This is a genomic window from Gemmobacter sp. LW-1, assembly GCF_001303875.1.
Lineage (GTDB): Bacteria > Pseudomonadota > Alphaproteobacteria > Rhodobacterales > Rhodobacteraceae > Gemmobacter > Gemmobacter caeni.
Genome location: NZ_LJSC01000037.1, coordinates 1 through 54,335, shown reverse-complemented (window position 1 = coordinate 54,335; position 54,335 = coordinate 1). Strand labels below are relative to the sequence as shown.

58 protein-coding genes and 1 pseudogene (1 of these 59 running past the window's edge) are annotated in these 54,335 nt (G+C 65.1%); 37 read left to right on the top strand and 22 right to left on the bottom strand.

The annotated features are described in order from the left end of the window. Positions 1-247 carry the beginning of a class I SAM-dependent methyltransferase gene (locus AO684_RS09095; RefSeq protein WP_054302434.1) on the bottom strand. It extends 737 nt beyond the left edge of the window, so the window shows 247 of its 984 coding nt (coding positions 1-247); its start codon is at positions 245-247; its stop codon lies off the left edge, out of view. A 28-nt stretch (positions 248-275) separates the two neighbouring features. Further along, positions 276-596: an ATP-dependent Clp protease adapter ClpS gene (gene clpS / locus AO684_RS09090; protein ID WP_054302611.1), complete on the bottom strand. Its 321-nt coding sequence runs from the start codon at positions 594-596 to the stop codon at positions 276-278. Positions 597-726: 130 nt separating this feature from the next. On the opposite strand from clpS, the gene AO684_RS09085 reads away from it, so the two are divergent. The 3 genes from AO684_RS09085 to AO684_RS09075 all read left to right on the top strand — a co-directional run bounded on the left by AO684_RS09085 (position 727) and on the right by AO684_RS09075 (position 4,014). Beyond that, entirely contained in the window at positions 727-1,431 is a 705-nt protein-coding gene (locus AO684_RS09085; RefSeq protein WP_054302433.1) for an HAD family hydrolase, read from the top strand. Between the two features lie 182 nt (positions 1,432-1,613). After that, on the top strand, positions 1,614-3,266 hold the full coding sequence (locus tag AO684_RS09080; protein ID WP_082400851.1) for a D-alanyl-D-alanine carboxypeptidase family protein: 1,653 nt from the start codon (positions 1,614-1,616) through the stop codon (positions 3,264-3,266). Between the two features lie 70 nt (positions 3,267-3,336). Next, complete coding sequence (locus AO684_RS09075; RefSeq protein ID WP_054302432.1) at positions 3,337-4,014, top strand: fumarylacetoacetate hydrolase family protein; 678 nt, start codon at positions 3,337-3,339, stop codon at positions 4,012-4,014. 76 nt (positions 4,015-4,090) lie between these two features. On the opposite strand, the gene AO684_RS09070 is transcribed toward AO684_RS09075, so the two are convergent. The 3 genes from AO684_RS09070 to AO684_RS09060 form a co-directional block, all read right to left on the bottom strand. Beyond that, positions 4,091-5,665 (bottom strand): 5-guanidino-2-oxopentanoate decarboxylase, encoded by a 1,575-nt coding sequence (locus AO684_RS09070; RefSeq protein ID WP_054302431.1) that lies wholly within the window; start codon positions 5,663-5,665, stop codon positions 4,091-4,093. An 83-nt stretch (positions 5,666-5,748) separates the two neighbouring features. Beyond that, positions 5,749-6,936, bottom strand: a complete 1,188-nt coding sequence (locus AO684_RS09065) for a pyridoxal phosphate-dependent aminotransferase (protein WP_054302430.1) — start codon at positions 6,934-6,936, stop codon at positions 5,749-5,751. Next, positions 6,933-7,586, bottom strand: a complete 654-nt coding sequence (locus AO684_RS09060) for a TetR/AcrR family transcriptional regulator (protein WP_054302429.1) — start codon at positions 7,584-7,586, stop codon at positions 6,933-6,935. The genes AO684_RS09065 and AO684_RS09060 overlap by 4 nt, the downstream gene beginning before the upstream one ends. A gap of 73 nt (positions 7,587-7,659) precedes the next feature. On the opposite strand from AO684_RS09060, the gene AO684_RS09055 reads away from it, so the two are divergent. The 6 genes from AO684_RS09055 to AO684_RS09030 all read left to right on the top strand — a co-directional run bounded on the left by AO684_RS09055 (position 7,660) and on the right by AO684_RS09030 (position 12,671). Continuing rightward, positions 7,660-8,439 carry an ABC transporter ATP-binding protein gene (locus AO684_RS09055; protein WP_054302428.1) on the top strand — a complete coding sequence of 260 codons (780 nt, stop codon included), beginning with the start codon at positions 7,660-7,662 and terminating at the stop codon, positions 8,437-8,439. A gap of 36 nt (positions 8,440-8,475) precedes the next feature. Continuing rightward, positions 8,476-9,246, top strand: a complete 771-nt coding sequence (locus AO684_RS09050) for a transporter substrate-binding domain-containing protein (RefSeq protein WP_082400850.1) — start codon at positions 8,476-8,478, stop codon at positions 9,244-9,246. 41 nt (positions 9,247-9,287) lie between these two features. Beyond that, a complete protein-coding gene (locus AO684_RS09045; protein ID WP_199750662.1) occupies positions 9,288-9,995 on the top strand; it encodes an ABC transporter permease in 708 nt (235 codons plus the stop codon). Further along, positions 9,992-10,762 carry an ABC transporter permease gene (locus AO684_RS09040; RefSeq protein WP_054302426.1) on the top strand — a complete coding sequence of 257 codons (771 nt, stop codon included), beginning with the start codon at positions 9,992-9,994 and terminating at the stop codon, positions 10,760-10,762. Before AO684_RS09045 ends, AO684_RS09040 begins: the two co-directional genes overlap by 4 nt. A gap of 83 nt (positions 10,763-10,845) precedes the next feature. Then, positions 10,846-11,541 carry a tRNA (guanosine(46)-N(7))-methyltransferase TrmB gene (locus AO684_RS09035; RefSeq protein WP_054302425.1) on the top strand — a complete coding sequence of 232 codons (696 nt, stop codon included), beginning with the start codon at positions 10,846-10,848 and terminating at the stop codon, positions 11,539-11,541. 80 nt (positions 11,542-11,621) lie between these two features. Further along, a complete protein-coding gene (locus AO684_RS09030) occupies positions 11,622-12,671 on the top strand; it encodes an amidohydrolase family protein (protein WP_054302424.1) in 1,050 nt (349 codons plus the stop codon). Positions 12,672-12,674: 3 nt separating this feature from the next. On the opposite strand, the gene AO684_RS09025 is transcribed toward AO684_RS09030, so the two are convergent. After that, on the bottom strand, positions 12,675-13,337 hold the full coding sequence (locus tag AO684_RS09025; RefSeq protein ID WP_054302423.1) for a FadR/GntR family transcriptional regulator: 663 nt from the start codon (positions 13,335-13,337) through the stop codon (positions 12,675-12,677). Positions 13,338-13,419: 82 nt separating this feature from the next. On the opposite strand from AO684_RS09025, the gene AO684_RS09020 reads away from it, so the two are divergent. Both AO684_RS09020 and aroA read left to right on the top strand, forming a co-directional pair. Beyond that, positions 13,420-14,166, top strand: a complete 747-nt coding sequence (locus AO684_RS09020; RefSeq protein ID WP_054302422.1) for a sulfite exporter TauE/SafE family protein — start codon at positions 13,420-13,422, stop codon at positions 14,164-14,166. A gap of 68 nt (positions 14,167-14,234) precedes the next feature. Next, a complete protein-coding gene (gene aroA, locus AO684_RS09015; RefSeq protein WP_054302421.1) occupies positions 14,235-15,578 on the top strand; it encodes a 3-phosphoshikimate 1-carboxyvinyltransferase in 1,344 nt (447 codons plus the stop codon). Here aroA and bchE read toward each other — a convergent pair whose 3' ends face one another. After that, complete coding sequence (bchE, locus tag AO684_RS09010; RefSeq protein ID WP_054302420.1) at positions 15,579-17,075, bottom strand: magnesium-protoporphyrin IX monomethyl ester anaerobic oxidative cyclase; 1,497 nt, start codon at positions 17,073-17,075, stop codon at positions 15,579-15,581. Positions 17,076-17,188: 113 nt separating this feature from the next. Between bchE and AO684_RS09005 the strand changes: the two genes are divergently transcribed. From AO684_RS09005 to AO684_RS08955, 11 genes are all read left to right on the top strand, one after another. Then, positions 17,189-17,776, top strand: a complete 588-nt coding sequence (locus AO684_RS09005; protein WP_054302419.1) for a d(CMP) kinase — start codon at positions 17,189-17,191, stop codon at positions 17,774-17,776. Between the two features lie 64 nt (positions 17,777-17,840). Beyond that, complete coding sequence (locus AO684_RS09000; protein ID WP_054302418.1) at positions 17,841-18,341, top strand: BLUF domain-containing protein; 501 nt, start codon at positions 17,841-17,843, stop codon at positions 18,339-18,341. Positions 18,342-18,508: 167 nt separating this feature from the next. Further along, positions 18,509-20,194, top strand: coding sequence for a 30S ribosomal protein S1 (gene rpsA / locus AO684_RS08995; protein ID WP_054302417.1), 1,686 nt, complete (start codon positions 18,509-18,511; stop codon positions 20,192-20,194). A 197-nt stretch (positions 20,195-20,391) separates the two neighbouring features. Next, a complete protein-coding gene (gene ihfB / locus AO684_RS08990; RefSeq protein ID WP_054302416.1) occupies positions 20,392-20,676 on the top strand; it encodes an integration host factor subunit beta in 285 nt (94 codons plus the stop codon). A 33-nt stretch (positions 20,677-20,709) separates the two neighbouring features. Then, positions 20,710-21,063, top strand: coding sequence for a LapA family protein (locus AO684_RS08985; RefSeq protein ID WP_229825401.1), 354 nt, complete (start codon positions 20,710-20,712; stop codon positions 21,061-21,063). Between the two features lies 1 nt (position 21,064). Further along, positions 21,065-21,703 carry a phosphoribosylanthranilate isomerase gene (locus tag AO684_RS08980; RefSeq protein WP_054302415.1) on the top strand — a complete coding sequence of 213 codons (639 nt, stop codon included), beginning with the start codon at positions 21,065-21,067 and terminating at the stop codon, positions 21,701-21,703. Beyond that, positions 21,700-22,146 (top strand): GNAT family N-acetyltransferase, encoded by a 447-nt coding sequence (locus AO684_RS08975; protein WP_054302414.1) that lies wholly within the window; start codon positions 21,700-21,702, stop codon positions 22,144-22,146. The genes AO684_RS08980 and AO684_RS08975 overlap by 4 nt, the downstream gene beginning before the upstream one ends. 127 nt (positions 22,147-22,273) lie before the next feature. After that, a complete protein-coding gene (trpB, locus tag AO684_RS08970) occupies positions 22,274-23,506 on the top strand; it encodes a tryptophan synthase subunit beta (RefSeq protein WP_054302413.1) in 1,233 nt (410 codons plus the stop codon). Positions 23,507-23,674: 168 nt separating this feature from the next. After that, positions 23,675-24,241, top strand: a complete 567-nt coding sequence (locus AO684_RS08965) for a hypothetical protein (protein ID WP_054302412.1) — start codon at positions 23,675-23,677, stop codon at positions 24,239-24,241. 114 nt (positions 24,242-24,355) lie between these two features. Beyond that, positions 24,356-24,775, top strand: a complete 420-nt coding sequence (locus tag AO684_RS08960; protein WP_152968388.1) for a hypothetical protein — start codon at positions 24,356-24,358, stop codon at positions 24,773-24,775. After that, complete coding sequence (locus tag AO684_RS08955; protein WP_054302410.1) at positions 24,772-25,377, top strand: helix-turn-helix transcriptional regulator; 606 nt, start codon at positions 24,772-24,774, stop codon at positions 25,375-25,377. The genes AO684_RS08960 and AO684_RS08955 overlap by 4 nt, the downstream gene beginning before the upstream one ends. Here the strand turns inward: AO684_RS08955 and AO684_RS08950 are convergent. From AO684_RS08950 to pth, 3 genes are read right to left on the bottom strand one after another with little or no spacing between them, the layout of a single operon-like run. Then, positions 25,362-25,736, bottom strand: coding sequence for a DUF2237 family protein (locus AO684_RS08950; protein WP_054302409.1), 375 nt, complete (start codon positions 25,734-25,736; stop codon positions 25,362-25,364). The genes AO684_RS08955 and AO684_RS08950 overlap by 16 nt on opposite strands. Continuing rightward, complete coding sequence (locus AO684_RS08945) at positions 25,729-26,892, bottom strand: serine hydrolase (protein ID WP_054302408.1); 1,164 nt, start codon at positions 26,890-26,892, stop codon at positions 25,729-25,731. Before AO684_RS08945 ends, AO684_RS08950 begins: the two co-directional genes overlap by 8 nt. A 29-nt stretch (positions 26,893-26,921) precedes the next feature. After that, the gene (gene pth / locus AO684_RS08940) at positions 26,922-27,602 is read right to left on the bottom strand and encodes an aminoacyl-tRNA hydrolase (protein ID WP_054302407.1); all 681 of its coding nucleotides are present in this window, start codon (positions 27,600-27,602) and stop codon (positions 26,922-26,924) included. A 126-nt stretch (positions 27,603-27,728) separates the two neighbouring features. Here pth and AO684_RS08935 point away from each other — a divergent pair, with 126 nt between their 5' ends. Together AO684_RS08935 and AO684_RS08930 are read left to right on the top strand one after the other, a co-directional pair. Then, positions 27,729-28,049: an antibiotic biosynthesis monooxygenase gene (locus AO684_RS08935; protein WP_054302406.1), complete on the top strand. Its 321-nt coding sequence runs from the start codon at positions 27,729-27,731 to the stop codon at positions 28,047-28,049. A 47-nt stretch (positions 28,050-28,096) separates the two neighbouring features. Continuing rightward, entirely contained in the window at positions 28,097-29,080 is a 984-nt protein-coding gene (locus AO684_RS08930) for a glycosyltransferase family 2 protein (RefSeq protein ID WP_152968387.1), read from the top strand. 16 nt (positions 29,081-29,096) lie between these two features. On the opposite strand, the gene AO684_RS08925 is transcribed toward AO684_RS08930, so the two are convergent. Both AO684_RS08925 and AO684_RS08920 read right to left on the bottom strand, forming a co-directional pair. Next, positions 29,097-31,445 carry a calcium-binding protein gene (locus tag AO684_RS08925; protein WP_054302404.1) on the bottom strand — a complete coding sequence of 783 codons (2,349 nt, stop codon included), beginning with the start codon at positions 31,443-31,445 and terminating at the stop codon, positions 29,097-29,099. A gap of 155 nt (positions 31,446-31,600) precedes the next feature. Further along, on the bottom strand, positions 31,601-32,203 hold the full coding sequence (locus AO684_RS08920; protein ID WP_054302403.1) for a 50S ribosomal protein L25/general stress protein Ctc: 603 nt from the start codon (positions 32,201-32,203) through the stop codon (positions 31,601-31,603). A gap of 213 nt (positions 32,204-32,416) precedes the next feature. On the opposite strand from AO684_RS08920, the gene AO684_RS08915 reads away from it, so the two are divergent. Further along, a complete protein-coding gene (locus AO684_RS08915) occupies positions 32,417-33,559 on the top strand; it encodes an MFS transporter (protein WP_054302402.1) in 1,143 nt (380 codons plus the stop codon). Between the two features lie 3 nt (positions 33,560-33,562). Here the strand turns inward: AO684_RS08915 and AO684_RS08910 are convergent, their stop codons facing one another. The 3 genes from AO684_RS08910 to AO684_RS08900 all read right to left on the bottom strand — a co-directional run bounded on the left by AO684_RS08910 (position 33,563) and on the right by AO684_RS08900 (position 35,434). Next, positions 33,563-34,726, bottom strand: a complete 1,164-nt coding sequence (locus AO684_RS08910; RefSeq protein ID WP_054302401.1) for an alpha-hydroxy acid oxidase — start codon at positions 34,724-34,726, stop codon at positions 33,563-33,565. A 64-nt stretch (positions 34,727-34,790) separates the two neighbouring features. Beyond that, entirely contained in the window at positions 34,791-35,060 is a 270-nt protein-coding gene (locus AO684_RS08905; RefSeq protein ID WP_369814584.1) for an antibiotic biosynthesis monooxygenase, read from the bottom strand. A gap of 50 nt (positions 35,061-35,110) precedes the next feature. After that, on the bottom strand, positions 35,111-35,434 hold the full coding sequence (locus tag AO684_RS08900) for an NIPSNAP family protein (RefSeq protein ID WP_054302399.1): 324 nt from the start codon (positions 35,432-35,434) through the stop codon (positions 35,111-35,113). A gap of 82 nt (positions 35,435-35,516) precedes the next feature. Between AO684_RS08900 and AO684_RS08895 the strand changes: the two genes are divergently transcribed. Continuing rightward, positions 35,517-36,242, top strand: a complete 726-nt coding sequence (locus AO684_RS08895) for a helix-turn-helix transcriptional regulator (protein ID WP_054302398.1) — start codon at positions 35,517-35,519, stop codon at positions 36,240-36,242. On the opposite strand, the gene trpA is transcribed toward AO684_RS08895, so the two are convergent. Next, complete coding sequence (gene trpA, locus AO684_RS08890) at positions 36,230-37,021, bottom strand: tryptophan synthase subunit alpha (protein ID WP_054302397.1); 792 nt, start codon at positions 37,019-37,021, stop codon at positions 36,230-36,232. The two genes, AO684_RS08895 and trpA, sit on opposite strands and share 13 nt — an antisense overlap. 129 nt (positions 37,022-37,150) lie before the next feature. Between trpA and ychF the strand changes: the two genes are divergently transcribed. Further along, entirely contained in the window at positions 37,151-38,248 is a 1,098-nt protein-coding gene (gene ychF / locus AO684_RS08885) for a redox-regulated ATPase YchF (RefSeq protein WP_054302396.1), read from the top strand. A gap of 80 nt (positions 38,249-38,328) precedes the next feature. Here ychF and AO684_RS08880 read toward each other — a convergent pair whose 3' ends face one another. Then, a complete protein-coding gene (locus AO684_RS08880) occupies positions 38,329-39,036 on the bottom strand; it encodes a GNAT family N-acetyltransferase (RefSeq protein ID WP_235451251.1) in 708 nt (235 codons plus the stop codon). 459 nt (positions 39,037-39,495) lie between these two features. On the opposite strand from AO684_RS08880, the gene AO684_RS08875 reads away from it, so the two are divergent. Both AO684_RS08875 and AO684_RS08870 read left to right on the top strand, forming a co-directional pair. Further along, positions 39,496-39,675, top strand: a complete 180-nt coding sequence (locus tag AO684_RS08875) for a hypothetical protein (RefSeq protein WP_054302395.1) — start codon at positions 39,496-39,498, stop codon at positions 39,673-39,675. 79 nt (positions 39,676-39,754) lie between these two features. Further along, positions 39,755-40,240: a cytochrome b gene (locus AO684_RS08870; protein ID WP_054302394.1), complete on the top strand. Its 486-nt coding sequence runs from the start codon at positions 39,755-39,757 to the stop codon at positions 40,238-40,240. Positions 40,241-40,246: 6 nt separating this feature from the next. Here the strand turns inward: AO684_RS08870 and AO684_RS08865 are convergent, their stop codons facing one another. Continuing rightward, the gene (locus tag AO684_RS08865; protein ID WP_054302393.1) at positions 40,247-41,020 is read right to left on the bottom strand and encodes an alpha/beta fold hydrolase; all 774 of its coding nucleotides are present in this window, start codon (positions 41,018-41,020) and stop codon (positions 40,247-40,249) included. Between the two features lie 122 nt (positions 41,021-41,142). Between AO684_RS08865 and AO684_RS08860 the strand changes: the two genes are divergently transcribed. Beyond that, complete coding sequence (locus tag AO684_RS08860; protein WP_054302392.1) at positions 41,143-41,514, top strand: hypothetical protein; 372 nt, start codon at positions 41,143-41,145, stop codon at positions 41,512-41,514. Here AO684_RS08860 and AO684_RS08855 read toward each other — a convergent pair. Then, positions 41,459-42,355: a DUF817 domain-containing protein gene (locus AO684_RS08855; protein ID WP_054302391.1), complete on the bottom strand. Its 897-nt coding sequence runs from the start codon at positions 42,353-42,355 to the stop codon at positions 41,459-41,461. The two genes, AO684_RS08860 and AO684_RS08855, sit on opposite strands and share 56 nt — an antisense overlap. A 95-nt stretch (positions 42,356-42,450) precedes the next feature. Then, on the bottom strand, positions 42,451-43,743 hold the full coding sequence (gene glyA / locus AO684_RS08850; RefSeq protein WP_054302390.1) for a serine hydroxymethyltransferase: 1,293 nt from the start codon (positions 43,741-43,743) through the stop codon (positions 42,451-42,453). A 205-nt stretch (positions 43,744-43,948) separates the two neighbouring features. Between glyA and AO684_RS08845 the strand changes: the two genes are divergently transcribed. Then, positions 43,949-44,704 (top strand): NAD kinase, encoded by a 756-nt coding sequence (locus AO684_RS08845; RefSeq protein WP_054302389.1) that lies wholly within the window; start codon positions 43,949-43,951, stop codon positions 44,702-44,704. Positions 44,705-44,795: 91 nt separating this feature from the next. Here the strand turns inward: AO684_RS08845 and prpE are convergent, their stop codons facing one another. Both prpE and AO684_RS08835 read right to left on the bottom strand, forming a co-directional pair. After that, entirely contained in the window at positions 44,796-46,688 is a 1,893-nt protein-coding gene (gene prpE / locus AO684_RS08840; protein ID WP_054302388.1) for a propionate-CoA ligase PrpE, read from the bottom strand. A gap of 257 nt (positions 46,689-46,945) precedes the next feature. Continuing rightward, the gene (locus tag AO684_RS08835) at positions 46,946-49,225 is read right to left on the bottom strand and encodes an NADP-dependent malic enzyme (protein WP_054302387.1); all 2,280 of its coding nucleotides are present in this window, start codon (positions 49,223-49,225) and stop codon (positions 46,946-46,948) included. A 246-nt stretch (positions 49,226-49,471) separates the two neighbouring features. Here AO684_RS08835 and AO684_RS08830 point away from each other — a divergent pair, with 246 nt between their 5' ends. The 6 genes and pseudogenes from AO684_RS08830 to AO684_RS22210 all read left to right on the top strand — a co-directional run. Further along, positions 49,472-49,879 (top strand): cytidine deaminase, encoded by a 408-nt coding sequence (locus AO684_RS08830; RefSeq protein WP_054302606.1) that lies wholly within the window; start codon positions 49,472-49,474, stop codon positions 49,877-49,879. Continuing rightward, complete coding sequence (locus AO684_RS08825; RefSeq protein WP_054302386.1) at positions 49,876-51,189, top strand: thymidine phosphorylase; 1,314 nt, start codon at positions 49,876-49,878, stop codon at positions 51,187-51,189. Before AO684_RS08830 ends, AO684_RS08825 begins: the two co-directional genes overlap by 4 nt. Continuing rightward, positions 51,186-52,382, top strand: a complete 1,197-nt coding sequence (locus AO684_RS08820; protein WP_054302385.1) for a phosphopentomutase — start codon at positions 51,186-51,188, stop codon at positions 52,380-52,382. The genes AO684_RS08825 and AO684_RS08820 overlap by 4 nt, the downstream gene beginning before the upstream one ends. Further along, a complete protein-coding gene (locus tag AO684_RS08815) occupies positions 52,379-53,368 on the top strand; it encodes an adenosine deaminase (protein ID WP_054302384.1) in 990 nt (329 codons plus the stop codon). The genes AO684_RS08820 and AO684_RS08815 overlap by 4 nt, the downstream gene beginning before the upstream one ends. After that, a complete protein-coding gene (gene upp, locus AO684_RS08810) occupies positions 53,365-53,997 on the top strand; it encodes a uracil phosphoribosyltransferase (RefSeq protein WP_054302383.1) in 633 nt (210 codons plus the stop codon). The genes AO684_RS08815 and upp overlap by 4 nt, the downstream gene beginning before the upstream one ends. 65 nt (positions 53,998-54,062) lie before the next feature. Further along, positions 54,063-54,335: pseudogene (locus AO684_RS22210) on the top strand (SPOR domain-containing protein); the annotation flags it as partial.

Sequence of the window (54,335 nt, the reverse complement as noted above, 5' to 3'; positions counted from 1 at the left end):
CGGCCCGTGCGCGGGGCACACAGATCAGCGCGGCTGTATACTCGCCCTCCGGCGCGGTGGCACAGGCATGGCCCAGCCCGGTGAAATGATCATGGTCCGGGCGGAAGCCGGTGATGACCTGCACGCGGGCCTTCGGCAGCGCCGACAGGTCGTCGCCCGCGCGCGGGCGGAAGACAGCGATGCGCCCCTCGGGCGGCAGGGCAATGGCGCCGGTATCCAGCGCAAGCTCAAGACGGGTGGAACGCATGGGCGGCCCCTTGGGGCCTTATCCTCTCTTATTCCTTCTCCATCGTGCATTGCAGCGGATGCTGATGCCGACGCGAGAAATCCATCACCTGCGCGACCTTGGTTTCGGCCACTTCGAAGGAGAACACGCCAACCACGGCGAGGCCCTTCTTGTGAACCGTCAGCATGATCTCGAACGCCTGCGCGTGATTGAGGCCGAAGAAGCGTTCAAGGATATGCACCACGAATTCCATCGGCGTGTAATCGTCATTCAGCAGCAGCACCTTGTACATGGGTGGCCGCTGGGTGCGGGTCTTTGCCTTCGTCAGGATCGAGGCTTCCGATCCGGGCCCGTCGTCTTTGTCGGACATGAAAAAGGGGCGCAGGGTCAAGGGTCGCTCCGGCAGGTTCGGCGGATTCGTGATATCGGTGGATTATAGCGCAAAGCGGCGGCGCGAAAAGGGGCTGGCGAATCCGTGACCCGGCGCTACTTTCGCGGCCATGGAAAAACTGACGCTTATCGGCTTCGATGCCGACGACACGCTCTGGCAGAACGAGACCTTCTTCCGGCTGACGCAGGACAGGTTCGAGTCCTTGCTGGCGGATCACGCCGCCGCCGATCATCTGCACGAACGGCTGCTGGCGGCAGAGCGGCGCAATGTCGGCCAGTATGGTTTCGGGGTGAAAGGCTTCACGCTTTCGATGATCGAAACCGCCATCGAGGTGACCGAGGGCCGGGTGCCCGCCTCCGTCATTGCCGAGCTGATCGCGGCGGGGCGCGAGATGCTGTCCCATCCGATCGAGCTTCTGCCCCATGCGCGCGAGGCGGTGACGGCAGCGGCCGGGGCAGGGTTCCGCGTCATGCTGATCACCAAGGGGGATCTGATGGATCAGGAGCGCAAGCTGGCGCAGTCAGGGCTGGGGGATCTGTTCGACGCGGTGGAGATCGTGTCGGACAAGACGGCATCGGTCTATACGCGGCTGTTTGCCCGCCATGGCGTGCGCCCCGAGGCGGCGATGATGGTTGGAAACTCGCTGAAATCCGACGTTCTGCCGGTGATCGAAACCGGCGGCTGGGGGGTGCATGTGCCCCACGGCCTGACCTGGGCGCTGGAGCGCGCCGATCCGCCGACCGGCCACGCGCGTTTTCGCGAATTGTCCGATCTTTCGGCACTGCCGGGGCTCCTGGATCAGCTTTCGTCATAATGTGGTGGTGGCGTTCCATGGCCCCCACCACATATCGCTATGGCTTCTGAACAACGCCGCAAAAGTGGTTGAATTTCCGGGGTTTCCGGCGCCGATACCCTGTGTTAGCCTTCGTCAAAAGCCCCGGACTACACGGGGCAGACGATACCGAGGCAGATAACAATAAGGCGAGGGGCAGGGACGTGGCTTCACGACTTGGGCAGTTCGTTCGCAACTTCACCCTGATGGCGGTTTTCATTGTGGTCGCGGCCTGTTCCGCAACCCGACCGACGCCGTCTGGCGCGGCGCCCTACGCCGCCTATGTGATGGATGCGCGCACCGGCGAAACTCTTTACCAGACCAACGCGGATACGCGGCTGCATCCGGCTTCGCTGACCAAGATGATGACGCTGTACATCGCCTTCGAGGCGGTAGAGCGCGGCGAAATCAGCCTCGACAGCATGGTCACCATCTCGAAACATGCGGCGAACGAGCCGCCCTCGCGCCTTGGCCTGAAGCCGGGGCAGAAGATCGCGCTGCGCCATCTGATTCGCGCCGCCGCCATCAAATCGGCCAATGACGCGGCTACGGCCATTGGCGAGGCGGTCGGCGGATCGGAGGCGAATTTCGCCAAGCGGATGAACCGCACCGCCAAGGCGATCGGCATGACCAACACCACTTTCCAGAACGCCAACGGCCTGACGCGGTCGGGTCACTTGTCGACCGCACATGACATGTCGGTGCTGGGGCGGCGGCTGTTCTACGATTTCCCGCAATATTACAACATTTTCTCGCGGCGCGAGACGGATGCTGGTGTGCGGGACGTGCTGTCGACCAACCGCAGGTTCCTTGACAGCTACAAGGGGGCCGATGGCATCAAGACCGGCTTCACCAATGCGGCAGGGTTCAACCTGACCGCTTCGGCGGAGCGCAATGGCGTGCGGATCATCGCAACCGTGTTCGGCGGCACTTCGACTGCGCAGCGTAATGCCAAGATGTCGGAACTGCTGGACCTTGGCTTTGCCAAGGCGCGTCCGGGGGCCAAGGTGCAACCGCCGGCGCCGCCGGTCTACCAGCAGCCCGAAGCGCCGGCGGCCCCGGCAGAGGATATGCTGGTGGCCGATGCCTCGGGCGGAAGGGTTGTCGGGGCGAAGACCGTGCGTGTCAGCACGACGCTGGCGAAATCGCCGGTGCCGCGGGCCCGTCCGGGGGCTGCGCCGGTCGCGATGGTGGCACAGGTTGAAACGCTGCCGGAGGCCCGGCCCGATCCGGCGGTCGAGGCTGCAGTGGATGCGGTGGCGGAACGGATCGCTGCCGAAGTGGCCGTGGCCGCCATGCAGGACAGCATTGCCGATGCGCTGGCTGCGGCCGGGGCGGAAACCACGGAGGTCGCCATTGCCGAGGCTGATACCGGCCTGCCGGAAATCACCGATGGCAGCGTGATGACTCTGGCGGCGGCGGTTGCCGTGCCGCAGGCGGCCGCGCCAAAGGCGAAGCCCGCGCATGTGCCGACCGTGATTCACACCGCCACGCCCATGGCGGGCGAAGCGGCAGAGCAGGTGGCCAGCGCACGTGTGACGCCGACACCGACCGAGGTGGTGACCCGCATCTCGACTTCGGGCGGGCGGCACTGGGGTGTGAACATCGGTCGCTTTGCCAGCCGGGGCGCGGCAGAACGCGCCCTGATGCAGACCATGCTGTCGGAGGGCGCCACGCTGAACGAGGGGCTGCGCAAGATCGTGCAGAAACCCACAGGCTTTGACGCCAATTTCATGGGCCTGAGCCAGAAACAGGCGGAGCTTGCCTGTCTTCGGCTTCAGGCGCGCGGCACGCAGTGCTTCACCCTCGGGCCGTAAGGCCGCGGCTGATCTTGCGGATCGGATCGCCTCCGGGCAGGTTTGACACCTGACCCGGAGGTTTTGTTTCATGGACTACGTCTTCCCGCCCGCGCCTGTGCCCAGCCTGCCCGTTCAGGGTATGGCTGCGCGTTTCCCCGTGCGCCGCATCTTCTGCGTCGGGCGCAACTATGCCGAACACGCGCGCGAAATGGGGCATGACCCGGACCGCGAACCGCCGTTCTTCTTTACCAAGCCTGCCGACGCGCTGGTGCAGGACGGGATGCAGATCGCTTATCCGCCCGCGACGGCGGATCTGCACCACGAGGCGGAACTGGTGGTTGCCATTCGCAAGGGTGGTGCGGGGATTGCCATGGCGCAGGCGCTCGATCATGTGTTCGGCTATGCGGCAGGCAATGACCTGACGCGCCGCGACATGCAGGCCGCGGCCAAGGCGGCGCGGCGACCCTGGGATATGTCGAAGGGCTTTGATGCCTCGGCGGTGGTCGGCACCATTGTGCCGGGGCAGGCGGTGCCGGAGGGCGCGATTCGCTGCCTTGTTGCGGGGGGCGTGCGGCAGGAGGCAGCGCTGGCGGACATGATCTGGCCGGTCGCGGATGTCATTGCGCACCTGTCGGGGCTGGTTCGGCTGGAGCCGGGCGATCTCATCATGACCGGCACACCTGCCGGGGTTGGCGCGATTGCGCGGGGCGAAACCTGTGTGGTGCAGATAGATGGCCTGCCTCAGGCTGTGGTGACGGTGATCTGAAACCGGGGGCCTTTGCCGGGGGCATCGAACCCCCGGCAAAGGCATTGCCATGGAAGACGGCGTCCGGTCGCCGGGATCAGGCGACGCGAATTTCGATCAGGCGCGGTCCGGTGCAAGGCTGTTGCAAGGCTTTGGCGAGTTCGGCCGGGGTGTTGGCGACGCTCTGGAACGGCAGGTCGCAGGCGGCTGCGAAAGGCTCCATCCGCAGGGGGGAGGGGGTGCAGCCGATGACCTCTGCCCCGGCGCCGGTCATCGCCTCGGCGATTTCGCGGAAACCTGCATTGTTCCAGACGAGGAAGGTGACGGGCAGCTTTTCGTCCACGGCGGCGCGCAGTTCACCGGGCGAGAATTGCAACCCGCCATCACCGATCAGGCAGATCACTGGCGTACCGGGGGCGGCAAGTGCGGCGCCGATGGCGGCGCCGGGGCCAAAGCCCAGGGCGCCATAGCCGGTAGCGGCATTGAACCAGCCACCCGCGCGGTCATGGTCGTAATAAAGGTTCCCGGCATAGACCGGCTGCGTGCTGTCGCCGACCACGATGGAACCGGGCACGGCATCCCGCAGGGCTTCCAGCATGGCAAGCTGATGCGGCATGTCGGGATGCAGTCTTGCCAGTTCGGCTCTTGCCGCATCACGGGTGGCACCGGCCCGCCCGGCGCCATCGCCCCTGCGCGGCGGGATGGCGGCGGCGAGTTCGGCCAGCGTTGTGGTGGCGTCGGCGGCGAGGGTCAGGCTGGCAGGGTGCCCGGCGAGCTGGTCGGGGCAGAGGTCAATGCGGATCATGGCGGAAAGGTCCGGCAGGCCGCCACGCACATACATGTCATAATCGGTGGGACCAAGCTCGGTGCCGACGGCCAGCACCAGATCCGCCCCGGCGACCAGCGCTCGGGTGGCGTCGAGCGAGGGGGAGGCGGGTACGGTCAGGGCATGGCCATGCATCAATCCGCGGGCATTGGTGGTCTGCACCACCGGAGCGTCCAGCGCCTCGGCCAGCGCGCGCAACGGCGTTTCGGCCCGCCGGGCGCCGCCACCGGCAAGGATGACCGGGGTTGTGGCGACGGAAAGGCGGGTGATGGCGAGGGCCAGCGCCTCGGGCTCCGGTGACAGCGGGCGCGCGGCAGGAACCGGGCGCGGCGCTGTGGCGGGCAGCGGCATCACATCGGTTGGCACTTCGATATGCACCGGGCCGGGCCGGCCCGAGGTCAGAGCGGCGAAGGCACGGTCGAGCACGGGCTCCACCATCTCGGGCGCAGTGATCTGGAAGCTGGGGCAGAGTGTGCGCACCATCCCGGCCTGATCCGGCAGTTCGTGCAGCAGGCCATAGCCGCCGCCAAGGCTCGCGCGCCGGTTCACGCCGGAGATCACAAGGATCGGCACCGAATCGGCCCGTGCCTGTGCCATGGCGGTCAGCGCATTGGTCAGGCCGGGGCCGGTGATGACGAAGGCTACGCCGGGCTTGCCCGAAACGCGGGCATAGCCATCCGCCATGAAGGCGGCGCCCTGTTCGTGGCGGGGCGTGACATGGCGGATGCCGGAACCGGCAAGGCCACGGTAAAGCTCGATCGTATGGACGCCGGGGATGCCGAAGACCAAATCGACGCCGCGCTGTTTCAGGCCCTGAACAAGCGCCTGTCCGGTGGAAAGAGGCATGATCTGCTCCGTTTGCTGCGGGGAGGGGCGCTGCCCCTCGCGCCTTCGGCGCTCACCCCCGGGATATTTGGACCAAGGTGAAATCAGGCGGCGTCGGCGCGGAAGCGCGCCGCATGGCGGGCGATGCGGGTGCAGCCTTCGGCAATAGCGGCGTCGGGTTGGGTGAGCGCGAGGCGCAGCCAGCCGGAAAGCGCGGCGCCGAAGCTTTCGCCCGGCATGACTGCGACATGTTCGGCATCGAGCAGGCTTTGCGCGAAGGCCTCGCCTGAAAGGCCGGTGGCGCGCACGTCGACCAGGGCGAACATGCCCGCATCGGGGCGATGGACGCGCAGGCCCGCAGTGCCATGCAGCTTGTCGTGGATCATGGTGGCTCGGGCCGCGAAACGCCCAGACATGCCGGGGGCAACCGGCGAGGGATGGCTGACTGCCTGAGTTGTCATGTCGGCAATGAAGGGCTGATTGCCGAAGAGCAAGGTTTCCGACAGCGGCAGCAGGCGGGCGCAGAACTCGGCGGGGCCGACGCACCAGCCCGAACGGAAGCCGGGCGCCGCGTGGGATTTGGAAATCGAGGCGCAGGCGATGCTGCGGTCTGCCAGTTCGGCCAGATCGAGCGGCGAGGTGAAGTGAACGCCTTCGAACACCAGATCCTCATAGACCTCGTCCGAGACGATCCACAGGTCATGGGCGCGGGCAATCTCGCCGATGGCAGCGATGTCCTCGCGCGTCAGCACCGCGCCGGTGGGGTTGTGCGGGGTGTTGAGGAAAATCGCGCGCGTGTCCGGGGTAACGGCGGCCGCGACATCGGCCGGATCGAGCCGGAAGCCGCGTTCGGGGCGCAGCGTCACCGGAACCGGCGTGGCGCCTGTGGCGCGGATTAGCCCTTCGTAGGTCGCATACATCGGGTCGCCAACGATGACTTCAGCCCCTGCCTCGGCGATGGCCATGAAGACGGCGTAGAGCGTGGTCTGGGTGCCCGGGAAGCACATCACCTGTTCCGGGCCGATGTGCCGCCCGCGCCGGATGGAATAGCGCGCGGCCAGCGCCCGCAGCAGCCCTGGCTCGCCCTGGCCATTGGAATAGCCGGTGCGCCCCGACAGCATGGCGCGCGCGGCGGTTTCCATCAGCTCGGGCGGACAGGGCACATCCGGTTCGCCAATGGTGAATTCCAGCACGGCGGTGCCTTCGGCTTTCATCCGGCGGGCGCGGGCGTGGATTTCCCATTTCGCGCCGCCCAGATCGGCGAGGCGTTCGGTGACGGAGGCGTATTTCATGGCGTTTCCTCTGGCAGGGCGGGGGGCAGGCTGGCGGCAAGGTCGAGACCAAGAATGGCGCCGACAGCTTCCAGCCCGATATGTTCGAGTTCGCCGGGCGCAAAAGCCTCCGGCAGGGCGCAGCCTTCCAGCCACAGCCCGTCGATCACGCCGTTGCAGGCGATGGCGAGTGTGCGCAGCCGGGCAGGATCGTTGTGCCCCGGCAGGGCGGCGATGAGTTCCTGCAGCAGGTCGCGATAGCCCAGATAAGTTTCGGCGTGAATCGCGGCCATCGCGGGATCGGAGCGCACCTGATGCAGAAACCCGGCCCAAAGGCCCATGCTGCGCGGATCGACCACCGGCGGGCGCAGCGCGGCGGCGACGAAGGCGGCCAGCCGGGCCAGGGGATCGGCTGGCGCGGCCTCCAGCACGGCGGCATTTTCGGTGCTCATCCGGTGCATCAGCGCGCGATAGGCTTCGCGGGTCAGTTCCTCTTTCGTCTGGAAATAGTGACGAATCAGGCCGGGCGTAACGCCTGCCCGTTCGGCAATGGCGCGGACAGTCGCGGCCGAAGGGCCGCCCTCGGATATCAGGTCCAGGGCTGCGGAAACCAGCGCATCGCGCCGCCGCTCCTCACCCTCCCGTCTGAACTTGCGCCGTTCGCCTTGCATGGGCACCTCAATTATACACTTGCATAATTACAGGGATCGGGGCTTACTGCAATCACCCAGTGACGGAGTTCCGATGACGCGACCAGATGGCGATGTCCCCCGGCCCGAGGCAATCCGCATCGAAGGATTGCACAAATCCTTCGGCCAGCTTGAGGTGCTGAAAGGGGTCTCGCTGGCGGCACGCGAAGGCGATGTGGTGGCGGTGATCGGCGGTTCCGGTTCCGGGAAGTCGACCATGCTGCGCTGCATCAACTTTCTGGAAACGCCAAGCGCGGGCAAGATCATCATCGGCAATGAAGCTGTGACGATGCGTCCAGATGGCAGCCCCGCTGACCGCAAGCAGATCGAACGGCTGCGCCAGAGCCTTGGCATGGTGTTCCAGCAATTCAACCTTTGGTCTCACCGGACGATTCTTGAAAACCTGATCGAGGTTCCGGTGCATGTGCTGGGTGTGCCGAAGGCCGAGGCGATTGCCCGCGCCGAACGCCTGCTGGCGCGCGTCGGGCTTTCGGCGAAGGCCGACGTCTATCCGGCTTTCCTGTCGGGCGGACAGCAGCAGCGCGCCGCAATAGCCCGCGCCCTGTGCATGGAGCCGCGTGCCATGCTGTTTGACGAACCAACTTCGGCGCTGGACCCGGAACTGGTGGGTGAGGTTCTGGCAGTGATCCGCGATCTGGCCGCCGAAGGGCGCACCATGATCCTCGTCACGCATGAGATGAAATTCGCGCGGGAGGTCGCCAGCCATGTCGTCTTCCTGCACAACGGTCTGATCGAGGAGGAAGGCCCGCCTGAACAGCTGTTCGGCGCGCCGCGTTCCGAAAGATTGCAGCAATTCCTGAAAAGCGTGGCCTGAAGAGCCGCCAAATGATCCAACAGAAGGGGTAACAAGATGAAAAAACTCGCGCTGACGCTGACGGCGGTGCTGATGATGGGCGGGGCTGCCATGGCCGCGCCGGTGAAGGTAGGAATCGCCGCCGAACCCTATCCGCCGTTCGCCTCGCCCGATGCCTCGGGCAAGTGGGTCGGCTGGGAGGTCGACATGATCGGTGCAGTCTGCAAGGCGGCCGAAATGGAATGCGAGATCGTGCCGGTGGCCTGGGACGGCATCATTCCGGCGCTGACTGCCGGTCAAATCGACGCCATCATGGCCTCTATGTCGATCACAGAAGAACGGATGAAAACCATCGACTTCTCGAACAAGTATTACAACACCCCGACCGTGATCGTCGGGCCGAAGGCCGATGCGATGACCGCCGATGCCGAGGGGCTGAAAGGCAAGATCCTCGGCGTGCAGGTCTCGACCATCCACGAGGCCTATGCGCAGAAACACTTCAAGGACGCGGTGGCCGAGATCAAGGTGTACCAGACCCAGGATGAGGCCAATCAGGATCTGGTCGCGGGCCGGATCGACGCCACGCAGGCCGACAGCATTGCGCTGGACGATTTCCTGAAATCCGAGGCAGGGGCGGCCTGCTGCGAGGTCAAGGGCGCGGTGGCGGATGACCCGGATGTTCTGGGCCTTGGCGTCGGCGTCGGTCTGCGCAAGGGCGACGAAGAGCTGAAGGCCAAGTTCAACGCCGGGATCGCCAAGGTGCTGGAGGATGGCACCTATGAGGAAATCTCCAAACCCTACTTCAGCTCGTCGATCTACGGCGGCTGATGGCCGTGACGGCGCTGGTCGGGGCCGCAGGCGCGGCTTCCATGTTTGAACTTCTGCAACTTTCGCCTCCCGGTTGGGGGGCGAACCTGCTGCGTGGCTTGTGGAATTCGATCCTTATCGCCTGTGGGGCCTTCGGGCTTGGCATCGGGATCGGCACGCTGGGTGCCTTTGGGAAGCTTTACGGCGGGCCGGTGCTGCGCGACCTGCTGGCGGTCTACACGACCGTCGTGCGGGCGGTGCCGGAACTGGTGCTGATCCTCATACTTTACTATGCGGTTACCGATGCGGTGAACCAGACGCTGCTCGCCTTTGGCTATGACCGGATCCAGATTTCCGGCCTTGCTGCCGGGATTGCCGTTCTGGGCGTGGTGCAGGGCGCCTATGCGACCGAGGTTCTGCGCGGCGCTATTCAGGCGGTGCCCGCGGGACAGATCGAGGCCGCCCGCGCCATGGGCATGCCGCCCGGTCTGCTGGCCCGGCGCGTGACCCTGCCCCTGATGCTTTCGAACGCGCTGCCGGGGCTGGCGAACCTGTGGCTGGTGGCCACCAAGGACACCGCGCTGCTGGCGGTTGTGGGCTTTGGCGAACTGACGCAGGAAACCCGGCAGGCAGCCGGTGCGACGAAAGCCTATTTCACCTTCTTCATGGCGGCGGGGGTGCTGTACCTGATCCTCTCCATCGGCTCGGGCTGGTTGTTCGCCCGGCTGGAACGCCGCGCCCGCCGTGGCCAGCCGGAGCTGCACGGATGAGGGCATTCTGGAAACCGCATCGCATCGTCATGGCGCTGATCGCGCTGGTGATTGTCGTCTGGTCGGTGCTGAACCTGCGCTGGGACTGGGTGCCAAATTATCTGGGCCTTGCGGCGCAGGGCATCTGGCGCACGATCTGGCTGCTGGCGGCCTCCATCGTGCTGGGTATGGCGCTGGCCATCCCGCTGGGGCTGGCGCAGGCGGTGGGGCCGCGCATCCTCGCCTGGCCTGCCCGCACCTTCTGCACGGTGATCCGGGGCACGCCGCTTCTGCTGCAACTCTGGCTGCTTTATTACGGCCTCGGGTCGCTGTTCCCGACGATCCCGTGGATCCGGCAAAGCGAGTTCTGGCCGATCCTGCGGCAGGCCTGGCCCTATGGCTTGCTGGCCCTGACGCTCAGCTTCGCAGGGTATGAGGGCGAGGTGATGCGCGGGGCTTTCAAGGGCGTGCCGAAAGGGCAACTGGAAGCTGCGCGCGCCATGGGCATGCCGCGCCTGACCATCCTGCGCCGGATCTGGCTGCCGCAGGCACTGCACCGCGCGCTGCCGACGCTCGGCGGCGAGACGGTACTGCAACTGAAGGCGACCCCGCTGGTTGCCACCATCACCGTGGTTGATATCTATGCCGTCGCGAGCCGGGTCCGGCAGGACACCTTCATCACCTATGAACCGCTGCTCTTGCTCGCGGTGGTCTATATGGCGATCACCGGCATCATCGTGCTGGGCTTCCGCTGGTTCGAGGGGCGCATCCCGTCGCGTGTGGCCTGAAGCAGATGGCAGACGCCCCTCTGCAACGGCTTGACCGGCGCCGTGCCGGGGGGTAGGCCCCCGCCGTCTGAAGGAGGCCGGTGATGACGGAAGAAACAGAGCGGCGCAATTTCTACGGCCGGACCCATGGCAAGACGTTGCGTGCCAGCCAGAAGCAATATCTGGCCGAGGATCTGGGCCGCATCAGCCTGTCGGGGGTGACGCGGGCCGACAATCCGGCCCGCACCCCGCTCGACCTTGCCAAACTGACCGGCGGGCGACCGCTTTGGCTGGAGGTCGGCTTTGGCGGCGGCGAGCATCTGGTGCATATGGCCGCGCGCTATCCTGGCGTGTTCATTATCGGCTGCGAGCCTTTCGTGAACGGTGTCGCCATGCTGCTGGGCAAGGTGCGGCAGGCGGGGCTGGATAATCTCGTTATCCATCCCGGCGATGTGCGCGATCTGTTCGACGTGCTGCCGGATAGTTGTGTCGAGAAGTGTTTCCTCAACTACCCTGATCCATGGCCCAAGGCGCGGCACCACCGGCGGCGCTTCGTGACGCCGGGCTATCTGTCGGCGCTGGCGCGGGTGATGCAGCCGGGGGCCGAGTTCCGGGTGGCGACCGACATTCCCGATTATGTCCGTCAGACACTGGAGGAGGTGCCGCCCGCCGGGTTTGATCTGATCCGGCAGGCTGGTGAGGGCGGGGCATGGGAGGACTGGCTGTCGACCCGGTACGAGCAGAAGGCCCTGCGCGAAGGGCGCGCTCCGAATTACCTGACCTTCCGCCGTCAGCGCTGAAGACGCAACGCGCGCTGCCTTAGCCGGGTTTTTGCGGGCATGCGGGCAGGCTTGGCCGGTCATCCGACCGGAGAGCCTGCATGTCGCGCCTTGCCATCACGAATTGCCATGTCCACACCTTCACCGGGCGGCATATCCCCGCCCGCTATCCGCATGTTCTGCTGATGCCGTTCAAGCGGCTGCCGTGGCTGCTGCGCGGTCTTGCCCTCGGGGCGGGCGTGCTGGGGCAGGAGCGCGCGGCGGCGGCGCTGGGGCGGCTGCATCGCTTTCAGGCCGAAGCGCAGGCAGGCGGGCAGGCGGAAATCTTTGACCGCCTCATCGCGCAATACCCGGCGGGCACGCGCTTTGTCGTCTTGCCGATGCAGATGGCCGGGCTGGGGCAGGGGCGGGTCGCTGCCGATCTGCGGGCGCAGCACGACGAGCTGGCGGCACTGGCCCGCGCCTGGCCGGGGCTGATCCTCCCCTTCGCGGCTTGCGACCCGCGTCTACCCGGCGCTGCGGCGGAGGTGCGGCGCTGCATCGAGGATCTGGGCTTTCGCGGGCTGAAGCTTTACCCCCGCATCGGCTATGCCCCCGATCATCCGGTGCTGATGCGTGAGGTTTATCCGTTGCTGAACGCGCGCGGGCTGGCGGTGGTCAGCCATTGTTCGCGCGGCGGGGTGACGGGGCGGCTGAGCCGGGCCGAGGCGGATCGCCTGTCGCATCCGATGGCTTTCACGCCCGTGCTGCGGGCCTTCCCGAAGATGCAGGTGAATCTTGCGCATTTCGGCGGGCAAAGCGATTGGGAGCGGTATATCGGCGAAGGGCTGGACCCCTATGATCCGGCAGCGCGCGACGGCAACTTCCTGATCGCCCTGCGCGGGATGATCGAAAGCGGTGATTTCCCGAACCTGTGGACCGATGTGTCCTATACGTTGTTCCAGTCGGAGGCGTTTCTGCCCTTCCTGCGGCTGTTCATGGCGCATCCTCGCCTGCGCGAACGTGTGCTGTTCGGATCGGATTTCTACATGACCCGGCAAGAGGCGTTGTCAGAGCGCGCCGTTGCAGTGCGGTTGCGCTTTGGTTTGGGCGAGACGCTGTTTCGCCAGATTGCCGAGGTCAATCCGGCACGCTGGCTGGGTGAGGGCTGAGGCCTATCCCTCCATCATGCGGGCGATGGTTTCCAGATGTTCGCGCATGGCGCTGGCGGCCTGCGTGCCGTTTCCTGCCGCGACGGCCATGACCACGGCGGCATGTTGGTCGCTGTGCAGGCCGGTGAAGGCATCAACCCCGGCGCGGCGATAAGCGGTCTCCCATCGTTGTTGCCAGCCGACACGCCGCCGTGCGCGTGACAGGAAGCGCATCACGGCAATCAGAACGGGATTGCCCGCCGCATCGGCGAGGGCGGCGTGAAAAGCCTCGTCCGCGGCTTCAGCGGCCTGCCGGTCGCGTGCGCTGCGCCCCGAGCCGACCAGCGCCGACAGCCGGGCACAGGTGGCGGGTGTTGCACGTTCGGCGGCGGCCCCGGCAATGGCGGGTTCCAGCAAAAGACGGGCGTGCATCAGCGCCTCGGGCGTAGCGGCCTCGATCAACAGGTTTTCCCGCAGCGGGGCCGGGCCGGGGCGCGGGCCGGTGAAGGTGCCCTGGCCGACATGGCGCCAGATCCTGCCCTCGGTTTCCAGTATGGCGAGGGCCGCGCGCAGGCTCTGGCGGCTGCATCCCAGATCGGCGGCCAACTGACGTTCAGGGGGCAAGCGGCGCGGCGGGCCTTCGGCCAGATCGCGCAGCCGGGGCAGGATGTCATCGTGTCGGGCCATGATCGCTCCCCGGACCAATTTGCAGACCAATCTGGACCGGGGCACATGACGGGTCAAGGGATCGCCGGGGAGGGCACGGGCAATGGTCGAGATACTGGTTCTGGCGATGACGGGCTTCGTGGCCGGGGTGCTGAATTCAGTGGCAGGAGGCGGCACCTTCCTGACCTTCCCGGCGCTGGTCTGGGCCGGTCTGCCCCCGGTGGCCGCCAATGCCACGGCAACCTTTGCGGCGCTGCCCGGCTATCTGGGCGGGGCCTGGGGCTTTCGCCATGATATCCGGTCGGAAGGGGCGCTGAAGCTGTGGCAGATCATTGCGCTGTCGCTGGTGGGTTCGGTCACAGGCGCGCTGTTGCTGTTGGTTACACCTTCGGATGTGTTTGACGGGCTGGTGCCGGTACTGCTTCTGGTGGCGACGGGGCTGTTCGCCTTTGGCCCGCGCCTGCTGGCGACGCTGCGGGCGCGCGGCATGGGGGCGACCGGGCCGGGCCTCAGCGCGGCGCTGGTCTTTGTGGTGGCGGTTTACGGCGGCTATTTCAACGGCGGTCTGGGCATCTTGCTGCTGGCGCTGTTCGGGCTGATCGGGTTCACCAATCTCAACACAATGAACGGGCTGAAAGTGCTGCTTTCGGGGCTGATGGCGGTGCTGTCCTGTGCGGCTTTTGCCATTGCCGGGCTGATCGGCTGGTATGAGGGGCTGATCATGGCTGCCGCCTGCACGCTGGGCGGCTGGATCGGCGCGGGGCTGGCGCGGCGGATGCCGGTTGCGGTGTTGCGGGCCCTGATCGTGGTGATCGGGCTGGGCATGGCGGTGGTGTTTTTCCTGCGCTGAAGCGGCGGGGCTGGACCGTCGCCCCCGCTTGCGCTAACGCGGGGGCAAGGATGAGAGGGAGCCCCAGAATGTCCGGCCATGGTGACGCGCAACCGATGACCGCCCGCAAGTCGGGCCCGCTGAGCGGGACGGCCGCCGTGCCGGGCGACAAGTCGATCAGTCATCGCGCGCTGATCTTCGGGGCCATGGCGGTGGGCGAGACGAAGATCACCGGCCTTCTGGAAGGACAGGACGTGCTGGATACCGCCAAGGCGATGCGCGCCTTCGGGGCCGAGGTGACGCAGCACGGGCCAGGCGCCTGGTCGGTGCATGGTGTGGGCGTGGGGGGATTCCGCGAGCCGGTCGATGTGATCGACTGCGGCAATTCCGGTACCGGCGTGCGGCTCATCATGGGCTGCATGGCGACCACCGACATGACCGCGACCTTCACCGGCGACGCGTCCTTGCGCAAACGCCCGATGGGCCGGGTGACCGACCCGTTGGCGCTGTTCGGCGCGCGGGCCTACGGGCGGCAGGGCGGGCGCCTGCCCATGACCATCGTGGGCGCCGCGAACCCGGTGCCGGTGCGCTATGCGCTGCCTGTCGCCAGTGCGCAGGTCAAATCTGCGGTGCTTCTTGCCGGGCTGAACGCGCCGGGCGAAACCGTGGTGATCGAGCGGGAACCGACGCGCGACCATTCCGAACGCATGCTTCTGGGCTTCGGCGCGGATCTGCATGTGGAAAGGGGGGCGGAGGGGCATATCATCACCCTGAAGGGCCAGCCGGAGCTGCGGCCGCAGACCGTGGCAGTGCCGCGTGATCCGTCCTCGGCCGCCTTCCCGGTCTGCGCGGCGCTGATCGTTGAAGGCTCCGACATCCTCGTGCCCGGTGTCAGCCAGAACCTGACGCGCAATGGGCTTTACATCACCCTCGTCGAGATGGGGGCGGAGATCGAGTTCCAGAACCCGCGCGAGGAAGGCGGCGAGCCTGTGGCCGACCTGCGCGTCCGCTTTTCGGGCAATATGAAGGGCATCGAGGTGCCCCCCGAACGCGCGCCGAGCATGATCGACGAATACCCGATCCTGTCGGTCGTGGCGGCCTTTGCGACCGGCAAGACGGTGATGCGCGGCGTCAAGGAGTTGCGGGTCAAGGAAAGCGACCGCATCGACGCCATGGCGCGGGGCCTTGAGGCCTGCGGCGTGACCATCGAGGAAGACGAGGATACGCTGATCGTGCATGGCATGGGCGCGGGCGGTGTGCCCGGCGGCGCCACGGCGGCGACCCATCTCGACCACCGCATCGCCATGAGCTTCCTCGTCTGCGGCATGGCGGCGCAGAAGCCGGTTTCTGTGGATGACGCCTCGCCCATCGTCACCTCCTTCCCGATTTTTGAAGGGCTGATGACCGGGCTTGGCGCGACGCTGACGCGCTGATCACGCGGCGTCGCGGCGGCGGTCCAGCGCGTTTTCCGGCAATTGCCCGGCCCCGAGGAAGGTTTCGACCGTCGGGCCGGGCCGCGCGCGAAAGCGGAATGCATCGCGGAACTCGCGCAGCCAGACGCCACGCCCCATGGCGGTATACCAGCGCTGGGCGTGGCGCAGTTCGGGGTCTTTCTGCAACCAGATCCGCGCCAGCGCGCGCGGGCGCAACTGCACCACAGCCTCGATCAACTTGACCCAGAGAAACACCCGCCACGCCGGCACCCGCGGGGTTTCCAGCACCTGATGCTTGTAATCCCAAAGGCTCAGATCGGTCTGCACCACCCGACGATGCGCGCTTTGCCCGAAGAACGGTGTCCAGCGGTGCGGTGTGGCATAGACTGACATGATCTGATCGGGGTCATAGACCAGCAGATGCCGCAGCAGCCGCGCGTAATCGGCGTCGGTTTCCTCCTCGAACCCCACGGCGAAGGTGCATAGCCCGATCATGCCATGCGCGCGCAGAAGGCCGATGGCCTCGCGGTCCTTCGCCCGCGTGCCGCCCTTGCGGACGGTGGCGAGCGTGGCCTCGTCCGTGCCCTCCAGCCCCAGCAGAAAGCGCAGGCAACCGGCGCGTTTGTAAAGCGGCAGCAGGTCCGCGTCGCGCACGATGTCATCGGCGCGGGTCGATCCGATGAGGGTGACCTTCACCCCGGTCGCCACCAGCGCCTCCAGAAACGCTTTCCACGCCTTGCGCGAGGAGGTCGGGTTCTCGTCCGCGAGGTTTACCAGTTCGACGCCGTGTTCGCGCACCAGCCAGGCGATCTCAGTCGCGAATTTCACCGGGTCGCGATGGCGCCATTGCGTCCAGAAACCGCGCTGGCCGCAATAGGTGCAAAGATGCGGGCACCCGCGCGAGAATTGCAGGATTACCGCGCGCTTGCCGCCCCAATAGCTGTAGCGCGACAGGTCCACCAGTTCCCACCCGATGCGGGCGCTGTCGAGGTCGCGCAGCATCGGCGCAGGCGGCGTGGCATGGGGCTGGCCGTCGCGCCGGAAGGCGATGCCTGGGACTGTCGCAAGATCGGCACCAGCCTCCAGCGCCGCGATCAGGCGGGGCGCGGTGACCTCGCCTTCTCCCCGCACCACCACGTCGATCTCGGGGCAGTCAGTCAGCACCTCCTGCCAATGATAGCTGGGATAGACCCCGCCATAGACGATATGCGCCTCGGGCAGCGCTGCGCGGATCAGGGGAGCCAGCCGCGCCACCACCGGATGCGCCGAGGTCGACCCCGCGTGCCCGATCAGCACAGCCTCGGGCGGGTTTTCCGTCAGGGCGGAAAGGATTCCCGCATCCGTCATCGGCCCCGGATCAGCATTGATCAGCCGCACCGCATGGCCCGCGTCGATCAGCGGCCCGCCAATCGTCAGATGCCCCAGCGGCGGCAGTTGCTCTTTCGGCACGCGCGAGCCGATGGCGCGATGCGGCGGGTTCAGAAGGGCGATTCTCATGCGGCTCCTGCACAGATACGATCTCAGCCTCCCACGGGCGGCGGGGCTTGCCAAGAATTGACCTTGCGCGCCCCGAGGCATAAACCGCGCCAGAGCAAAGCGGAGAGAATGCGATGATCTTCACGGTGGCAATCGACGGGCCTGCGGCGGCAGGCAAGGGCACGATCAGCCGGGCGGTCGCGGCGCGTTTCGGCTTTGCGCATCTGGATACCGGCGCGCTTTATCGTGCCGTCGGGGTGAAGGGCGGTGATCCGGTCGCGGCAGCAAATGGCCTGACGCCGGAGGATCTTGCGCGCGACGATCTCCGCACGCTGGAGGCCGGTCTGGCCGCGAGCCGCGTTGCGGTCATCCCCGAGGTTCGCGCCGCGCTTCTGGACTTTCAGCGCCGCTTCGCGCGGCGCGAGGGCGGGGCCGTGCTGGACGGGCGCGACATCGGCACCGTGATCTGCCCCGAGGCCGAGGTAAAACTGTTCGTGACGGCCAGCGCCGAGGTGCGGGCCCATCGCCGCTGGCTGGAGGTCGGCGGAGATGCCGCGCGGGTGCTGGCCGAGGTGCGCGAACGTGATGACCGCGACATGAACCGCGCAGATGCACCGCTGAAACCTGCGGCGGATGCCGTGCTGCTGGATACGTCCGGCCTTGGGCCGGAAGAGGCGATTGCGCAGGCCATCGCCCTGGTGCAGGCGCAGATGCCGGGGTGACAGAACCGTCTTGACCGCCGGGCAGGTTTTGCCGCTAATACAGGGGCTTCTGGAGTTTCCACGCATGTCCGCACCCTACCGGCAGATTCTGTACCGCAGCCTGCCCAGCCACCCGGATTTCGACCGCAGCGACGTCGCAATCCTGCGGACGGCGTTACAGTTCAACGCGGCTTCCGGAATCACCGGCTATCTGGTTCGCACGGCCGATCAGTTCCTGCAGGCGCTGCACGGGCCGCAGGCGGCGATGGAGGCCCTGCTGGCCCGGATTGCGGCGGACGAAAGGCACAGTGGATTTGACATGCTGCTGGACGAGGACGGCAGCGCGGAAAGCCCGTTCGAGGGCTGGGCACTGGGCTATGACCATTTCTTCGAGATGGAGCACGGGCTGGAACTGACAGGCGATGGCGCGCCTCCGCCGGTTTCGGTGGCGCAGGCGCGCGATCTCATCCTCGCCCTTGCGCGTGCGGCGGCAGATACGCTGCGGTTCGGCTCCGGCTTTCCGCAGGCGCGGATGCCGGGAGAGACCGATGACGCCTACCTGTCCCGGCTGGAGCAGATGGCCTGACCGGCCTTCCGCGTGCCTTTCCCTTGCCCCGTTGGCCCAAAGCCGGTATAGCGCGCCCATCCCAAGGTGACTCGGCCCGGTTCTCCGGGCCTTTCCCGTTCGGGGCCATCAAAGACCGGCGGAGCCAACCGCATGGCCAGAAAACCATGAAAAGGACTGAACTGCATATGTGCGCCAAAGCATCCATGGATGAATTCGAAGCCCTCCTGAAGGAAAGCTTCGAGATCGATACCCCCGAAGAGGGTTCGGTCGTCAAGGGCAAGGTCATCGCCATCGAGGCGGGCCAGGCCATCATCGACGTCGGCTACAAAATGGAAGGCCGTGTCGATCTGAAAGAATTCGCAAATCCCGGCGAAGCCCCGTCGATCAATGTCGGCGATGAGGTCGAGGTCTATCTGGACCGCGTCGAGAACGCCCGTGGCGAAGCCGTCATCTCGCGTGACAAGGCCCGTCGCGAAGAAGCCTGGGACCGTCTGGAAAAAGCCTACGCCAACGAGACCCGCGTCGAAGGCGCGATCTTCGGCCGCGTCAAGGGTGGCTTCACCGTCGATCTGGGCGGTGCCGTGGCCTTCCTGCCCGGCTCGCAAGTCGATGTGCGCCCCGTGCGCGATGCCGGCCCGCTGATGGGCATCAAGCAGCCCTTCCAGATCCTGAAAATGGACCGTCGTCGTGGCAACATCGTTGTCTCGCGCCGCGCCATTCTGGAAGAATCGCGTGCCGAACAGCGCGCCGAAGTCATCGCGAACCTCAGCGAAGGTCAGACCGTCGAGGGTGTTGTCAAGAACATCACCGAATACGGTGCCTTCGTGGATCTGGGCGGCGTTGACGGCCTGCTGCACGTCACCGACATGGCATGGCGCCGTGTGAACCACCCGTCGGAAATCCTGTCGATCGGCGAGACCGTCAAGGTTCAGGTCATCAAGATCAACAAGGAAACCCACCGCATCAGCCTCGGCATGAAGCAGCTTCAGTCCGATCCGTGGGATGCCGTGGAACGTGCCTATCCGATCGGTTCGGTCCACAAGGGGCGCGTGACCAACATCACCGATTACGGCGCCTTCGTGGAGCTGGAAGCCGGCGTCGAGGGTCTGGTTCACGTCTCGGAAATGTCCTGGACCAAGAAGAACGTGCACCCCGGCAAGATCGTCTCGACCTCGCAAGAGGTGGACGTCATGGTTCTGGAAATCGACAGCGCCAAGCGCCGCGTGTCGCTCGGCCTCAAGCAGACCCAGCGCAATCCGTGGGAAGTCTTTGCTGAAACCCATCCGGTCGGCACCGCCATCGAGGGTGAAGTCAAGAACATCACCGAATTCGGTCTGTTCATCGGCTTGGAAAACGACATCGACGGCATGGTTCACCTGTCCGACCTGTCGTGGGACCAGCGCGGCGAGGACGCCATCCAGAACTATCGCAAGGGCGATGTGGTGAAAGCCGCCGTCACCGAGGTGGACATCGAGAAAGAACGTATCTCGCTGTCGATCAAGGCGCTGGGCGACGACACCTTCACCGAAGCGGTTGACGGCGTGAAGCGTGGCTCGGTCATCACCGTCGCGGTCACCGCGATCGAGGAAGGCGGCATCGAGGTCGATTACAACGGCATGAAATCCTTCATCCGCCGTTCGGATCTGGCCCGCGACCGTCAGGACCAGCGCCCCGAGCGTTTCCAGGTTGGCGACAAAGTCGATGCCCGCGTGACCAACGTGGATTCGAAAACCCGCCGTCTGGGCCTGTCGATCAAGGCCCGCGAAATCGCGGAAGAGAAGGAAGCCGTGGAACAATACGGCTCGTCCGATTCGGGGGCGTCGCTGGGTGACATCCTCGGCGCGGCCCTCAAGGGCGCCGACCGCGGCTGATTTCGCGGCCCATGAATCGCGTGAAGGCCCCGCCAACCGGCGGGGCCTTTGCCCTTGATGGCGGGTTTTTGCCATGCTGCACTGCCAACCTACGGCGATTGCACGGCTTTTCGTTTGTCCCCCCGGATTTCTTGCTTATAGTCCATAGCACAACAAAAACGGGCTGCTGCCACAACGCCCCGGGGGGGACATCGCCGATGATCCGGTCGGAACTGATCCAGAAAATCGCGGACGCCAATCCGCATCTGACGCAACGCCATGTCGAGCGAATCGTAAACACTGTATTCGACGAGATCATCGAGGCGCTTGCGCGCGGTGACCGGGTCGAGTTGCGTGGCTTCGGCGCGTTTTCGGTCAAGGCGCGGGATGCCCGCACCGGCCGCAATCCCCGCACCGGCGAGGCGGTTGAGGTGGAAGACAAGAAGGTGCCCTTCTTCAAGACGGGCAAACTGCTGCGCGACCGGCTGAACGGCAAGGCCTGACGGCGCGCGCAAGGAAAGGGGGCGCTTGCGCCGATGCTGCGGTATCTGAGGTATCTCGTTCTTCTGGTCATCGGGCTTGTCCTTCTGACCATCGCTTTCGCCAATCGCACCCTGGTCACGCTCAGCGTGCTGCCCGGCGATGTGGCGCAGGTTGTCGGCTGGAACTCGCAGGTCGAGGTGCCGCTGTTCGTTGCCATCTTCGGCGGCGTGGCGGTGGGCTTGCTGATCGGCTTCGTCTGGGAATGGTTGCGCGAACACCGGCACCGTCGTGTCGCCTCCACCAAGACGGCCGAGGCGCAGCGGCTGGAACGGGAACTGGCCGCGATGCGTGATGCCAAGGGTCAGCCGCAGGACGATGTGATGGCGCTGCTGGAAAAGAAAGCCTGACATGGCCGACATCCGGGTAAAGATCTGCGGTCTGCGGACCGTAGCTGATGTCACCGCCGTCGCTGCCGCTGGTGCTGCTTATGCGGGCTTTGTGTTCTTCCCCAAAAGCCCGCGGCATCTTGATCTGGCCACCGCGCGCGATCTGGCGCTTGCGGCGCCGCCGGGGCTGGCCAAGGTGGCACTGACGGTGAATGCCGATGATGCGGCGCTGGACGCGATCATCGAGGCGGTGCCGCTGGACATGCTGCAACTTCATGGTGCCGAAAGCCCGGACCGTGTGGCCGAGGTGCGCGCGCGCTATGGTCTGCCGGTGATGAAGGCGGTGGGCGTGGCGGATGAAGGCGATCTGGCCGCGATTTTCGATTATTCCGCGACGGCCGATCAGTTGCTGATCGACGCCAAGCCGCCGAAGAATACGGCGCTGCCGGGCGGCAACGGCCTTAGTTTCGACTGGCGGCTGGTTGCGCAGCGCCGCTGGCTCCGACCCTGGATGCTGGCGGGCGGCCTCACGCCCGAAAACGTGGCCGAGGCGATCCGCCTGACCAATGCGCGGCAGGTCGATGTGTCTTCCGGCGTCGAAAGCGCACCGGGGGTGAAGGATCACGCCCGCATCGCGGCTTTCGCAAAGGCGGCGCAATGATCCGATTCCGTACCGCTACCCGTGCCGATGTGCCCGCCATTGTCGCGCTGCTGACCGACGATCCGCTGGGCCGCGCCCGCGAAAGCAGCGATCTTGCGCCTTATCTGACCGGGTTCGATGCCATCGCCGCCAATCCGATGCATGAGATCATCGTGGGCGAGGTCGAGGGCCGCATTGTCGCCACCTGCCAGCTCACCATCCTGCACGGCCTTTCGCGGCAGGGCATGACCCGCGCTCTGGTCGAATCCGTCCGCACCGCGCCCGATTTGCGCAGCAAGGGGATCGGCGCCGCCCTGATGGCAGAGGCCGAGAGCCGCGCCCATGCCGCCGGTGCACGGATCATCCAGTTGACCACCGACAAAAGCCGCACCCGCGCCCATGCCTTCTATGACCGGCTGGGCTATGAAGCCAGTCACCTGGGCTACAAGAAGTCGCTCGACTGACCGGCGCCCTTTATCCTGGCCAAAATATCCTCGGGGGTGAATGCCCGCAGGGCAGAGGGGGCGGAAAGCCCCCTTTCCCCGCTGGCGCAAACTCGCTACATCGAAGGCGTAATCGCAGGGGGAAGCCATGGCCGAGGACGGGATCAACAGCTTCATGACGGGGCCGGACGAACAGGGCCGTTTCGGCCTTTTCGGTGGGCGTTTCGTGTCGGAAACGCTGATGCCGCTCATCCTGGAACTGGAAGAGCGCTACAACCACGCCAAGACGGATGCGACCTTCTGGGCCGAGATGGATGACCTGTGGAAACACTATGTCGGCCGCCCTTCGCCGCTGTATTTCGCGCCCCGCCTGACCGAGCATCTGGGCGGCGCGAAAATCTATCTCAAGCGCGACGAGTTGAACCATACCGGCGCGCATAAGATCAACAATGTGCTGGGCCAGATCATCCTTGCCCGCCGCATGGGCAAGACCCGCATCATCGCCGAAACCGGCGCGGGCCAGCATGGCGTGGCCACGGCTACGGTCTGCGCCAAGTTCGGGCTGAAATGCGTGGTCTATATGGGCGCGCATGATGTCGAACGCCAGGCGCCCAACGTCTTCCGCATGCGCCTGCTGGGCGCCGAGGTCATCCCGGTTACTTCGGGCCGGGGTACGCTGAAAGACGCGATGAATGATGCGCTGCGCGACTGGGTGACCAATGTGCGCGATACTTTTTACTGCATCGGCACGGTGGCGGGGCCGCACCCTTATCCGGCCATGGTGCGCGACTTCCAGTCGATCATCGGCAAGGAAGTGCGCTGGCAGCTGGCGGAACAGGAAGGCGAAGGCCGCCTGCCCGATACGATCATCGCCGCCATCGGGGGCGGGTCCAATGCCATGGGTCTGTTCTTCCCCTTCCTCGATGATCCTTCGGTCCGCATCATCGGGGTCGAGGCGGGCGGCAAGGGCGTGGATGACCGGATGCAGCATTGCGCCAGTCTGACCGGCGGACGCCCCGGCGTGCTGCATGGCAACCGCACCTATCTGCTGCAAGATCCGGATGGGCAGATTCTGGAAGGCTTCTCGATCAGCGCGGGCCTTGATTACCCCGGAATCGGGCCGGAACACGCCTGGCTGCACGATACCGGCCGCGCCGAATATGTTTCCATCACCGATGCCGAGGCGCTGGAAGCGTTCCAGCTGTGCTGCAAGCTGGAGGGAATCATTCCGGCGCTCGAACCCAGCCATGCCCTTGGCCATGTGATCAAGCTGGCGCCGACGCTGCCCCGCGACCATATCATCGTGATGAACATGTGTGGCCGTGGCGACAAGGACATCTTCACTGTCGCCAAACATCTGGGCTTCGACATGAAGATCTAGGGAATTGCCGCCTAAACCCCGGTTTAGTGCGGCAGTTTCAACTCTGTGGGACGGGCGCTAAACATCCGGCGAATGGTGCGCCCGTCGTCTCCGTGGCCTCATGACACAACCGCAGCCGATCCGGCGCGGTGTTGAGGTAACGATGGAGCGACAAGAATGAAATCGGGAATGACGGGCAGGTTGTTGGCGGGGGCGGCGGCCGCAGTTCTGGTGTCCGGCGTGGCATGGGCCGCGCCCGTACTGCCGGTGCTGCAACTGGCCAAGGGTGGTGCTGCTTCGGAGGCACGGATCTGGCTGGCTTCGGCCGAGGACGGTGCGCCAGGCGACAAGATGTGGCGCGGCGATGACAAGGGCGAACCTGCCTCTGACGAGACGGCAGATGACGCCGAGGACGGCCCGGCCTGGGCGGGCGGCAACCCGGATTTCTGCGAGGCCTGCGGCGGTGTTGTCGAGGACGAGGGTGAAACTCCCGAGCCGGTCGATGTCGAGCTGGGTGACCCGCTGGATGACAGCGTCACGGTGGATGATGACACCATGTGGGCGGGCGGTGATCCTGATTTCTGCGAGGCTTGTGGCGGCGTGGTGGTGGATGATGCAGAGGTCATGTCCATGACCGGCGGCGTCCAGCAGCAGCGCGGCGGCAGGTCGCAGATGGCGGGCCGTGCGCCGGGCGGCGAGCGCCCGACGGATCGCTGCGGACTTGCGGGCGTCGCCTATCGCTGCGGCGACCGCTGAGCCGCGATTGACGCCGGGCGCGGGGCCTGCCACCCTGCGACCTGGCACGATGGGCAAGGGTCGGGACGCGGGGCGCCCCGACCGCTTTCTTTCTCGTGAATGCTGGAGCATGAAATGCGACCGAATGTTCTGCCGATCCTGGTTGCGGCCCTGCTGGCCGCAACGCCCGTCGCGGCGCAGATAGACCCCGCCGATGCCGTTCAGGGCCAGATCGTTTCGCAGCTGGAAGAACAGGGCTATGGCCGGATCGTGGTCAGCCGCACCTTTCTGGGCCGGGTGCGGGTGACGGCAGAGCGTGGGGACCGCAAGCGCGAGATCGTCGTCAACCCGATCACCGGCGAAATTCTGCGCGACCTGCTGCGCACCGATCATCGGTATGCCGGGGACGAGCGGGCCAACGCGCCCGGCAACACCGCCGTGCGCGACGTGACTGACAAGACGCCAGATATTTCCGAGGGGGTCGATGTCGGCATCTCAAATGATGGCCAGACTGACGGCGGCGCCGTCGGTGATGTGGGAACGGGCACCGAATGAAGGGACCGGGACGCAACGGCCTGCACCGGTTTCTGACGCGCCGCCCGATCGGGCTTGCGGTTTTGCTGCTGTTCCAGATCCTCTGCGCGGCAGTTTTTATCACCGATATCCTGTCTTCGGTGATCGGCTTCAACGCCGGTCCGCTCAGCTGGCAATTCCGCGAACTGCTGGAACTGGGCGCGGCGCTGGGTCTGGTGACCGGCATCGCACTGGGGGCATGGGCACTGCGGCTCGCCATGGCCGAGCGTAACGTGGCCGAGGAACGGTTGCGCCGTGCTTCGGGGGCTTTCGCCGAAATTCTTGAGGAACGGTTTGGCGAATGGGGGCTGACCCCGGCAGAACGCGATGTGGCGCTGTTCGCCATCAAGGGCCTGTCCACTGCCCAGATCGCAGGCTTGCGCGAAACGTCAGAGGGTACGGTGAAGGCGCAGACCAATGCGATCTATCGCAAGGCAGGGGTCAGCGGGCGACCGCAGTTGCTGAGCCTCTTCATTGATGAACTGATGCGCGACGACGATCCGCTGCGCCTTGGTGCGCCCGGCGCCCCCACGGCCAAACCGCGCGAGCCGGGGGTGCGGTCGCGCGATCAGTCGGCGGCGTAAAGCCGCAGCACCTCCAGCGGCACGATATCCAGCGTGCGGCGGTGGGTGGCGCGCAACCGGAGCTGCGGTGCCGCGCCTTCCTCATGGGCCTGAAGAAAGCGCGCGGCACAGAGACACCAGTTGTCGCCGGGTTTCAGTCCGGCAAAGCCGAACTCCGGGCGCGGCGTGCTCAGGTCATTGCCCAGATATTTGGACAGGGCCAGAAATTCTGCCGTCATCACCGCGCAGACGGTGTGGCGCCCGCGATCTGCCGGGCCGGTATCGCAGCAGCCATTCCGCCAGAAGCCGGTCAGCGGCTGTGTCGAGCAGCTTTCCAGCGCCTCGCCCAACACGTTGATACTGTCCTCGCGCTCATCCATCCGCTGCCTCCAGTGCCCGCACCAGAGCGCGGAACATCGCTACATTCTGGTCCTCGACGCCTGCCGCCGTAAAGCCCCGGTCAGCGGCATTGGAGGCAATGGTAACGCCTGCGCGCCGGTTCACATAGATGAACTGGCCATAAATGCCCTGCGCCATGAACTCACCCGGTTCGGCCTGCGGCGGAATCCACCATTGATAGCCGTAGCCCATGCCGTCTGCGGGTGTGTCGGCCTGGGGGCGGGTCGAGGCATCCACCCAATCCTGTGGCACGATCTGCTGCCCGTCGATCCGGCCCTCGCGGCGGAACAGCTCGCCCATGCGTGCATAGTCGCGGGTGATCAGATTCAGTCCGCCCAGCACGAAGGGCTGACCATAACCATCGGTCAGATAATAGGGCTCCACTTCCAGCCCGAGCGGTTTGACGATCCGTTCCGACATCAGATCCACGATCCCGCGTCCGGTGGCGCCACGGATCACCATGCCCAGAATATGCGTGTCGATGGACACATAGTGCCATGCTCCACCGGGCGGCCCGCTCCGGGTCTTGATCCCGGCGGCAAAGCTGTCCATCGAACCACCAAGCGCCAGAACCCGGCCCATCTTGTTGATGTCGCTCCAGAAATCCAGATAATCCTCGTTGAAGGCCACACCTGAGGTCATATTGGCGACCTGCCGCACCGTCACGCCTTCATAGGCAGAGCCGCGGAGCGCAGGGGCATACTGATCCACGGGCGCGTCAAGGTCGATGGCGCCCTCTGCCACCACCGTACCAAGAAGCGCGGAGAGAAAGCTTTTGGCGACCGACCAGCTGATCCGACGGTCCATTGCGCCGGTACCAAGGTAATAGCCCTCATGACGCAGCGCGCCGTCCTTCAGGATCACCAGGGCGGTGACATGGCGGTCGGTGATCCAGTCTTCGGTTTCAGGCGGCAGATCGAAGGCCGGACCGGGAGGCAGGGGCAGGGCGGGGCGGTCCCCCTTGGGCAGCGGGGTTGACAGGAAGGCCGCGTCCATATGGCTGAAATTGCCGGTAATGCGATCCGCGTCAAACAGGGTCAGGACCGACTGGAGCCGGATAATCTCTTCCCGCTTCCACACGGCAAGCGCGGCCACGATCAGGGTCACGACCCCCAGAATCTTCAGAAATCGGCGCATTGGTTCCTCCCTGTTGCGCCGATCATAGTTCAGCGAAAACGATCTGCCAGTTTTTGCAGCGGGTTACGGGTATCTTCTGTCGGTGCCGTAGCGTCAGGCGCAGGCTTTGGCCCCGCCTTCTCGCGCCCGGTCGAGGGGCGGGGCGGTGACGTGCGTTGCGCCACGGCATTCTGGAAGCGCGGCCCGTCGCCTGCGGCGAGCGCCGGGGCGCCGTCAGAGATACCGCGCAGCAGATCATCCAGCCAGTCCTGATCGGCCCTGGCGAAATCATGCAGTACATAGCTTGCCACCGCATCCTTGTGGCCGGGGTGGCCGATGCCGAGCCGGACGCGGTGATAAGCCTCGCCGATATGCGCGTGGATAGACCGCAACCCGTTGTGGCCTGCATGCCCGCCGCCGGTCTTCAGCCGCAGCTTGCCGGGGGCAAGGTCCAGCTCGTCGTGAAAAACGGTCACGTCACCCGGGGACAGCTTGTAAAAGCGCAGCGCCTCGCCGACCGATTGACCTGAAAGGTTCATGAAGGTTTCGGGCTTCAGCAGCACCACCTTTTCCGATCCGAAGCGGCCTTCGGACACCAGTCCCTGAAATCCCTTGCGCCAGGGACCAAAGCCATGATCCCCCGCGATACGGTCCAGCGCCATGAAGCCGATGTTGTGACGGTTGCCCGCATATTTCGCGCCCGGATTACCCAGACCCACCCAAAGCTGCATCGCACCCTCCGCCTCTTGACCCCGGACGTTTTAACCCCGATCCTGTGCCCCACGCCAGACAGCCGCGGTGGATTTGCTCTCTCCCTGCCGCCCTCCAGCCGGAAATCGCAGGACAGGATCAGCCAGATGTATCTGACCATGAACCGTTTTAAGGTCAAACCCGGGCAGGAAGCGGCGTTCGAGGCCGTGTGGAAGGCGCGCGACAGCCAGTTGCCGTCCGTTCCCGGTTTTATCTCTTTTCACCTGATGAAAGGCCCGGCGCGTGAGGGCTATACGCTTTATGCCTCGCATACGCTGTGGCAAAACGAGACGGCCTTTCAGGACTGGACGAAATCCGAGGCGTTCCGCATGGCCCATCGCGGCGCGGGCGGGCATGGCGATCTCTATGCCGGACCGCCCGAGCTTGAGGTGTTCGACGCGGTGCAAAGCCTCGCCATGGCCGGTTGACAGCGCGCCCCGCGCCGCCCAACCTGCGGAAAACACAAGGAGAAGCGGTGCGGGCCACGGTCGTCTGTTCGATGCGCAACGAAGGCCCGTTCATCGTGGAATGGGTGGTCTGGTATCGCATGCTCGGCTTTACCGATCTTGTTGTCGTCACCAATGACTGCACCGACCCATCGCCTGATCTGCTGGATGCGCTTCAGGCGGCGGGGTGGCTGGTCCATCTGCGCTCCGAGGTGCCCGCCGGGGGCAAGGTGACGGCGGCGAAGCTGCGGCAGGCAAAGCGGCACCGGGCGGTGCGGCGCGCTGACTGGGTGCTGGTCTGCGATGTCGATGAATTTCTGGTCATCCATCGCGGCGCGGGCAAGCTGCCCGATCTTTTGGGGGCGTCACCCGATTTCACCGCCATGGCGATCAACTGGCGGGTATTCGGCACCTCTGGCATCGAAAGGTGGGAGGATGGGCCGATCCACCGCACCTTCCTGAATGCAGGCCCGACGCGCAACTGGATCTCGCGCTGGATCAAGGTGATCCACCGCAAACCGCAGGCCTTCCGCGCCCTGGCCGAACACGGACCGCGCGGGCTCGATCCTGCGGCGGAGCCGGAACCACGTCTGGTGAATGCCGAAGGAGTGCCGGTTCCCGGCTGGCCGGACGAGGCGCAGTATCTGCGTGTCCTGCCGCTAGAGCTGACGACGCATGAAGTGGCACAGATGAACCATTACATGCTGCGATCCGAAGAAAGCTGGGGCCTGAAGCGTGGCACGCCGTCAGCGGTGCAGGGGGCTGATCGCTATAACGACAGCTATTATCGTTCGACCAACCGGAACGAGCGGCGTGACCTGTCTGCCCTGCGCTATGAAGCCGAGTTCGATGCCCTTCATGCGCGGGCCATGGCGCTGCCCGGCGTCGCGCGGCTGCATCATCTGTGCTGTGCGGATTATGCGGCGCGGCTGGCCGAAAAAGCAGGACATGCGCCGGGACAAGACCCCCGCTGGCAGCATCACATGGCGGCGGCGGGGCAGGGGGCCGACTGACCGGCCCCCTGTCGGATCAGATGATCTCGATGCTGTTCCACAGCTTGTAGAGCGAGGCCACATCCTCCAGCACGATCTTGCCACGCGCACCGAAGTCCAGAACGATGTCATCACCGATATCTGTGGCGTACTGGTTCACCACCTGACGCTTGGTCAGGTCTGCGCCGCCCCAGAGGTTGTCGTTCAGCACCAGCTTGTCGATCCCCTTGGAAAAATCGGTGACGGTATCGGTGCCCATGCGCCGCGCGAAGACAAAGCTGTCGCGCCCGGCACCGCCGGTCAGCTGATCCGCGCCGCTGCCGCCGGTGAGCCGGTCATTGCCGCCGCCGCCTGACAGGGTATCGTTGCCACTGCCACCGACCAGCGTGTCCCGACCGCCGCCAGTGGTGATCGTATCCCGACCCGTGCCGCCATTGACGGTATTGTTGCCGAACAGATCGGTGATCTTGTCGTTGCCGCCCTTGCCGTTGATCGTGGTGTCGCCGAAGAAGCTTTGCACGACATCGGCGCGGGTGCTGGTTTTCGGCCCGGCAAGCTGCTGCGCGATATTCCAGCTCTGATCATCGATCACCAGATTTTCGATCTTGGCCGAGCCGCTGGCATAATAGCTGCGCAGCGAGATCTGATCCGCCACCAGCCCCTTGGCATTCAGCACCTGGATTTGCAGGTCATTGCTGAACGACGGCTGAACCAGCCGGACCCGCGCCGGGTCGATGCCCGTAATCTCGATCGTGTCGCGCCCGCCGATATCATAGACGGTGTCCTCGCCGAAACCGGCTTCGAACTTGTAGGTGTCGTTCCCGTTGCCACCTGCCATGTATTCATTGCGCTGCGAGCCGATGAACGTATCGGACTGGCCGGTGCCGTAAAGGTTGGTGACATCCACGGCGCCCTGGATGGTCAGCCCGCCGCGCAGGTCGATGCTGCCACCGCCGGAGAACACAAGGCTTTCAATCGCGCGGCCGTCGAAATGGTTGTCGATGGTGATCGAGCTGACGACATTGCCGTTCCGGTCCACCACCATGACCCGCAGATCGTCAGAACCATTGGCATTCAGCCGTACATTCGCAGCAGAGATGGATTTTTCGACCAGAATGCGGTCGCGCCCCTGGCTGTCGCTGATGAAATTGGCTTCATCGCCCTTGCCCAGCACATAGGTGTCATTGCCGCCGCCGCCATACAGCGTCTCGTTGCGGTTTGACATGATCAGCCGGTCGTTCAGGGCGGTGCCGATCAGCGTCGTCTGATCCACAGCGCCCTGGATCTTCAGCCCGCCGAGCAGGTCGAGGGCCTGGCCCGAGCCGACCCGCAGGGTCGAGATGCCGTGACCGTTGAAATGCTCGTCCAGCGTCAGGGTGCTGCGCACATTCTCGTTCTTGTCGATGATCCAGATGCGCAGGTCGTCGCTGTCGCTTGTGCTCGCGCTCATCCGCACGCGGGCAGCCGGGACGCCCTTGATCTGAATCGCGTCATTGCCAAGCCCGTCATAGATGAGCTTGCTGCCACCGGCGCTTGACCAGATGTAGGTATCATCACCATTGCCGCCATAAAGCGTTTCATTGCGGCTGGACATGATCAGCGAATCGTTGAGATCGGTGCCGCGCAGGGTGGTGTCGTTCACCGCGCCGCGGATCGTCAGCCCCGCCAGCAGGTTCACGCTGATACCGTCAGAATAGGTCAGCGTTTCAATCGGGCGGCCGTTGAAATGTTCGTTCAGGTAGATCGTGTCGATAATGTTCTCGTTCGCGTCCACCAGGCGGATGACCAGATCATCATAATCGCTGCTGCTGGTATTGAGCCGCACATTGCGGGCGAGAACCGAGCTGTCGAGGCTGAGCGTGTCTGCGCCCTGCGAATCTTCAATAAGTTTCGAACCCTGACCCGCCGAGATGACGTAGGTATCGTTGCCCGCGCCGCCATAAAGGGTCTCGTTCCGGTCCGAGCCGACCAGCGTGTCATTGTTGCCGGTGCCACGCAGCGTGGTCTGCGAGATCGTGCCCTGGATCTTCAGGCCGCCGGTCAGGTTCATCGTCGTCCCATCGGCCAGCTTCAGCTGTTCGATGGTGGCGCCGTTGAAATGTTCGTTCAGGGAAACCGTTCCGACCACCGCGCCGTTGCTGTCGACAATCGAGATCAGCAGGTCATCATAATCCGACGGGCTGATGTTCATACGCAGCATACCGGCAGTAACCGAACTGTCGAACTCGATCTTGTCGGCGCCCTCGGTGTCATAGACGACATCATTACCCGGCAGGGAGTCGAACCGATAAGTGTCGTCGCCGCTGCCGCCGTACAGGTAATCATTTTCCGTGGGATTGCCGACCAGAATGTCGTCGATGCCATCGTAGCCTTTGATCGTGGCCATCGGTTACCTCCAATGTAGAAACTGGCTGCACCCTACCAAAATGGTAATCAATTGAAAGGTAAGTAAAACCGGACCTACACCGGCAATGCGCGAGTTCCCGCCACAAAAAACGCGGCAGGGAGGCCCTGCCGCGTCTGTTTGCCCTGTAGGGGGGATCAGCCTTCGGCCGACTCCTCTTCCGCCACCAGACCCGACGGGGCGGTGATGTTGGCGATCACGAAGTTGCGGTCGATGGTCGGCTTCGCGCCTTTCGGCAGCGCCACATCATTGATGTGGATCACGTCGCCGAAGGTGCGGCCCGCCAGATCGACAACGATCTCGTTCGGGATGTCGGAGGCCAGAACTTCCAGTTCGACTTCCGGGCGCACCACGGTCAGCGTGCCGCCACGCTTCAGGCCGGGGGCCTGATCGTGGTTGATGAAGGTCACATGGATGAACAGGTTGATGCGGCTGTCGTCGTGCAGGCGCATGAAGTCAATATGCGTCGGCAGGTCTTTCACGACGTCGCGCTGGACGCCGCGGCAAACGACATGAACGTCCGGCTGGCCTTCGACCTTCAGGTTGAAGAGGGTCGACATGAAGCGGCCGGCTTTCAGGCGCTTCAGCAGGGCGTTGTAGTTCATGCTGATCGGCTGCGGCTCTTTGCCGTCGCCGTAGACGATGCCGGGAACGTTGCCCTCACGACGGGCTTGACGGGCGGCCCCCTTGCCTGTCCCCGTCCGCACCACGGCGTTAAGATCCGGGATCTCGCGTGCCATAGGTATCTCCTTTGGTTGCACTGGTCCGTCATCCTCCAAGGGTGCATGACGGATCGGGGGCCTATAGCGGGGAATCGCCTGCAAGGAAAGCCAAAAGTCGTGCAAAATCACCTCTGGCGCCGCGTGTCGGGCACGGGCGGGTCGGTGTCGGCGCCGGGCTTGCCGGGGTTGTCCTGTCGGGCTAGCACGGCATCAGGACAGAAGGAACCCCCGATGCTTTCGCCCCGCCTGATCGTCACGGCGCATGCGCCGCTTGCGGCCTTTGCGGCCATGGGCGTGCTGTGGGGCACTTTCGCCGCCGCGCTGCCGGACCTCAAGGCGCAGCTGGATGTGAACGAGGCGCGGCTGGGTCTGTTGTTGCTGCCGACGCCGCTGGCGGCGGTCAGCGCGATGCTGGTGGCACCGCTTGTCGGTGTGGCTCTGGGCCGGATTGCGCTGCCGGTGGCAGCACTGGCGATGGGGCTCGCCTTCATCCTGCCGGGGCAGGTTCATGTGGCGGCCTTTTTCCCGCTTGCCATGATGTGCGCCGGTGCGGCAACCGGCCTGACCGATGTGCTGATGAACGCCCGTGTCGCCGCGCTGGAGAATGAGCGCGGGCTGCATCTGATGAACATTTGCCACGCCGCCTATTCCTTCGGCTATGCTGGCGGGGCGCTGGCGACAGGCGTGATGCGCGATGCGGCGCTGCCGCCAGGCGTGGTGATGGCGGTGGCGGGGATCGGTGCTGCACTGATTGCTGTGTTGGCCTTTGAACGGGATGGCACCATCCACGGTCTTGCCCGCCCGCCAAAGGGGCAGGGCAGCGGGCTGGGCCTCGTGCCGCTGATCGGCGGTGGCATCGTACTGATCGCCTTTCTGACCGAGAACGCGGCCGAAAACTGGTCGGCCCTGCATATCGAGAAAACCCTGGGCGGCAGTCCCGCCGAGGGTGCGATGGGGCCTGCCGCGCTGGCACTGACCATGGGATTTGCGCGGATCGCCGGGCAGGGTCTGGTGGCGCGGCTGAATGCGGGGCGGCTGTTGCGCGCGGGGGCGGTGGTTTCCGCCACCGGCGCGCTGGGGGCGGCCTTCGCCACCAGCCCCACGATGGCCTATGCCGGGTTCATCGTCATGGGGATCGGATCGTCGGTCATCGCCCCCACCGCCTTTTCGCTGGTGGGTCGGATGGCGGCACCGGAAGCCCGCGCCCGCGCTGTCGCAAGGGCCACGCTTTACGGCTATTTCGGCTATTTCTTCGGCCCGCCCATGCTAGGCTTTCTGGCGGGCCTGTTCGGGCTGCGCGCGGCCTTCGTCTTCGCCGCTGCAATGCTGATGGCGGTGCTGGTGCTCACCCCGCTGTTGATGCGGCGGGGCTGAGGGTCAGGCCCAGTCGCCTTCAAAATCCTTGGGCACCAAGAGGTTGTGCGGCCCGAGGTTCCTGATGTCCCGCTCGCCACACAGCGCCATTGTGGTGTCCAGTTCCTTGCGGATGACCTCCAGCGCTGTTGTCACACCGGCTTCGCCCATTGCGCCCAGACCATAGATGTAGCTGCGCCCGATCATCGTGCCATCCGCCCCGAGGGCCAGGGCCTTCAGCACGTCCTGACCCGAGCGGATGCCGCTGTCGAGCCAGATTTCGGTCTTCCCCTTCACCGCCCGCACAATGGAGGGCAGCATGCGGATCGACGAGAGCGCGCCATCCAGCTGCCGCCCGCCGTGGTTGCTGACGACGATGGCATCAGCCCCGAAATCGGCGGCGCGCTGCGCATCCTCGACATCCAGAACGCCCTTGAGGATCAGCTTGCCGCCCCAGCGGTCACGGATGCGCGCAATCTTGGTCCAGTCCAGCTGCGGATCGAACTGTTCCGCCGTCCAGCTGGACAGCGAGGACAGGTCGCCCACGCCCTTCGCATGACCAACGATATTGCCAAAGCTGCGCCGTCTGGTGCCCAGCATACCAAGGCACCATTCCGGCTTCGTCATCATGTTGAGGATATTCGGGATCGTCAGCTTTGGCGGCGCAGACAATCCGTTTTTCAGGTCCTTGTGCCGCTGGCCGAGAATTTGCAGATCCAGTGTCAGAACCAGCGCAGAACAGCCCGCGGCCCTGGCGCGGTCGATCACGCGGTCGACGAAATCCTCGTCCCGCATGACGTAAAGCTGGAACCAGAACGGTGCGGTGGTTTGCGCCGCCACATCCTCGATCGAGCAGATGGACATGGTCGACAACGTGAAGGGCACGCCGAACTTTTCAGCCGCCCGCGCCGCCTTGATCTCGCCATCCGCCGATTGCATGCCAGTGAGCCCGACAGGCGCAAGCGCCACGGGCATGGTCACCGGCGTGCCGATCATCTCGCCCGCGATGCTGCGGTTCGACATGTCGACCGCCACCTTCTGCCGCAGCCGGATCTTTTCGAAATCCGTCACATTCTCGCGGAAGGTCTGTTCGGTATAGCTGCCGGATTCCGCGTAATCGTAGAACATGCGCGGGGTGCGACGGGCATGCAGGCGCTTCAGATCGTCGATGCAGGTGATGACGGGCATGCGAACCTCCGATATTGGTTAGTTTCCTTTACCAATATCGGAGATTTCGCGCAACTGCTTTCCCTTAGCCCGGTGCTTCGGTGCGATCATGCAACCCGTAGTCGCGCCGCACCTCGGCCACGCGCAGCCTGTAGGTGGTGAACAGCCCGCTGCGTCCGGCCTGTTGCGCAAGGCGGTGTTCTGCGGTTTCGCGCCAGCCTTGTACTGCCGCCTCGTCCCGAAAGAAGGACAGAGACAAAAGCTTGCCGGGGTCGGTAAGGCTCTGAAACCGCTCCACCCCCAGAAATCCGTCGATCCCGTCCAGCAGCGGCCGCAGATCAGCGGCGCGAGCCATATAAGCGTCCCGGGCGCCGGGGGCGGGGATGACCTCGAGCGGGACGGCGATCATGCGCCACACCCGTGCGGGGCTGAGGCCAGCCGCAGGAAGGTGCGATCCTCGCGCAGGATGAACCGCTCTTTCTGGGCGAATTGGTAATTCTCGCGCCCCAGGGGATCAGCCGCCAGCCGCGTGCGGTACGCCTCGTATTCAGCCAGAGAGGGGATGTTGTAGATGCCGTAGGCCAGTGTGGAGGACCCTTCATGCGGCGCGAAATAGCCGATCAGATCAGCCCCGCAACGTGGGATCGCCTGTCCCCAGGTGCGGGCATAGGTTTCGAACTGGGCCTTCTTTGTCGGGTCGATGTGATAGCGGATGATGCAGGTCAGCATGGGTGACTCCTTTCACATCCGCTTGTGCCCGATTGTGCGAAAGTAATGTTTCGGCCATGATCGAACTGTGGAGGACAGCGTGATGAAAGAAGGCCCGGACCTTGCCCGCATTGCCGCGCTGATCGGTGAACCGGCGCGCGCCAACATCCTGACCGCACTGATGGCGGGGCGCGCGCTGACGGTGACCGAGCTTGCGGCCGAGGCCGGTGTGACGGTGCAGACCGCCTCGGGCCATCTGGCGCGGCTGGAGGAAGGCGGGCTGGTGGTGCCCCGCCGGTCGGGCCGTCACAAGTATTTCGCCCTGCGCGGGGGCGAAGTGGCGCGGGTGCTGGAGGCTCTGCTTGGCCTTGCCGCCGCGCGCGGCCATCTGCGCAGCCGACCCGGCCCGCGCGATCCATCGCTGCGCGCAGCGCGGGTATGTTACGATCATATGGCGGGCGAGGCGGGGATACGGCTTTACGACAGCCTGCTGGCGCGTGGTTTCCTTGGCCCGGCGCCCGAGGGGCTGGCCCTGACGGACGCGGGCGCCACCTTTGTGACCAGCTTCGGAATCGACCTTGCAGCCCTGCGGGCCGGACGACGGCGGGTGCTGTGCCGCGATTGTCTGGACTGGAGCGAGCGGCGCAGCCATCTGGCCGGGGCCTTGGGCCGTGCGATGCTGGATCACATGCTGGGGCTGGCCTGGCTGCACCGGGTTGAGGGCAGCCGCGCCCTGCGTTTCACCCCCGCCGGGCGCCGCGCCTTCGACGCGGCCTTCCCGCCGGTAGAGGATTGGTTTCCGGAAGGCAGCACCCCTCAGGCGGCGTGAGCGCCCGCTGCGAGCGCGGCAACGGTGCCCAGAATATCGGCCACAGGCTTGCCTGCACCGATCTCCTTCACAATAGCCGATCCCACGACGCAGCCATCCGCGATGCCTGCGATGGCCTGCGCATTGTCGGGGGTCGAGATGCCGAAGCCCACAATGACCGGCAGATCGGTCGCAGCCTTGATCCGTGCGACCTCGGGCGCCACATCAGCGGCCTGAGCGGCGGCCGCGCCGGTGATCCCGGTGATCGAGACATAATAGACGAAACCGCTGGTGTTTTGCAGTACTGTCGGCAGGCGGCGGTCATCGGTGGTGGGCGTAGCCAGCCGGATGAAGTTCAGCCCGGCGGCCTGTGCGGGCAGGCACAGCTCGCTGTCTTCCTCCGGCGGCAGGTCGACCACGATCAGCCCGTCGATGCCCGCCTCTTTCGCCTCGGCCAGAAAACGGTCGACGCCGCGCGAATAGATCGGGTTGTAGTAGCCCATGAGCACGATCGGCGTCGTCTGATCGCCCGCGCGGAAATCGCGCACCATGTCCAGAACCTTGTCCATCGTCATGCCGCCATCCAGTGCACGCTGACCGGCAAGCTGTACCGTCGGGCCGTCCGCCATCGGATCGGTGAAGGGCATCCCCAGTTCGATCACATCGACCCCGGCGCCCGGCAGGCCCTTCATCACCTCAAGCGAGGTTTCCGCATTCGGATCACCCCCCATGATATAGGCGACGAAGGCCTTTTTGCCCTCGGCCTTCAGGGCGGCGAACTTGGCGTCGATCCGGGTCATGGCGGTCCTCTTCTGCACTCTGGTCCGATGTGCCGCGAAGCGGGGCAGAAATCAATGGGGCTTGGGCCGGCGCTTGCGATTCCGCCGTGCAGGCCCTAAGAGCGGGCGAAGTTTCGAAAGGGGATCGCCATGGGCTTCAGGATGGGCATTGTCGGGCTGCCGAATGTGGGCAAGTCCACGCTCTTCAACGCGCTGACGCGCACCGCTGCCGCGCAGGCCGCGAACTTCCCCTTCTGCACCATCGAGCCGAATGTGGGCGAGGTGGCGGTGCCCGATCCGCGGCTGGACAAGCTGGCTGCCATTGCCGGGTCGAAGCAGATCATCCCGACGCGGATGACCTTCGTTGATATTGCCGGTCTGGTGCGCGGTGCGTCGAAAGGCGAGGGGCTGGGCAACCAGTTTCTTGCCAATATCCGTGAATGCGACGCCATCGCCCATGTGCTGCGCTGCTTTGAAGACGGCGACATCACCCATGTCGAAGGCCGGATCGACCCGGTGGCCGATGCCGAGACCATCGAGACCGAGCTGATGCTGGCCGATCTGGAATCCATCGAACGCCGCCGTGCCAACCTTGCCCGCAAGCTGAAAGGCGGCGACAAGGAATCTGCCGATCAGGACAGGCTGCTCGCGCTGGCACAGGTCGCGCTGAATGATGGCAAGCCCGCGCGCAGCGTGCAGGTCGCGGCGGATGATCTGAAGCAATGGCGGATGCTGCAACTTCTGACGGCGAAGCCTGTGCTTTACGTCTGCAACGTCGAAGAATCGAAAGCGGCCGAGGGCAACAGCCAGTCGGCGCGGGTGGCCGAGATGGCGGCGAAGATCGGTGCCGCCTCGGTGGTGATTTCCGCGAAGATCGAGGAAGAGATCAGCCAGTTGCCCGAGGACGAGGCGGCGATGTTCCTTGAGGAAATGGGCCTGCACGAGGCGGGGCTGGATCGGCTGATCCGCGCGGGTTATCAACTGCTTGGCCTGCAAACCTATTTCACCGTCGGCCCGAAGGAGGCCCGCGCCTGGACGATCACCAAGGGCACTCTGGCCCCGGCGGCGGCGGGTGTGATCCATGGTGACTTCGAAAAGGGCTTCATCCGCGCCGAAACCGTGGCCTATGACGATTACATCGCGGGCAAGGGAGAAGCAGGGGCCAAGGAGGCGGGCAAGTTCCGCGTCGAAGGCAAGACCTATGAGGTTCAGGACGGCGACGTGCTGCACTTCCTGTTCAACGGCTGATCTGCCGCCGGAATGTATGAAAATCAAAAGGGCTGCCGGTTTCCGGTGGTCCTTTTTCTTTGAAATGTCTGATTTCGCTATCAGGCCCTGCTCAGCAGATAACGGCGCGTCGTGCTGTCAAAGCCGGTGATACGCAGACCTGCGGCAAAGGCGGCCTGCATCTGTGCGCGGTTTTCCAGTCGCAGCGCTTGAGCCATTTCGGGGGCGTGGATCATCATGTCACCGAAATCGGCCGGGATCTCTATTTCCTCTGCCACCCGGTCCGGGGGCAGTGGCTGCCCGGCCGCTGCGGCGACCACGCGGGGGCTTTGCAGGTGCCAGTCGGCCATCAGACGGTCGGAGGGAGCACCCTTGTTGATCCCCTCCATCTCGCCGTAATAATTCGGCAGATAGGTTTGCGATGAGGCGCCCAGTCGGTGAATGTTCAGCGCGGCATTGGCAAGCCGCAGCGGATCGTAGGTCCAGCGAACATGTGTGATGCCGCGCGCCAGACACCAGTCGCGCTGATACCATTTCAACCGCAGACCGAGGCCCAGACCGCGGGCCCGCGCCAGAACGGCGAGCCGGTGCGAATGCTGCACCCCCGGTGTGACGGTCGGAAAGCCGAAGACATAGCCGAGGAGCGTGTCATCCTCGAAGGCGCCAGCCACCAGCCCGCCTTCGTGCTGAATGACCATCATCAGATCGGCCGGGTCTTCTCTGTCCCCTTCGCCCCAGACCTGACGTTGCAGGTCTTCCGCCGCGCGGAATTCGGTCATGCCGGAGAGATCACGCAATTCGATGGTCACGGGCGGAACTCCCTAGGGTGGCGGAGACAGAGCTGAGAAGGTTGTTCTCCAGCCCACTGCCGCAGTGAACTGGCGCGTCGAAGGTTGCACTTAGGTCGTGTGTGCCGCCTCCGGCGCAGAATTGTTTGATCTGATCAAGCGCAAGGGCGCGGGTCTGTGAAAACAGCGCCTTGTCGGCCAGCCAACAGCAGGAATTTGTATTGCAAGCCATGACGCTTTTGCAATGAGCGACGGCTGTTACAGTGCGCAATGCGGCACGATGGAGGGGCATAGGCATTGGCGCACTCGGGTTCAGGACGTGTGCAGTCTTCGGGCTGGCGGGTCTGGTCGTCAAGCACCGCGACGCTTTGCCACCCTTTTCTGCGCGGCCGCAGAGACGGCGGTTGATGCGGATCAAGGTGCACCTCGCGCCGGTGTGATCGGGTGAGGCCGAACGCGCCGGATGACAAGAGGCCAGCAATGAACCGTCTGATGATGATTATCTTCTCCATGGCGTCGACCTCGCTCATGGGGGTCGGGATCGTCGCCGCCCTGACCATGGGCATGGTGACGTTGAAAGCCATTCTGGTGGCCGCCGCAGTGGGCTTTGTCGCGGCCATTCCGGTGAGTTGGTTCGTCGCTCGCCAGATCACGGGCTGACGGGCGACGGAAGTCTTGTATCGTCGCGTAGAGGTCAACGAAGACCACGCCGGTGCGTGGCCAGCAACGGGAGCTTCACATGCCCAAGGGCTATTCCCGCAGCCAGATTGTGCTGCATTGGTTGACGGTGGTTCTTGTCGCCTGGCAGTTCATCGGCAATGACGCGATTTCCGCCGCATGGCGCAGCCTGCGTCAGGGGGGAAGCCCGGCCTTTGATCCGCTGGTCGCGGGCCATGTGGCGGGAGGGATTGCCGTCCTGGTGCTGGCTTTGTGGCGGATCGGCCTGCAAGGCCGCCGCGGGGCGCCTGCGCCGGCAGAGGGCGGCCCCGCCATTCTGCGCCCGCTTTCGAAGCTGGCCCATGCAGGTCTTTATCTGGCGATGATTGCCCTCGCCGTGACGGGGGGTATGGCGTGGTTCGGTGGCATTTCGGTAGCGGCCGAAGCGCATGAGGTGCTGAAGGCGGTGCTTCTGGCGCTGATCGGCCTGCATGTGGCCGGTGCGCTCTGGCATCAATTCGTGCTGCGGGACGGGCTGATGCGGCGTATGGCCCGTCCGGCGGACTAGGCGCATTCAGGCGTCGAGGAACACTTTCAGAGTCTGCTCGAACTCGCGCGGTTTGTCGGCATGAAGCCAGTGTCCGGCGCCTGGCAGTTTGGCGAAATGCGCATTGGGAAACAGTGCGCGGATCGCCGGGCGGTATTCCGGCTTCACATAATGGCTGTCGCTGCCGGTCAGGAACAGGGTCGGCCCTTCGAATTGCCCGGCCGGATCGGGCCAGCCGACGATCTTGGGCATTTCAGCCTCCAGCACGTCAAGGTTCAGCCGCCAGCGCGGCCCGCCCTCCGCTTTCAGGTCCAGCGATTGCAGGAAGAAGGCGCGCAGGGGGGCCTCGGGTACGGTTTCCGCAAGCCTGCGGTCGGCCTCACCGCGCGTGGTCAGGCCCGCCAGATCGAGCCCGCGCATCGCGGTGATGTATTGCGTCTGGTCATGGGCATAGGGCACCGGCGCCACATCGGCGACGACCAGCCGCCGCACAAGGCCGGGATGATTCAGCGCCAGCATCATCGACGCCTTGCCCCCCATCGAATGCCCGATCACATCGGCCTGCCCGCCATGGGCGCCGATCACCTCGGCCAGATCGGCAGCCATGTCGGGATAGCTGTGGGTCGGAAAGCGGGGGCTTTCGCCGTGATTGCGCATGTCGACCGCCAACACATCGCGCCGCTCTGACAGGCGGCGGGCGATGACGTTCCAGTTCCGTGCCGAGCCGTAGAGCCCGTGCACGATCAGGATGGGGGGCAGGTCCGATGCGGTGGTGGCGGGATAATGGATCGTGTTCAGCATGGCACAGAAGTAACCGAGCCTTTCCGCGACTGCCAGAGCGGTTGATGCCTTCCGCGTGCAAGCGTAGTCTGCCGCGCAAGGGCGGTGGCAGACCGCCGGACAGCGGCGGGCAGGACACGAAGATGGGCGCGATTACCATTCAGCAGATGGCAGACCGGGTTGCGGGGCTGATGGAGGAACGGCTGCGCATCAAGGGTGCGGGGCTGGCCGAAAAGCTGTCGCGTGGCGGTCGGCGGTTGCCGCGCAAAGTGCGGGCCGCGGCAGAGCGGCTGGCCGAGGCGGCGCATATGTCGCAAAACCCCAAGCTTCTGTTGCAGGTGGATGAGGGCGAGGTGGCCGAAGCCTATGACATCTGTCTGCGTCACCTGTCACCTCTGGGCGCCGCCGGTCGGCGCAAAGGCCTGCTGATTTCGGTCGTGGCGCAGGTGGTCTTCGGCCTTATTGTCGTGGCCGGGCTGGCTGTACTTGTGCTGAAGCTGCGCGGGCTGATGTGACGGGCAAGGGCTGCCGATGCAGCGCCGCGCGGCTGACCAGTGTGACGGTGACGAACGAGACGTAAAGCAGCAGATACCACGACCCCAGCTTGGCGAAACTGACGACCTGTCCGGCGACCTGACCGGAGTAGAGCCAGGTTCCCGTTGCCGTGCCGATATTCTCGGCCAGCCAGAGCGCAAAGCTGGAGAGGAATGCCGCAACCGGCAGCGGCATCCACCAGTCCCGGTCAGAGATGCGGAACCAGATCCGCGTGCGGGAGAACAGCAGCACTGATCCTGCGAAAAGTGCGACCCGGATGTCCGGCAGGAAGTGATGGGCGAAGAAATTCACATAGATGGCCAGCGCGAACACCACGGTCAGCCAGAACGGCGGGTAGGGGGCAAAGCGCATGTCGAACAGCCGGATGACCCGCGCCATGTAGCTGCCGACACTGGCATACATGAACCCGGAAAACAGTGGCACCCCCCAGAGCTTGAACAGGCCCGGCTCGGGGTATGACCATGATCCGGCGCCGACCTTGAACCATTCCATTGCAGTCCCGGTCAGGTGAAACAGCAGGATGACGCGGGCTTCCTCCCATGTCTCCAGCCCTTTCCACAGAAAGATGGCCTGCGTGGCGACGGCAAACAGGAAGAGCGCGTCATAGCGATGCAGGGCCCAGTCAGGCGACCAGATCGCACGGGTGGCAAGAATGGCGATCAGCAGCAGGCCACCGAACAGGCAGGCCCAGCCCTGCTTCAGCACGAACATCACCAGTTCGGCGAGGCCATAGGGCAGACGCGCCCGCGCCCAGTCGCCGAGACGGCGTTCCAGCCGGGTGCTGTGCGGGGCATGGGGCATCGGGATTACTCGGAACGCCGGGTCAGGAGACAAAACTTTTCAGGAAAGTTTTTGCAAGAAATTCGGGGCCCCGGAGTGCCGGGACCCCGTGCCGGTCAGAGACCGGGGTAGAGCGGGAAGCGGGCGCAGAGGTCGGCGACCTTGGCGCGCACGGCGGCTTCGACCTCGCCATTGCCATCCTCGCCATTGGCGGCCAGGCCATCGACCACTTCGACGATCCAGTCGGCGATCAGGCGGAATTCGGCCTCGCCGAAGCCGCGGGTGGTGCCCGCCGGGGTGCCCAGACGGACACCCGAGGTCACGGTCGGCTTTTCAGGGTCGAAGGGGATGCCGTTCTTGTTGCAGGTGATATGGGCGCGGCCCAGCGCCTTTTCGGTCGCATTGCCCTTCACGCCTTTCGGGCGCAGGTCCACCAGCATGACATGGGTGTCGGTGCCGCCGGTCACGATGTCCAGCCCGCCCTTCATCAGCTGGTCGGCCAGCGCCTGAGCGTTGACCACCACCTGCGCGGCATAGGCTTTGAACTCGGGCCGCAGCGCCTCGCCGAAGGCCACCGCCTTGGCTGCGATCACATGCATCAGCGGGCCGCCCTGGATGCCCGGGAAGATGGCCGAATTGACCTTCTTGGCGATATCCTCGTTGTTCGTCAGGATCATGCCGCCGCGCGGGCCACGCAGGGTCTTGTGCGTGGTGGTGGTCGCCACATCGGCATAGGGGAAGGGCGAGGGGTGCTGACCGCCAGCCACGAGGCCCGCGAAATGCGCCATGTCGACCATCAGGAAGGCGCCAACCTTGTCGGCGATGGCGCGGAAACGGGCGAAGTCGATCTGCCGCGGCACGGCCGAACCGCCGGCGATGATCAGCTTCGGCTGATGCTCGTCGGCCAGACGCTCGACCTCGTCATAGTCGATGCGGCTGTCCTGCTGGCGCACGCCATATTGCACGGCGTTAAACCATTTGCCCGACTGGTTCGGCGCGGCGCCGTGGGTCAGGTGACCGCCCGAGGCCAGGTTCATGCCCAGAATGGTGTCGCCCGGTTTCAGCAGCGCGTTGAACACGCCCTGATTGGCCTGCGAGCCGGAATTGGGCTGGACGTTGGCGAAGGTGCAGCCGAACAGCTTGCAGGCGCGCTCGATGGCGAGGTTTTCCGCCACGTCGACGAACTGGCAGCCGCCGTAGTAGCGCTTGCCCGGATAGCCCTCGGCATATTTGTTGGTCATCACCGAGCCCTGCGCCTCCATCACGGCACGGCTGACGATGTTTTCCGACGCGATCAGCTCGATCTCGTCCCGCTGGCGGCCGAGTTCGTCAGTGATCGAGCCGAACAGCTCGGGGTCGCGGGAGGCGAGGGTTTCGGTGAAGAAACCGGGATCGCGGATGTCGGTCATGGGCGTCTCCTGTCAAGGAAGGGCGGATTCGCGGTCATTTAGACCATGCCCCAAGCGACAGGGAAGGGTAGAAACCGACATGGACCCGAATTCAAACGAACAGAATGTCGCCTATCGGAAACTTTTCCGTCGCGCTGCGCCGCAGAGACTTGAGTTTGCTCCCGCCGCCCCGCAAGACTGACGGCGGGGATCGAGGAAGGATGCCATGCGGATCAATTTCCGGGCCAGCACAAGCGCTTCGGCGCTGTCCGCCTATACGGCGCTGAGCGACCGCTATGACGATGCGCCGATCCGGTCGGCAGATGTCATCGTGGCATTGGGGGGCGACGGCTTCATGTTGCAGACCCTGCACGAGACGCAGAGCCTTGGCCTGCCGGTCTATGGCATGAATTGCGGCACCATCGGCTTTCTGATGAACGCCTATTCCGAAGAGGCACTGGAAGACCGGCTGCGCGCGGCGGAAGAGACGGTGATCAATCCGCTGGCCATGCATGCCGTCACCGCCTCGGGGCGCGAGCATCATGCGCTGGCGATCAATGAGGTGAGCCTGCTGCGCGCGGGGCCGCAGGCCGCCAAGCTGAGGATCAGCGTGGATGGACGCGAGCGGATGGCCGAACTGGTCTGCGACGGGGCGCTGGTCTGCACACCCGCGGGATCGACCGCCTATAATTACTCGGCACATGGACCGATCCTGCCGATCGGCGCCGATGTTCTGGCGCTGACCGCGATGGCAGCCTTCCGGCCCCGCCGCTGGCGCGGGGCGTTGCTGCCGAAGACGGCCGTGGTGCGGTTCGACGTGCTGGAGGCGACAAAGCGGCCGGTCATGGCCGATGCCGACAGCCGGTCGTTCCGCGATGTGCTGAGTGTGGAGATCCGGTCAGAGCCGAGCGTCTGTCACCGGCTGCTGTTCGATCCGGGGCACGGGCTGGAAGAGCGGCTGACGCATGAGCAGTTCATGTGAAACGGCGGCACTTCTGGCCGCCGTTGCATGAGTATTTTTGCAAGAAGCAAAAGGCAGATGACGCGCCCCGTGGCAGGGGCGCGGCTGCGCGTCAGCCTTTGGCGAGGCCGAGGCTTTGCAGGGCGAGCCTGATCTCGTCCAGGATGGCCGGATCGTCGATGGTCGCGGGCATCTTGTAATCCTCGTTGTCCGCGATCTTGACCATGGTGCCGCGCAGGATCTTGCCTGAGCGGGTTTTGGGCAGGCGATCCACCACGACGGCGCGTTTGAAATCGGCCACCGGGCCGATACGGTCGCGCATCAGCTTGATGCAGCCTTTGACCACCTCGTCATGCGGGGTGTTGGCGCCTTTCTTGAGACAGAGGAAGCCGAGCGGCGACTGCCCTTTCAGCGTGTCGCTGACCCCGATGACCGCGCATTCGGCGACATCCGGATGCGAGGCGAGTACCTCTTCCATGGCGCCGGTCGAGAGGCGGTGGCCCGCGACGTTGATCACGTCATCGGTGCGCGCCATGATGTAGAGATAGCCGTCCTCGTCGATATAGCCCGCATCGCCGGTTTCATAATAGCCGGGGAAATGGCTGAGATAGCTTTTCCGGAAGCGGTCTTCAGCGTTCCACAGTGTCGGCAGGGTGCCGGGGGGCAGCGGCAGTTTCACCGCGATGGCGCCGAGCGTGCCTGCGGAGACCGGGTGGCCGCCCTCGTCCAGCACCTGCACATCATAGCCCGGCATCGGCACCGAGGGCGAGCCAAGCTTGACGGGAAGTTCCTCGATCCCCAGCGGGTTGGCGGCGATGGCCCAGCCGGTTTCGGTTTGCCACCAGTGGTCGATCACCGGCACGCCGAGGTGCTTTTGCGCCCATTGGATCGTGTCGGGGTCGGCGCGTTCACCGGCAAGGTAGAGGGCCTTGAGGTGCTTGAGGTTATATTCGCCGATGAATTCTCCTTCGGGGTCATCGCGGCGGATCGCGCGGAGCGCGGTGGGGGCGGTGAAGAAGCTTTTCACCTTGTTTTCGCTGATGACGCGCCAGAAGGTGCCCGCGTCGGGGGTGCCCACGGGCTTGCCCTCGAACACGATGGTGGTGCAACCGGCGATCAGCGGGCCGTAACAGATATAGCTGTGCCCCACGACCCAACCCACATCCGAGGCGGCCCAGAACACGTCGCCCACGCCCACGTCATAGACGGCGCGCATCGTCCAGTTCAGCGCGACCAGATGGCCCGCAGTCGGGCGCACCACGCCCTTGGGCTGGCCTGTCGTGCCGGAGGTGTAAAGGATATAGGCCGGGTGATCGCCCTCGACCGGCACGCATTCGGCAGGTTCGACGCCGAACTGGAAGGTGTGCCAGGCGACATCGCGGCCTTCGACCAGTTTGGCGACCTCTTGCTCGCGCTGGAAGATCACGCAGAAATCCGGCTTGTGCGTGGCCAGTTCGATGGCGCCGTCGAGCAACGGCTTGTAATGCACGATGCGGTTCGGCTCGATCCCGCAGCTTGCCGCGATGATCGCCCTGGGCTTGCAATCGTCGATCCGCACGGCAAGCTCATTGGCGGCAAACCCGCCGAACACGACCGAATGGATGGCGCCGAGACGGGCACAGGCCAGCATCGCTTCCAGCGCCTCGGGGATCATCGGCATGTAAATGATGACACGGTCGCCCTTTTCCACACCCTTGGCGCGCAGGGCGCCGGCGAGGCTGGCGACGCGGGTTTGCAGCTCCTTGTAGGTGATACCCTTGCGCAGGTGGGTGACGGGGCTGTCATGGATGATGGCCAGCTGGTTGCCGCGCCCGGCGAGGACGTGGCGGTCCACCGCATTCCAGCAGGTGTTGACCTGCGCATCGGTGAACCATTCGTAGAGGGGGGCGCGGTCGGCATTCAGGGCGCGCGACGGCGGTTTCACCCAGTCGATCGCCCCGGCGGCCTTCATCCAGAAGCCTTCCGGGTCTGCCTTCCAGCTTTGGTAGATTTCCCTGTATGCCATGGTATGCACCCTCCTCCGGTTTGACGGATTGTTACGCGACGACCGGGTATTGCCGCAACGGTGTTACCGATCACGTCGGGGCGCAGGGGCAGAAAATTTGCAGAATTATGCTGTTTGCGGACGGCAAATTTATGCAAAGTCGCACGTTATGCCAAATTTTGTTGGAATAGCCGGGGAGTTTGCAAATTTTTCAGGATTTGCAGTTTGCCTGCTGCCTGAAAGTGAGTCGGCGGCCGGATTTCCGGCCGCCGCATGTCTTAGCCGTAATGCGCTACGGGCGTTCCGGCGAGGGCCGAGATGTTCAAAAGCCCGCGCGGCGTAATTGAGGGGGTCACGATATGCGCCTTGTTGCCCATACCCATCAGGATAGGCCCGACCTCCAGCCCGCCCGCCTTCATCCGCAGCATGTTGCGGGCGGCGTTGGCCGCATCGGAATAAGCGAAGATCAGGATATTGGCGGCACCCTCCAGCCGGCAGCCGGGGAAGATGCGGGCGCGCAGGTCGGCGTCCAGCGCGGCGTCGATGCTCATTTCGCCTTCATAGACGAAACTGCGGCTCTCCGCATCCAGGAGCGCCAGCGCCTCGCGCATCCGGCGGCCGGAATCGCTGTCGAGGTTGCCGAAGTTGGAATGCGAGCAGAGCGCAACCTTGGGTGTTACGCCGAAACGTTTGGCATGGCGGACGGCGCCCAGCGTGGTGAGGGCGATTTGTTCCGGCGTGGGGATCGGGTTCACCTGGGTATCGGCGATGAACAACGGCCCGTCCTCAAGGATCATCAGGCTGAGCGCGCCATGCGCCGACAGGCTGCCCCGGCCCAGAACCTGCGAAATGTAGTTCAGATGCCAGAGATATTGTCCGAAGGTGCCGCAGATCAGGCTGTCAGCATCGCCACGATGCACCGCGATGGCGCCGATGGCGGTGGTATTGGTGCGCAGGATGGCGCGGGCCAGATCGGGTGTAACGCCGCGCCGGGCCATCAGCTCGTGATAGCTGCCCCAGTAATCGCGGTAACGGGCGTCGCTTTCGGGATTGATGACCTCGAAATCCCGGTCCGGGCGGATCGGCAGGCCCGCGCGTTCGCAGCGCCGGGCCATGACCTCGGGGCGGCCGATGAGGATCGGCTTGTCGGTCATTTCCTCCAGCATCGCGTTGGTCGCCCGCAGCACGCGCTCATCCTCGCCCTCGGCAAAGATGATGCGGCGTTCGGCATTGCGCGCGGCCTCGAACACCGGGCGCATGATCAGCGCGGATTTGAAGACCGAGCCGTTCAGCCGCTCGCGATAGGCGGCGAGGTCGTCGATGGGGCGGGTGGCGACGCCCGACTCCATCGCGGCCTTCGCCACCGCGCTGGCGACGACGCCGATCAGCCGGGGGTCGAAGGGTTTCGGGATCAGATAATCCGGCCCGAAGCTGAGTTTTTCGCCGCGATAGGCGGCGGCGGCTTCGGCGCTGGTGGTGGCACGGGCCAGGGCCGCGATTCCGTCGATGCAGGCCAGTTGCATTGCATCGTTGATCTGCGTCGCCCCCACGTCCAGCGCGCCCCTGAAGATGAAGGGGAAGCACAGCACGTTATTGACCTGATTGGGAAAGTCGCTGCGGCCGGTGGCGATGATCGCGCCGGGGGCGACGGCGCGCACCTCGTCGGGCAGAATTTCCGGCGTCGGGTTGGCCAGCGCGAAGATGATCGGATTCTCCGCCATCCGCGCCACCATTTCAGGTTTCAGCACGCCGGGGCCGGAGAGGCCGAGGAACATGTCGGCGCCGTCGATCACCTCGTCCAGTGTCCGCTTGTCGCTGGCCTGAGCATAGGCAGCCTTCTGGGGGTTCATGTCAATCTCGCGACCCTCATGGACCAGACCGTGAATGTCGCAAAGCCAGACGTTTTCGCGCTTCACACCCAGCTTCAGCAGCATGTTCAGGCAGGCGATGCCCGCCGCCCCGCCGCCGGTGCTGACGATCTTGATATTCTCGAACCTTTTGCCCGCCACATGCAGCGCATTGGTCGCCGCGGCGCCCACCACGATGGCGGTTCCGTGCTGATCATCATGGAAAACCGGAATGTTCATCCGTTCGCGGCACAGCTTTTCGACCACGAAACAGTCGGGCGCCTTGATGTCCTCAAGGTTGATCGCGCCGAAGGTCGGCTCCAGCGCGCAGACGATATCGGCCAGCTTCACCGGGTCCGGTTCATTTAGTTCAATGTCAAAACAATCTATGTTTGCGAACTTCTTGAACAGGACGGCCTTGCCCTCCATCACTGGCTTGGAGGCCAGCGCACCGATATTGCCAAGGCCAAGTACAGCGGTGCCGTTCGTCACCACGGCAACCAGATTTCCTCTTGTTGTATAACGGCTTGCAGTGGATGGATCTGCCTTGATCTCAAGGCAGGCCTCGGCCACGCCAGGCGAATAGGCGCGCGACAGGTCGCGACCGTTGGCCAGCGGCTTGGTTGCCCGGATCTCCAGCTTTCCCGGTTTGGGGTATTCGTGATAATCCAGCGCGGCCTGACGCGCGCTGTCCTGGCGGGTCTCGTCCATTCCGTCCTCCCGAAATCTGGTTTAGGGTTAAACCAGATTCTCCACTCAATAAAAAGCGGCTTTGCGCGCTGCATGGCGCCTATGCGCCGGATGCCGCATCTGTTCCGCCTTCACTGTGCCGACAAGCTTGCCCCGCCGCAATCGCGGAAAACCGCAAGTCGCGCCGGGCGGGGCAGGGGCGGCGGCTTGCGCCGGACGCGGGGCTGCCGCACAATCCGACCTGTTGGTCAAATTCGCGAGGCACCCATGTCCACCCCCGATCCTGCCCTGCTGCATGCCGCGACGGCGGTGCGCGAGAATGCCTATGCGCCCTATTCGCGCTTCAGGGTGGGGGCGGCGCTGCGGGGGGCCTCGGGCGTGGTCTATTCCGGCTGCAATGTGGAAAACGTAGCCTACCCCGAGGGCACCTGTGCCGAGGCGGGCGCCATTGCCGCCATGGTCGCGGCGGGAGAAACCCGGTTCACCGAGGCGCTGGTCATCGCCGACAGCCCCGACCCGGTGCCGCCCTGCGGAGGCTGCCGTCAGAAACTGGCCGAGTTTGCGGCAGGCGATGCGCTCGTCACGCTCTGCACCACCCAAGGCGCGCAGATGCGGACCAGCGTGGCTGAACTGCTGCCCGGTCGGTTCAGCGCCGCGCATATGGACCGCACATGACCGACGCCCGCGCGATCATCGCCACGTTGCGCGACGGCGGGCATCCGGGGCGCGAAGACCTGCGCGGGTTCGCGCGCGGCCTTGCCTCGGGCGAGGTGACGGATGCGCAGGCCGGGGCCTTTGCCATGGCGGTGGTTCTGCGCGGGCTGGGCGAGACGGGCCGCGTGGCGCTGACAGAGGCCATGCGTGACAGCGGCAAGGTGCTGCGCTGGGATCTGCCGGGGCCGGTGATCGACAAGCATTCGACCGGCGGCATCGGTGATTGCGTCTCGCTTCTGCTGGCGCCCGCGCTGGCGGCCTGTGGGGCCTGTGTGCCCATGATCTCGGGTCGCGGGCTGGGCCATACCGGCGGTACGCTGGACAAGCTGGAATCGATACCGGGGTTCCGTACCGGGCTGGATGAAGCGGCACTGCGGCGGCAACTTGGCCAGGTGCGCTGCGCCATCGTGGCGGCCAGCGCCGATATCGCGCCGGCGGATCGGCGGCTTTACGCGATCCGTGATGTGACATCGACGGTGGAAAGCATCGACCTCATCACCGCCTCGATCCTGTCCAAGAAGCTTGCGGCGGGGTTGCAGGCGCTGGTGCTGGATGTGAAAGCTGGTTCCGGCGCCTTCATGAAGACCGAAACCGAGGCGGAGGCTCTGGCTCAGGCGCTGGTCAGCACGGCGAATGGGGCGGGGTGCAAGACCTCGGCCCTGATTACCGACATGACGCAGCCGCTGGCGCCTTCAGCGGGCAATGCGCTGGAGGTGATCGAGGTGATGGAGGTGATGACCGGCGGCGCGCTGCGCACGCGGCTTGGTGCGCTGACTGCGGCTCTGGGCGGCGAGGTGCTGGCGCTGGCGGGCCTTGCCACCGATGCGGCGGAAGGCGAGGGACTGGTGACCGAGGCGCTGGAAAGCGGGGCTGCTGCCGAATGTTTCGGCCGGATGGTCGCCGCGCAGGGCGGGCCTGCCGATTTTGTGGATCGCTGGCCCGACCGGCTGCCCTCGGCACCCGTCATGCGCCCGGTTCCGGCGCCGGAAGCAGGGTTTCTGGCTGCGGTGGATGGTTTCCGGCTGGGTGAGGCGGTCGTGCATCTGGGTGGCGGCCGCTTGCGCGATGGCGACCGGGTGAACCCGGCCGTTGGTCTCGCCGGGCTCCCCGAAATCGGGACCGAGATCTTTCGGGGGCTGCCGCTGGCGGTGGTGCATGCGCAATCCGAAACGGCGGCGGAGGCGGCGGCTGCGGCGGTGCTGGCCGCCTGTCGCATCACGCCCGGGCGGCCGGAACTGCCGCCCCTTGTCTTGAAAAGGATCGCCGTATGAACCGGGCCTTTCTGATCGTGATGGACAGCGTGGGCATCGGCGGTGCGCCGGATGCTGCGACCTTTGGCGATGAAGGGGCGAATACCATGGCCCATATCGCCGAAGCCTGTGCCACGGGGCAGGCCGAACAGGGGCGGAGTGGCCTGTTGCGGATGCCCGTGCTGGATGCGCTCGGGCTCGGTGCGGCACTGCATCTGGCATCGGGCGCGCGGGTGCCCGGATTGGGGGCGGTGCCGACCGGCCTTTGGGGGGCCGCGACCGAAGTGTCACGCGGCAAGGACACGCCCTCGGGCCATTGGGAACTGGCAGGGGTGCCGGTGCCCTGGGACTGGAGCTATTTCCCCGATGCCACCCCCGCCTTCCCGCCCGAGATCGTGGCCGAGGTCTGCCGTCTGGCCGGGACAGCGGGCATCCTTGGCAATTGTCACGCCTCGGGCACCGAGATCATTGACCGGCTGGGGCCGGAGCATATGCGCAGCGGCTGGCCCATCTGCTATACTTCGGCGGACAGCGTGTTCCAGATTGCCGCGCATGAGGAAAGCTTTGGCCTCGACCGGCTGATCGCGCTGTGCGAGGGGCTGGCACCTGTGCTGCATGCCCGGCGTGTAGGGCGCGTGATTGCACGGCCCTTCGTCGGTCAGCCCGGCAGCTTCAGCCGCACCGCCAATCGCCGGGACTTTGCCATCGCACCGCCTGCACCTACGCTGCTGGACTGGGTGCAGGAGGCAGGGCGCCCGACCCATGCCATCGGCAAGATCGGCGACATCTTCTCGCATCGCGGAATTGGCAAACTGCACAAAGGCAAGGATGACGCTGCACTTTTCGATCATCTGGACCGGCTTGCGACGGAAGCCGAGCCGGGAAGCTTGACCTTTGCGAACTTTGTTGAGTTCGACAGCCTTTATGGCCACCGCCGTGACGTCTCGGGTTATGCCCGTGCGCTGGAATGGTTCGACACACGCGCAGGGGAATTTCTGGCGCGTCTCCGGCCCGGGGACCTGGCGCTGTTCACGGCTGACCACGGCAATGATCCCACCTGGCGCGGCACTGAACACACCCGCGAACGCGTGCCGGTGCTGATTGCCGGAAACGACGCGGGCAGCTTCGGCCTGTGCGCTTTTGCCGATGTGGCCGCAAGCCTTGCCACCCATCTGAACATCCCGGCGCAAGGGCCGGGGCGGAGCTTCCTGTGACCCTGAAAGACCAGTCCAAGATCGAACTGCACCTGCATCTGGAAGGTGCGGCCCCGCCCGCTTTCATAAGGGGGCTGGCGGCGGAAAAGCACGAAGATATCTCGGGCATTTTCAACGAAGGCGGCGGTTATGCCTGGCGCGACTTCCGGCACTTCCTGCGGGTTTACGAGGCTGCGACCTCGGTCCTGCGCAGCCCCGAGGACTATCGCCGCCTTGCGCTGGCTGTGCTGGAGGAAAGCGCCGCACATGGCGTGATTTACAGCGAAACCTTCCTCAGCCCCGATTTCTGCGGTGGTCGGGATGTGGCGGCCTGGCGCGACTATCTGGCCGCCATCGAGGATGCGGCGGCGGAGGCCGAAGCGAAAATGGGCATCACGCTGCGCGCCATCATCACGCCGATCCGTCATTTCGGGCCGGAAAAATCGCGTGATGTGGCGATCTGTGCCGCCGAAACCGCCGGGCGGTTTGTCACCGGCTTTGGCATCGCGGGGGATGAGGCGGTCTGTGAGCCCAAAGATTTCGCCTGGGCCTTCGACTGTGCCCGCGAGGCCGGGCTGGGTCTGACGGCGCATGCGGGGGAATGGCGCGGGCCACAGCATATCCGTGACACGCTGGCGGCGCTGGCGCCAAGCCGCATCGGCCATGGTGTCCGTGCAATCGAGGATCTGGCGCTGGTCGACGAACTCGCAGAACGCGGCACGGTGCTGGAGATTTGCCCAGGCTCCAACATCGCATTGGGGCTTTATCCTGACTGGCGCAAACATCCCATCGGGCAGCTTTACGACCGGGGTGTGAAGGTCACGGTCTCCACCGACGATCCGCCCTTCTTCCACACCACGATGACCCGCGAATGGGACCGGCTGGCCGATGCTTTCGACTGGGATCAGGGCGTGTTCGACACGCTCAACCGCACCGCGCTTGACGCCGCCTTCTGCGATCGCGACACCAAAGAGAAACTTGCCAAGAGACTGGAGCCCCGCGCATGACCGAACATCTGACCGTCGTGAATCACCCGCTGGTGCAGCACAAGCTGACCATCATGCGCAACAAGGATACATCGACTGCCGGGTTTCGCCGCCTGCTGAAAGAGATCAGCCTGCTGCTGGCCTATGAGGTGACGCGCGAACTGGACATGACCACCACCCGCATCGAGACGCCGTTGCAGCCAATGGATGCGCCGACGCTGGATGGCAAGAAACTAGCGCTGATTTCCATTCTGCGGGCGGGCAACGGGCTGCTGGACGGCATTCTGGAGCTGATCCCGGCGGCGCGCGTGGGCTTCGTCGGATTGTATCGTGACCCGGAAACGCTGCAACCCGTGCAGTATTACTGCAAGGTGCCGGACCGGCTGGACGAACGCATCTGCATCGTGGTCGATCCGATGCTGGCGACCGGCAATTCCAGCGTGGCGGCCATTGACCTGCTGAAACAATCGGGGGCGAAGAACATCCGCTTCCTCTGCCTTCTGGCGGCGCCGGAAGGCGTGCAGCGCATGAAGGAGGCGCATCCCGATGTGCCGATCGTCACGGCCTCGTTGGACAGCCACCTCAATGACCATGGATATATTGTACCTGGCCTAGGGGATGCGGGCGACCGTATGTTCGGCACAAAATAAGCCATTACCCCTTTACCCGAGAACAATCCTGTTGCATGATTCGCTTACTCGATGAGGGGGTCTTCATGCTTCGCAGGTTTGTTGCCGCTGCGGTTCTTGCCGTGTTGTCCGGTACAACTGTCGCCCAGGCGCAAACAGTGTCTCAGATCGGCGGGCCGCGCGAGCTGCCTCCTCCGGGTTTCAAGGGGCAAATGTATGTCGACAGCCGGGGCTGCGTGTTCCTGCGGGCGGGCCTGAACGGTGTCACCAGCTGGGTGCCGCGCGTCAGCCGGGACCGCCGGGCGCTCTGTGGGTATCCGCCGACTCTGGCCACCCTTGGCAAGCCTGTTCCGGTCGCA

Bases quoted from the DNA above. Each gene is read 5' to 3' on its own strand.
- AO684_RS08950 (WP_054302409.1), bottom strand. From the start codon at position 25,736: ATGGATGAGCGCGAGGACAGTATCAACGTGTTGGGCGAGGCGCTGGAA.
- AO684_RS08965 (WP_054302412.1), top strand. From the start codon at position 23,675: ATGACGGGCAGGTTGTTGGCGGGGGCGGCGGCCGCAGTTCTGGTGTCC.
- pth (WP_054302407.1), bottom strand. From the start codon at position 27,602: ATGCAGCTTTGGGTGGGTCTGGGTAATCCGGGCGCGAAATATGCGGGC.
- AO684_RS09060 (WP_054302429.1), bottom strand. From the start codon at position 7,586: ATGCAAGGCGAACGGCGCAAGTTCAGACGGGAGGGTGAGGAGCGGCGG.
- AO684_RS08900 (WP_054302399.1), bottom strand. From the start codon at position 35,434: ATGCTGACCTGCATCATCCGCTATCACATCGACCCGACAAAGAAGGCC.
- AO684_RS08870 (WP_054302394.1), top strand. From the start codon at position 39,755: ATGCCCAAGGGCTATTCCCGCAGCCAGATTGTGCTGCATTGGTTGACG.
- clpS (WP_054302611.1), bottom strand. From the start codon at position 596: ATGTCCGACAAAGACGACGGGCCCGGATCGGAAGCCTCGATCCTGACG.
- AO684_RS09000 (WP_054302418.1), top strand. From the start codon at position 17,841: ATGTCCGCACCCTACCGGCAGATTCTGTACCGCAGCCTGCCCAGCCAC.
- AO684_RS08955 (WP_054302410.1), top strand. From the start codon at position 24,772: ATGAAGGGACCGGGACGCAACGGCCTGCACCGGTTTCTGACGCGCCGC.
- AO684_RS08905 (WP_369814584.1), bottom strand. From the start codon at position 35,060: ATGGCTCGCGCCGCTGATCTGCGGCCGCTGCTGGACGGGATCGACGGA.
- AO684_RS08980 (WP_054302415.1), top strand. From the start codon at position 21,065: ATGGCCGACATCCGGGTAAAGATCTGCGGTCTGCGGACCGTAGCTGAT.
- AO684_RS08865 (WP_054302393.1), bottom strand. From the start codon at position 41,020: ATGCTGAACACGATCCATTATCCCGCCACCACCGCATCGGACCTGCCC.
- AO684_RS09055 (WP_054302428.1), top strand. From the start codon at position 7,660: ATGACGCGACCAGATGGCGATGTCCCCCGGCCCGAGGCAATCCGCATC.
- rpsA (WP_054302417.1), top strand. From the start codon at position 18,509: ATGTGCGCCAAAGCATCCATGGATGAATTCGAAGCCCTCCTGAAGGAA.
- AO684_RS08975 (WP_054302414.1), top strand. From the start codon at position 21,700: ATGATCCGATTCCGTACCGCTACCCGTGCCGATGTGCCCGCCATTGTC.
- AO684_RS08835 (WP_054302387.1), bottom strand. From the start codon at position 49,225: ATGGACGAGACCCGCCAGGACAGCGCGCGTCAGGCCGCGCTGGATTAT.
- glyA (WP_054302390.1), bottom strand. From the start codon at position 43,743: ATGACCGACATCCGCGATCCCGGTTTCTTCACCGAAACCCTCGCCTCC.
- aroA (WP_054302421.1), top strand. From the start codon at position 14,235: ATGTCCGGCCATGGTGACGCGCAACCGATGACCGCCCGCAAGTCGGGC.
- AO684_RS09005 (WP_054302419.1), top strand. From the start codon at position 17,189: ATGATCTTCACGGTGGCAATCGACGGGCCTGCGGCGGCAGGCAAGGGC.
- AO684_RS08925 (WP_054302404.1), bottom strand. From the start codon at position 31,445: ATGGCCACGATCAAAGGCTACGATGGCATCGACGACATTCTGGTCGGC.
- AO684_RS08945 (WP_054302408.1), bottom strand. From the start codon at position 26,892: ATGCGCCGATTTCTGAAGATTCTGGGGGTCGTGACCCTGATCGTGGCC.
- AO684_RS09085 (WP_054302433.1), top strand. From the start codon at position 727: ATGGAAAAACTGACGCTTATCGGCTTCGATGCCGACGACACGCTCTGG.
- AO684_RS09025 (WP_054302423.1), bottom strand. From the start codon at position 13,337: ATGGCCCGACACGATGACATCCTGCCCCGGCTGCGCGATCTGGCCGAA.
- ihfB (WP_054302416.1), top strand. From the start codon at position 20,392: ATGATCCGGTCGGAACTGATCCAGAAAATCGCGGACGCCAATCCGCAT.
- AO684_RS08845 (WP_054302389.1), top strand. From the start codon at position 43,949: ATGCGGATCAATTTCCGGGCCAGCACAAGCGCTTCGGCGCTGTCCGCC.
- prpE (WP_054302388.1), bottom strand. From the start codon at position 46,688: ATGGCATACAGGGAAATCTACCAAAGCTGGAAGGCAGACCCGGAAGGC.
- AO684_RS08860 (WP_054302392.1), top strand. From the start codon at position 41,143: ATGGGCGCGATTACCATTCAGCAGATGGCAGACCGGGTTGCGGGGCTG.
- AO684_RS08915 (WP_054302402.1), top strand. From the start codon at position 32,417: ATGCTTTCGCCCCGCCTGATCGTCACGGCGCATGCGCCGCTTGCGGCC.
- upp (WP_054302383.1), top strand. From the start codon at position 53,365: ATGACCGAACATCTGACCGTCGTGAATCACCCGCTGGTGCAGCACAAG.
- ychF (WP_054302396.1), top strand. From the start codon at position 37,151: ATGGGCTTCAGGATGGGCATTGTCGGGCTGCCGAATGTGGGCAAGTCC.
- AO684_RS08855 (WP_054302391.1), bottom strand. From the start codon at position 42,355: ATGCCCCATGCCCCGCACAGCACCCGGCTGGAACGCCGTCTCGGCGAC.
- AO684_RS09030 (WP_054302424.1), top strand. From the start codon at position 11,622: ATGTCGCGCCTTGCCATCACGAATTGCCATGTCCACACCTTCACCGGG.
- AO684_RS08920 (WP_054302403.1), bottom strand. From the start codon at position 32,203: ATGGCACGCGAGATCCCGGATCTTAACGCCGTGGTGCGGACGGGGACA.
- AO684_RS09065 (WP_054302430.1), bottom strand. From the start codon at position 6,936: ATGAAATACGCCTCCGTCACCGAACGCCTCGCCGATCTGGGCGGCGCG.
- AO684_RS09070 (WP_054302431.1), bottom strand. From the start codon at position 5,665: ATGCCTCTTTCCACCGGACAGGCGCTTGTTCAGGGCCTGAAACAGCGC.
- trpB (WP_054302413.1), top strand. From the start codon at position 22,274: ATGGCCGAGGACGGGATCAACAGCTTCATGACGGGGCCGGACGAACAG.
- AO684_RS08875 (WP_054302395.1), top strand. From the start codon at position 39,496: ATGAACCGTCTGATGATGATTATCTTCTCCATGGCGTCGACCTCGCTC.
- bchE (WP_054302420.1), bottom strand. From the start codon at position 17,075: ATGAGAATCGCCCTTCTGAACCCGCCGCATCGCGCCATCGGCTCGCGC.
- AO684_RS08985 (WP_229825401.1), top strand. From the start codon at position 20,710: ATGCTGCGGTATCTGAGGTATCTCGTTCTTCTGGTCATCGGGCTTGTC.
- AO684_RS08895 (WP_054302398.1), top strand. From the start codon at position 35,517: ATGAAAGAAGGCCCGGACCTTGCCCGCATTGCCGCGCTGATCGGTGAA.
- AO684_RS09075 (WP_054302432.1), top strand. From the start codon at position 3,337: ATGGACTACGTCTTCCCGCCCGCGCCTGTGCCCAGCCTGCCCGTTCAG.
- AO684_RS08960 (WP_152968388.1), top strand. From the start codon at position 24,356: ATGCGACCGAATGTTCTGCCGATCCTGGTTGCGGCCCTGCTGGCCGCA.
- AO684_RS09020 (WP_054302422.1), top strand. From the start codon at position 13,420: ATGGTCGAGATACTGGTTCTGGCGATGACGGGCTTCGTGGCCGGGGTG.
- trpA (WP_054302397.1), bottom strand. From the start codon at position 37,021: ATGACCCGGATCGACGCCAAGTTCGCCGCCCTGAAGGCCGAGGGCAAA.
- AO684_RS08820 (WP_054302385.1), top strand. From the start codon at position 51,186: ATGAACCGGGCCTTTCTGATCGTGATGGACAGCGTGGGCATCGGCGGT.
- AO684_RS09045 (WP_199750662.1), top strand. From the start codon at position 9,288: ATGTTTGAACTTCTGCAACTTTCGCCTCCCGGTTGGGGGGCGAACCTG.
- AO684_RS08910 (WP_054302401.1), bottom strand. From the start codon at position 34,726: ATGCCCGTCATCACCTGCATCGACGATCTGAAGCGCCTGCATGCCCGT.
- AO684_RS08935 (WP_054302406.1), top strand. From the start codon at position 27,729: ATGTATCTGACCATGAACCGTTTTAAGGTCAAACCCGGGCAGGAAGCG.
- AO684_RS09050 (WP_082400850.1), top strand. From the start codon at position 8,476: ATGAAAAAACTCGCGCTGACGCTGACGGCGGTGCTGATGATGGGCGGG.
- AO684_RS09035 (WP_054302425.1), top strand. From the start codon at position 10,846: ATGACGGAAGAAACAGAGCGGCGCAATTTCTACGGCCGGACCCATGGC.
- AO684_RS09040 (WP_054302426.1), top strand. From the start codon at position 9,992: ATGAGGGCATTCTGGAAACCGCATCGCATCGTCATGGCGCTGATCGCG.
- AO684_RS08830 (WP_054302606.1), top strand. From the start codon at position 49,472: ATGTCCACCCCCGATCCTGCCCTGCTGCATGCCGCGACGGCGGTGCGC.
- AO684_RS08825 (WP_054302386.1), top strand. From the start codon at position 49,876: ATGACCGACGCCCGCGCGATCATCGCCACGTTGCGCGACGGCGGGCAT.